Annotated in this window: 39 protein-coding genes; 15 read left to right on the top strand and 24 right to left on the bottom strand. The window is 45.5% G+C overall.

Features of this window, described 5'->3' with window-relative positions; all coding sequences use genetic code 11:
* The first annotated feature begins 562 nt into the window (after positions 1 to 562).
* Positions 563 to 4,084, top strand: a complete 3,522-nt coding sequence (locus QUA71_RS20450) for a response regulator (protein ID WP_190663390.1) — start codon at positions 563 to 565, stop codon at positions 4,082 to 4,084.
* Between the two features lie 580 nt (positions 4,085 to 4,664).
* On the top strand, positions 4,665 to 5,114 hold the full coding sequence (locus QUA71_RS20445; protein WP_333287779.1) for a hypothetical protein: 450 nt from the start codon (positions 4,665 to 4,667) through the stop codon (positions 5,112 to 5,114).
* 219 nt (positions 5,115 to 5,333) lie between these two features.
* Here the strand turns inward: QUA71_RS20445 and pheS are convergent, their stop codons facing one another.
* Positions 5,334 to 6,338, bottom strand: a complete 1,005-nt coding sequence (gene pheS, locus QUA71_RS20440) for a phenylalanine--tRNA ligase subunit alpha (RefSeq protein WP_333287778.1) — start codon at positions 6,336 to 6,338, stop codon at positions 5,334 to 5,336.
* A 222-nt stretch (positions 6,339 to 6,560) separates the two neighbouring features.
* On the opposite strand from pheS, the gene surE reads away from it, so the two are divergent.
* Positions 6,561 to 7,367, top strand: coding sequence for a 5'/3'-nucleotidase SurE (surE, locus tag QUA71_RS20435; protein WP_333287776.1), 807 nt, complete (start codon positions 6,561 to 6,563; stop codon positions 7,365 to 7,367).
* A 125-nt stretch (positions 7,368 to 7,492) separates the two neighbouring features.
* Positions 7,493 to 7,891, top strand: coding sequence for a hypothetical protein (locus QUA71_RS20430; protein WP_190738972.1), 399 nt, complete (start codon positions 7,493 to 7,495; stop codon positions 7,889 to 7,891).
* Between the two features lie 252 nt (positions 7,892 to 8,143).
* Here the strand turns inward: QUA71_RS20430 and QUA71_RS20425 are convergent, their stop codons facing one another.
* Entirely contained in the window at positions 8,144 to 9,361 is a 1,218-nt protein-coding gene (locus tag QUA71_RS20425) for an LL-diaminopimelate aminotransferase (protein ID WP_333287773.1), read from the bottom strand.
* A gap of 234 nt (positions 9,362 to 9,595) precedes the next feature.
* On the bottom strand, positions 9,596 to 9,922 hold the full coding sequence (locus QUA71_RS20420) for a thioredoxin domain-containing protein (RefSeq protein WP_190663385.1): 327 nt from the start codon (positions 9,920 to 9,922) through the stop codon (positions 9,596 to 9,598).
* A gap of 144 nt (positions 9,923 to 10,066) precedes the next feature.
* On the opposite strand from QUA71_RS20420, the gene QUA71_RS20415 reads away from it, so the two are divergent.
* Entirely contained in the window at positions 10,067 to 10,819 is a 753-nt protein-coding gene (locus QUA71_RS20415) for a biotin/lipoate A/B protein ligase family protein (protein WP_333287771.1), read from the top strand.
* Positions 10,820 to 11,099: 280 nt separating this feature from the next.
* Here QUA71_RS20415 and QUA71_RS20410 read toward each other — a convergent pair whose 3' ends face one another.
* The 4 genes from QUA71_RS20410 to psaK all read right to left on the bottom strand — a co-directional run bounded on the left by QUA71_RS20410 (position 11,100) and on the right by psaK (position 15,517).
* A complete protein-coding gene (locus tag QUA71_RS20410) occupies positions 11,100 to 11,897 on the bottom strand; it encodes a DUF928 domain-containing protein (RefSeq protein ID WP_333287769.1) in 798 nt (265 codons plus the stop codon).
* A 27-nt stretch (positions 11,898 to 11,924) separates the two neighbouring features.
* Positions 11,925 to 13,874: an adenylate/guanylate cyclase domain-containing protein gene (locus QUA71_RS20405; RefSeq protein WP_333287767.1), complete on the bottom strand. Its 1,950-nt coding sequence runs from the start codon at positions 13,872 to 13,874 to the stop codon at positions 11,925 to 11,927.
* An 81-nt stretch (positions 13,875 to 13,955) separates the two neighbouring features.
* Entirely contained in the window at positions 13,956 to 15,152 is a 1,197-nt protein-coding gene (locus QUA71_RS20400; RefSeq protein WP_333287765.1) for a site-2 protease family protein, read from the bottom strand.
* Between the two features lie 80 nt (positions 15,153 to 15,232).
* Complete coding sequence (gene psaK / locus QUA71_RS20395; RefSeq protein WP_190738978.1) at positions 15,233 to 15,517, bottom strand: photosystem I reaction center subunit PsaK; 285 nt, start codon at positions 15,515 to 15,517, stop codon at positions 15,233 to 15,235.
* Between the two features lie 133 nt (positions 15,518 to 15,650).
* On the opposite strand from psaK, the gene QUA71_RS20390 reads away from it, so the two are divergent.
* On the top strand, positions 15,651 to 16,298 hold the full coding sequence (locus QUA71_RS20390) for a phosphoribosylanthranilate isomerase (RefSeq protein ID WP_333287763.1): 648 nt from the start codon (positions 15,651 to 15,653) through the stop codon (positions 16,296 to 16,298).
* A 133-nt stretch (positions 16,299 to 16,431) separates the two neighbouring features.
* On the opposite strand, the gene QUA71_RS20385 is transcribed toward QUA71_RS20390, so the two are convergent.
* On the bottom strand, positions 16,432 to 16,767 hold the full coding sequence (locus QUA71_RS20385) for an acylphosphatase (protein ID WP_333287761.1): 336 nt from the start codon (positions 16,765 to 16,767) through the stop codon (positions 16,432 to 16,434).
* 59 nt (positions 16,768 to 16,826) lie between these two features.
* On the opposite strand from QUA71_RS20385, the gene QUA71_RS20380 reads away from it, so the two are divergent.
* The 3 genes from QUA71_RS20380 (at position 16,827) to QUA71_RS20370 (ending at position 19,083) form a co-directional block, all read left to right on the top strand.
* Complete coding sequence (locus QUA71_RS20380; RefSeq protein ID WP_333218263.1) at positions 16,827 to 17,402, top strand: CPBP family glutamic-type intramembrane protease; 576 nt, start codon at positions 16,827 to 16,829, stop codon at positions 17,400 to 17,402.
* 45 nt (positions 17,403 to 17,447) lie between these two features.
* A complete protein-coding gene (locus QUA71_RS20375) occupies positions 17,448 to 18,782 on the top strand; it encodes a HEAT repeat domain-containing protein (protein ID WP_333287759.1) in 1,335 nt (444 codons plus the stop codon).
* 64 nt (positions 18,783 to 18,846) lie between these two features.
* Positions 18,847 to 19,083, top strand: a complete 237-nt coding sequence (locus tag QUA71_RS20370; RefSeq protein ID WP_333287757.1) for a hypothetical protein — start codon at positions 18,847 to 18,849, stop codon at positions 19,081 to 19,083.
* A 15-nt stretch (positions 19,084 to 19,098) separates the two neighbouring features.
* On the opposite strand, the gene QUA71_RS20365 is transcribed toward QUA71_RS20370, so the two are convergent.
* Positions 19,099 to 21,024, bottom strand: a complete 1,926-nt coding sequence (locus tag QUA71_RS20365; protein WP_333287756.1) for a BamA/TamA family outer membrane protein — start codon at positions 21,022 to 21,024, stop codon at positions 19,099 to 19,101.
* Between the two features lie 147 nt (positions 21,025 to 21,171).
* Positions 21,172 to 21,372, bottom strand: a complete 201-nt coding sequence (locus tag QUA71_RS20360) for a hypothetical protein (protein ID WP_006634481.1) — start codon at positions 21,370 to 21,372, stop codon at positions 21,172 to 21,174.
* A 158-nt stretch (positions 21,373 to 21,530) separates the two neighbouring features.
* On the opposite strand from QUA71_RS20360, the gene QUA71_RS20355 reads away from it, so the two are divergent.
* Complete coding sequence (locus QUA71_RS20355) at positions 21,531 to 22,361, top strand: alpha/beta hydrolase (RefSeq protein ID WP_333287754.1); 831 nt, start codon at positions 21,531 to 21,533, stop codon at positions 22,359 to 22,361.
* 130 nt (positions 22,362 to 22,491) lie between these two features.
* Positions 22,492 to 23,973 (top strand): ATP-binding protein, encoded by a 1,482-nt coding sequence (locus tag QUA71_RS20350; RefSeq protein ID WP_333287752.1) that lies wholly within the window; start codon positions 22,492 to 22,494, stop codon positions 23,971 to 23,973.
* Positions 23,974 to 24,094: 121 nt separating this feature from the next.
* Here the strand turns inward: QUA71_RS20350 and QUA71_RS20345 are convergent, their stop codons facing one another.
* From QUA71_RS20345 to QUA71_RS20305, 9 genes are all read right to left on the bottom strand, one after another.
* The gene (locus QUA71_RS20345; protein ID WP_190663374.1) at positions 24,095 to 24,448 is read right to left on the bottom strand and encodes a slr1659 superfamily regulator; all 354 of its coding nucleotides are present in this window, start codon (positions 24,446 to 24,448) and stop codon (positions 24,095 to 24,097) included.
* Positions 24,449 to 24,514: 66 nt separating this feature from the next.
* Positions 24,515 to 25,126 (bottom strand): DUF6272 family protein, encoded by a 612-nt coding sequence (locus QUA71_RS20340; RefSeq protein WP_190663373.1) that lies wholly within the window; start codon positions 25,124 to 25,126, stop codon positions 24,515 to 24,517.
* Between the two features lie 31 nt (positions 25,127 to 25,157).
* A complete protein-coding gene (locus tag QUA71_RS20335) occupies positions 25,158 to 26,393 on the bottom strand; it encodes an adenylate/guanylate cyclase domain-containing protein (RefSeq protein WP_190663372.1) in 1,236 nt (411 codons plus the stop codon).
* A 156-nt stretch (positions 26,394 to 26,549) separates the two neighbouring features.
* Positions 26,550 to 32,000: an AAA family ATPase gene (locus QUA71_RS20330; protein ID WP_333287749.1), complete on the bottom strand. Its 5,451-nt coding sequence runs from the start codon at positions 31,998 to 32,000 to the stop codon at positions 26,550 to 26,552.
* A 457-nt stretch (positions 32,001 to 32,457) separates the two neighbouring features.
* Positions 32,458 to 32,655, bottom strand: coding sequence for a hypothetical protein (locus tag QUA71_RS20325; protein ID WP_333287747.1), 198 nt, complete (start codon positions 32,653 to 32,655; stop codon positions 32,458 to 32,460).
* A gap of 207 nt (positions 32,656 to 32,862) precedes the next feature.
* Entirely contained in the window at positions 32,863 to 33,051 is a 189-nt protein-coding gene (locus tag QUA71_RS20320) for a hypothetical protein (RefSeq protein WP_333287745.1), read from the bottom strand.
* A gap of 75 nt (positions 33,052 to 33,126) precedes the next feature.
* Positions 33,127 to 33,441 (bottom strand): hypothetical protein, encoded by a 315-nt coding sequence (locus QUA71_RS20315; protein ID WP_333287743.1) that lies wholly within the window; start codon positions 33,439 to 33,441, stop codon positions 33,127 to 33,129.
* A gap of 518 nt (positions 33,442 to 33,959) precedes the next feature.
* Positions 33,960 to 36,086: a SpoIIE family protein phosphatase gene (locus tag QUA71_RS20310; RefSeq protein WP_333287741.1), complete on the bottom strand. Its 2,127-nt coding sequence runs from the start codon at positions 36,084 to 36,086 to the stop codon at positions 33,960 to 33,962.
* 150 nt (positions 36,087 to 36,236) lie between these two features.
* A complete protein-coding gene (locus QUA71_RS20305; protein WP_333287740.1) occupies positions 36,237 to 36,437 on the bottom strand; it encodes an SDR family NAD(P)-dependent oxidoreductase in 201 nt (66 codons plus the stop codon).
* Positions 36,438 to 36,750: 313 nt separating this feature from the next.
* Between QUA71_RS20305 and QUA71_RS20300 the strand changes: the two genes are divergently transcribed.
* Together QUA71_RS20300 and QUA71_RS20295 are read left to right on the top strand one after the other, a co-directional pair.
* On the top strand, positions 36,751 to 37,110 hold the full coding sequence (locus QUA71_RS20300; RefSeq protein WP_333287738.1) for a VOC family protein: 360 nt from the start codon (positions 36,751 to 36,753) through the stop codon (positions 37,108 to 37,110).
* A gap of 3 nt (positions 37,111 to 37,113) precedes the next feature.
* Entirely contained in the window at positions 37,114 to 38,394 is a 1,281-nt protein-coding gene (locus QUA71_RS20295; RefSeq protein WP_333287736.1) for a recombinase family protein, read from the top strand.
* A 49-nt stretch (positions 38,395 to 38,443) separates the two neighbouring features.
* Here the strand turns inward: QUA71_RS20295 and QUA71_RS20290 are convergent, their stop codons facing one another.
* From QUA71_RS20290 to QUA71_RS20280, 3 genes are all read right to left on the bottom strand, one after another.
* Positions 38,444 to 39,661: an adenylate/guanylate cyclase domain-containing protein gene (locus QUA71_RS20290; RefSeq protein ID WP_333287783.1), complete on the bottom strand. Its 1,218-nt coding sequence runs from the start codon at positions 39,659 to 39,661 to the stop codon at positions 38,444 to 38,446.
* A 176-nt stretch (positions 39,662 to 39,837) separates the two neighbouring features.
* The gene (locus tag QUA71_RS20285) at positions 39,838 to 43,536 is read right to left on the bottom strand and encodes a GAF domain-containing protein (RefSeq protein WP_333287734.1); all 3,699 of its coding nucleotides are present in this window, start codon (positions 43,534 to 43,536) and stop codon (positions 39,838 to 39,840) included.
* 107 nt (positions 43,537 to 43,643) lie between these two features.
* Positions 43,644 to 45,185: an ATP-binding protein gene (locus tag QUA71_RS20280; RefSeq protein ID WP_333287732.1), complete on the bottom strand. Its 1,542-nt coding sequence runs from the start codon at positions 45,183 to 45,185 to the stop codon at positions 43,644 to 43,646.
* A 592-nt stretch (positions 45,186 to 45,777) separates the two neighbouring features.
* On the opposite strand from QUA71_RS20280, the gene QUA71_RS20275 reads away from it, so the two are divergent.
* Positions 45,778 to 47,100 carry an AAA-like domain-containing protein gene (locus QUA71_RS20275; protein WP_333287730.1) on the top strand — a complete coding sequence of 441 codons (1,323 nt, stop codon included), beginning with the start codon at positions 45,778 to 45,780 and terminating at the stop codon, positions 47,098 to 47,100.
* A 115-nt stretch (positions 47,101 to 47,215) separates the two neighbouring features.
* Entirely contained in the window at positions 47,216 to 50,773 is a 3,558-nt protein-coding gene (locus QUA71_RS20270; RefSeq protein ID WP_333287728.1) for a WD40 domain-containing protein, read from the top strand.
* Positions 50,774 to 51,018: 245 nt separating this feature from the next.
* Here the strand turns inward: QUA71_RS20270 and QUA71_RS20265 are convergent, their stop codons facing one another.
* Complete coding sequence (locus QUA71_RS20265) at positions 51,019 to 54,351, bottom strand: DUF4347 domain-containing protein (protein ID WP_333287726.1); 3,333 nt, start codon at positions 54,349 to 54,351, stop codon at positions 51,019 to 51,021.
* A 776-nt stretch (positions 54,352 to 55,127) separates the two neighbouring features.
* Positions 55,128 to 57,671: calcium-binding protein (locus tag QUA71_RS20260; RefSeq protein ID WP_333287724.1), on the bottom strand; the 2,544-nt coding region annotated here is incomplete at its 5' end.

Below are 57,671 nucleotides of genomic sequence, written 5' to 3'. Positions count from 1 at the left end.
CACAGGCGAAGATGTTGGTTGTCTATTGTATCTTGCTGCGGGCAGCTTTCACATACCAAATAAAACAGTCCCAGGAGCCAGGACCAAACATAAATTTGGCAAGTCACCTCACAATCAGGACGGTTATTCCTATGTATTCTGAGATATGCAGACGGCAGTTAAAATGGCTAGATTAGTGTTTGCTCTCCTGCTGCATAAAGGTAAGGGGTGAAATAAAATTATCGGGAGACGAGTTTATGTGAATATCATTAAATAATAAAATTGGGGTGCACGACAGATAACTGTGGCTCAGAAGAATTCCGCATTGAAAACCCAGACATCAAAAATCAAGGTTGATGCTTGCCTCGCACACTCACAACAACTTCATATCCACGAATTATTGTGATACCATTTTCCCAAAATAATGGCACTATAGGCAAAATCCCAACCCTTATGTCATCAGTCATTCGCAATCGAAAATCCAAAATCGAAAATGGTATGACTTCAGCAATTTAAATCGGCGAATTCTTCCTTTGATCAGACTTGTTAAATCGAACAGCCCCGGGGCACAGGAGAACGGTGCATGAATTCCCAAGAAAATCCTAAACTAAAAATTCTGATCGTCGATGACGAACCGGATAACCTCGACTTGCTTTACCGCACCTTCCATCGAGACTACAAAGTGCTCAGAGCCGAATCTGGCCCCGCTGCTCTCGAAATTTTGGCAAAAGAGGGAGAAGTTGCGGTGATTATCTCGGACCAGCGAATGCCAAAAATGAGCGGTACGGAGTTTCTCAGCCTGACGGCGGCTCAGTACCCCGACGTGATCCGAATTATTTTAACTGGCTATACGGATGTTGAAGATTTAGTTGAAGCTATTAACGCTGGAAAAGTATTCAAATACGTTACCAAGCCTTGGGATGCTCAAGAGCTGATAAATCTTGTCAGTCAAGCTGTTGAGACTCACAATCTTCTGAAAACGCGCACCAATGAACTGCGCCGTGCTTTGAGCCAAGAATCGCTGCTTTATGCCGTTACCAATACTATCCGATCGGCTCTCAATTACCAGCAAATGCTGCAAAGAATTGTGGAAAGTGTCGGGCAGATGTTTGAGGTGAGTTGCTGTCTGCTGCGGCCGTTCCAAGACGGCCGAGTGGCCGATGAGTGGTTCGTTTACCAGAAGGCAGAAACTAAAGAGTTGGGGGGCGATGAGGAAGCGATGCCCGGAGATGCTTCTGCTGCCGAACTCTCCCCAGATTTGCTGCCGGATTTGGTTTGGGAAACTCTGGATGTGGAGGTGATTCAAGATGCCCAAACTGACGATCGAGTTTTAAACTGGGATAATCAGCAACGACAGCAGGCTTACGAAGCTGCGAATATTCGATCGAGCTTGATCGTACCCCTGTTTTACAAAATGGAACTGATGGCAGTCTTGGCGCTGCACCAGTTCGATCGACCGCGCCAGTGGCAAGACCACGAGGTACAGTTGGTAATTACGGTGGCAGACCAAGCGGCTTTGGCGCTTTCTCAAGCCCGGGCTTACGAACAGGTGCGGGCGCTGGCAAAGCGCGAGGCATTAGTCAATACTATTACTACGGCAATTCGATCGAGTCTTGATCCCCAAAATATTTTTGCAGCCATTACTCAACAACTCGGCCAAGCTTTGCAAGTTGACGGCTGCGCCCTATCTCTGTGGACAGAAGATGATGAATACGTCCAATGCGTGGGGCTATACGACACAAATAGAGATACCGTTGCTGTAGAAGAGGGTTTTAACCCTCCAGAGGTAGTTGCGAACCCTCTTGGCCCTGAGACGATTTCTGCCGATGCTGTTGGCAACGCTCCCGCCTGGGTTTTTGCCCATCCTTCCCTGCCACAGTCTTTGGTGCCGATTCGGGGCAATCCGGTGTTGCTGCAAGTTATGGTATCAAAAGAGCCGGTGGCGATCGAAGATCTCGACGAACACCCCGAGTTAAATGTTACAGAACTGCAAGTTCGATCGCCAGCCCGCGCCCTGTTAGTCGTTCCCTTACTCTCAGAAGGCAAAATCATCGGCAGCATTTCCCTGCGCCAAAATCACAGCATCCGCCGCTGGAACATCTCAGACATTGACCTGGCTCAAATAGTCGCAACTCAAGCGGCTCTAGCCGTGCAGCAGTCGCGCCTCTACCAGACTACCAGACAGCAGGCAGAACGGCTTCTGGAAGCCGATCGGCTCAAAACCGAATTTTTCCAAAATATCTCCCACGAGTTCCGCACGCCTCTAACTCTCACAATCGGCCCTCTCGAATCAGCTTGCGGCCGCAAAGAAGACTTGCCCTACGAACAAGCCGTAATCGCTTTGCGTAATTCCCGCCGCCTGCTGCGTTTGGTAAATCAACTGCTGGACTTGCAGCGACTCGATGCCGGACGGATGCAGCCGAGTTTTCGCCCCTGCGATTTAGTCGGTTTCTGTTACTCTACCGCAGAGTCATTCCGGGCCTACTGCGAGAAAAAAGGGCTGCAGTTAATTACCCAACTGCAAGAATGTCCTTTACTTTATTTGGATCTTGAAAGATTTGACAAAGTTATTTACAACCTGCTGTCAAATGCGGTCAAATTCACCCCAGAAGGCGGAACTATCACCCTGAAAGTTGAATCCGCCGGCGCTCACTGCTTGTTGCAAGTAAAAGACACTGGTATCGGCATTCGCACGGAACAAATTCCCTATTTATTCGAGCGGTTTCACCAAGCCGAAGGTTCAGCTAGCCGTTCCTATGAAGGCAGCGGCTTAGGTTTGGCACTTGTCAAAGAATTAGTCGAACTCCACGGGGGTCAAATTTCAGTTGAGTCAGTTTACGGCGAAGGTACTACTTTTACCGTTTGGCTCCACTTCGGTTCGACTCACTTACCCCCGGAACAGGTACTAGAAATACCAGCAGAGTTTCACTCCTCCAAAGCTGCGGTGGAACTGGCAGATGTGGAGGCGGATTTGTCGGAAAATGAGGCAGAAGATCATAACTTTGAGGCGCTCGAACCGGTCAGATCGGAAACGGTAGTGGGAACGGTTTTGGTGGTTGACGACAATCCCGATTTGCGCTTTTATGTGTCGGCAATTCTGCGAGAGTCCGGCTTTGCAGTTTTGCTCGCCCGCAATGGACAAGAAGGATTTGCCGTGGCAAAAAAACGCCGCCCTAATTTAATCGTAACGGATTTGATGATGCCTTTGATCTCGGGTTTGGATTTGATTCGGATGATTCGAGAGGATGAGGAATTGCAGGGAACTCCGGTAATTTTGCTGACTGCTAAAGCCGACGAAGATACTCGAATTGAAGGAGTAGAACGGGGTGCTGATGCTTATTTGTCGAAGCCTTTTAACGATCGAGAATTGTTGGCGGAAGTGCGGAATTTGCTCGCCCTCAAACAAAACGAGCGCCGAGTGCAGGAGTTGAACAGTTATTTAACTGAGTCGGTGCTGCGCCGATTTTTACCGCCGGCGATGGTGAAGGCGGCAGCGGCTGGAGATTTGGCCCTGGATTTGCGCCCGGAACCGCGATTGATTACTATTTTGTTTAGCGATATTGTCGGTTTTACTCAAATGGCAAATACGCTGCGCTCGCGCCGGGTAGCTGAGCTGTTGAATGAATATTTGGCGGCAATGACTAAGGCTATTTTTGACAGTGGCGGTACGGTGGACAAGTTTGTTGGAGATGCGGTAATGGCTTTCTTTGGCGCGCCGGAGGAACTAACGCCTAACGAGCAAGTACGTCGCGCTGTGGCTGCTGCGGGGCAAATGCTGCGAGCTCTCAAGGAGCTTAACAAGGGCTGGTTGGAGCAGGGAATTGTTGGGGAAAATGGCGTGCCTCCGGTGCGGTTTCGCTGCGGAATTCACCAGGGTACTGCGGTGGTGGGGATGTTTGGCGGCCCCGATCGAGCGGATTATACTGCGATCGGGCCGAGCGTGAATATTGCCGCCCGCTTGCAAGAGGTGACGGAACCAAACACGGTGCTAATTTCGGCGGCGGTGGCAGATTATGTTGAGGAAAATCGCATTGTTAAATATAAGCCTTTGAAACTAAAGGGAATTGATGAAACGGTATTGACTTTTTTACTAAATTGTGATTAGTCATTTGAAGTATTATATGTTGATATCCCACGCACAATTTCGGGAACCACCTATTCCTAAATAAGTAGATGAGCGGCAAAATATCTATGTAGTCCAAAGCGATACTCACTCCGTGAAACGCTCTTTAGAAGCGATATTTTATGCAAACAATCGCCCGATTGATGATAGCTTGATAATCGGTGACATACTAAAGTTTATGTGTACCTACTTACTGGCCGTAAACAATGTGTTAAATTTAACTTGAATCACGCTAGTTAATGTTTCTTTACATAAACATAATTTTTTCCGCCTACCTACTTAAGCGCCCGGATCTGCGCTCCGGCTGTGGAGTCAATTGTTTAATCTTTAATCTTTAATCGACTCACCAAAGTTCAACCTTCCAAATGGCGGCTGGGGAGTCAACTCTAAAATCTAAAATCTAAAATCTAAAATCTAAAAGTGACTGACATTCCTTGCTTGAATCTATCAAAAGAGGGAACTTTTTTAACCGCTCGTCGGGGGATAACCTCTATCTAGAGAACGGTTACGCCGATCGCTCCGATCGAGTAAAAATAGAGTGTCATATCTTCTTCTGTATTCTATGAAACTGAATTATTTTACGAAACGGCTTTCGACTTTAGGGCGCTCGATCGCTGCAATTGTGCTTTGCGTCTGTGCGATGGCCTTCGTCTGGTCTGGTGCGTTCTTCTCGAACACCGCAGCAATGGCTTCTCCTGCTGTAAACTCGATGGCAGCAGACCCAGATGCGGGCGATGCGGTTCAAGAAAAAGCCAGCAAAGATGCTGGACGAGCCAAGAACTTCATCCGAGATACAGAAGAGAAGGTTAAGGAAACTGCCAAGACAAATGCTGCTAAAGTCGATCGCTCATCGGAGGATGGTAGTGTAGTAGAGCGCAAAGCTAAGAAAGATGCGGGCACAATTGAGAAAAGAGCATCGGAAGATTCAGCTCGGACTCAGAAAGCAGTAGATAATACCAAGAATGCTGTCGAGAGCGCTGTTGACAGCATCAAGGGTGTTTTTGGCAAGTAGACAATAAATAAGTAGGTAAGCGCAAAAAAACAATAATATCTTGCAGGGGCTTGTAGGGGTGGCTTTAGGGCTTATCTACAGTAAGGGCGAGTCGATCGTTGCAGAACCCGCCCTCTCCCCAAGTAATGTTTATTTGTACTTACTTACTTGAAACTTAAAGATTGATGTACATTGACCAAGACCTCTAGACGGCTGGTGTAAGCGACCCCAAGCCCTTGTTTAAAATTGCCGCAAAAAGCGCAAGTCGCTAGCATAAACCCGGCGAATGTCGTCGATTTCATAAAGTACCATTGCGAACCGCTCGACACCAAAACCGGCCGCAAACCCAGTATATTTTTCTGGATCTAAACCGACTCCTTTAAGAACATTCGGATCGACCGTTCCGCAGCCCAAAACTTCCAGCCATTTGCCGTTCCACTGCAAATCAACTTCGGCAGAAGGTTCCGTAAACGGAAAGTAACTCGTGCGGAAACGAATCGGCAAATCTTGCCCGAACATTTGCCGCAAAAACTCTTTAATTGTGCCTTTCAAGTCAGTAAATGTCAGACCTTCATCAATTGCTAAAAGTTCAATTTGGTGGAAGACTGCTGCGTGAGTAGCATCGACAGTATCGCGGCGGTAAACGCGGCCGGGAGAGACAATCCGAATCGGCGGTTTGTGCTGTTCCATGTAGCGAATTTGCACTGATGATGTCTGAGTCCGCAGCAAGTCGCCGCCTGGTAGGTAAAATGTATCTTGCATATCCCGCGCTGGGTGGTCTGGCGGTGTGTTCAGCGCCTCGAAGTTATAATAATCTGTTTCCATTTCCGGGCCGTTGGCGACAGTGTAGCCGAGGCCGACAAAGATATCGAGAGCGCGGTCTATGACGGCGTTTAAGGGGTGAACGCGACCTTGGGGGCTAAAAATCCCCGGCATGGTAACATCGATGGTTTCTGAGGCGAGTTTGGCTTGGATTTGGGCGGTTTGGAGGGCGGCGCGCTTGTCTTCTAAATCGGCTTGCAGGGCTTCTTTGACTGTATTGGCGATCGCACCTACTTTGGGTCGCTGGTCTGGCGACAGTTTGCCCATCATGCCTAAAATTTGAGATAGTTGGCCTTTTTTGCCGAGGTAGCCGACGCGCAACTGTTCGAGTTGTTCGAGGGTATTGGCAGTGGCGATCGCACTTTTGGACTCTTGACCGAGGGTTTCTAGTTGAGTTTCAATGTCGCTTAGCTGGACAGTCATTTTGATTTTAGATTTTAGATTTTAGATTTTAGATTGATGGCTGTTTTGGGCCAAGTTGAGTTTAGCGCAATTTTGGCTCTTCAGCTTGTTGATTTTAGATTTTAGATTTTAGATTTTAGATTTTCGACAGTTACGGATAATTTGTAATAGGTAATTCGATGTTAGAGCGATCGCCGTAGTTGAATCTAGTTTAGTATTGTTATAAGGCCTATAAAAATTTCAATGAAACTTTTAATTAGCAACGACGACGGCATCTTTGCACAAGGCATCCGCAGCCTCGCCAACGCTCTCGCCGACGCTGGCCACGACGTGAGCGTAGTTTGTCCCGACAGAGAGCGCTCCGCTACCGGCCACGGCCTTACCCTGCACCAACCCATCCGCGCCGAGATTGTCGAATCTATTTTTGATCCTGCAGTCCAAGCTTGGGCCTGTTCGGGCACTCCCGCCGACTGCGTGAAACTTGCTTTGTGGGCTTTACTTGACAAACCGCCGGATTTTGTTCTTTCCGGTATCAACCACGGCCCCAATTTAGGCACGGATATCATCTGTTCGGGTACGGTTTCGGCAGCAATGGAGGGAATTATGGAAGGCATTCCCAGCATTGCTTTTAGCCTCGCCAGCTTTACTTCGCAGGAATTTGGGCCGGCGGTGGATTTCGCTGTCACCTTGCTGGCACAGTTGGAAAAACAGCCAATGGCGAAACCGATGCTGTTGAATGTCAACATACCAGCAGTCCCACAAGCAGAAATTACCGGAGTTGCGATCGCCCGTCAAGGCATTCGCCGCTATTTCGACATATTTCAAAAGCGCACCGATCCGCGCGGCAAAACTTATTATTGGCTGGCTGGCGAATTGTTAGAAGATGTAGAAGAAATCGCCGATTCGGCGGTGCCGCACGATATTCCTACGGACGTACAAGCTATTCGCGACAACAGAATAACCGTAACTCCTTTGCAATATAATCTCACCTGTGCTCCAGACTTGCACTCGTTGCGCGATTGGCAATTTGAAGGTTTTCCCAAGCAGTGAGCTCCGATCGACCCGATCGGAGCGGTAAACTAGGAATTAAGGAAAAGTGCCTCTAAAGGTCTATGCCTTAGGCGTTAACACAGGCTCCCCATTAGTTATTGGTTTTTTACTCAAGAAAAACAGTTATGAACGCTCCCACCTATAACACTCATTCTGTCACTTGCCCGATCTGCAACCGTTCCAGCGTCGTAGGCCCAGTCGGGATGGTCAGTGGACTATTCACTTGTCCCCACTGCCATTCTCATATGGTAATTAGCTGGAGCGGTCATTTTGTGCGCGATCCTTTTAGTCTCAAACAACTGACGGTGGGAAAAATGCTCAGGCGCGAGAGCAGACCGTTAGCTCGCCTTCAGCGGGACTTTGGGCTGGGTAAGCCTTTTCCGCTGATTGCAATTTTGGGCAGTGTGGTGTTTTTCGGGTGTGCGCTAGCCGCTACGGAACAATCGCTACCCCGAGAGAATTCACTTCAAGGACTTTTAGAGTGGGTGAGCGGAACTGGTAATTCCCAAGATGTCTCACGTTAACATTTCTTAAAAGAAATTGTGACAGATACTGCGTGCAAATATCTATTCCTTTAGGTAGAAATCACACTATTTTAGCAATTGCATCCATCTTGAGCTACGGGTAAGCACTTAAACGCCGTGTCCTTCATCCTGTGCCCAAAAACTTCAAAACCCCAGTCCGGCAGGGGTTAAAACCCCTGCCTCAAAGCTCAAGTCTGGTGGGCTTAAGTCTCACGAGGGTGTTTCGAGTTAAGTTGACACATATCACTTTGCTCAATTTAGAAACTCAGCAATTTTTCTAACTGCTGTTTCCAAAATTGCTGGCGACTCGACTAAGGCAAATCGCACGTAGCCCTCTCCTGATTTCCCGAAACCGGCACCGGGGGAAGCCGCGACTCCTGTACTCTGTACTAGCTGAGTGCAAAATTTCACGGAATCTTGGGTCCAAGGTTCCGGCAGTTTCGCCCAGACGTACATGGTGGCGGGGGGTACGGGTACTTGCCAGCCGATGCCCTGCAGCGCGTTTACAAAGGCATCCCGCCGTTTTCTGAAGGTTTCTACGCTGGTTCTGACGGTATCTTGAGGGCCTGTTAATGCTGCGATCGCTCCGTTCAAAATCCCTCGGTATTGGTTGAAGTCCACTGCGGCTTTTACCTGTCGCAGCGCTGCAATTAGTTCGGAATTGCCGATCGCATATCCGACTCGAAAACCTCCCATACTGTAGGATTTGGATAGTGTAAAAAACTCGATCGCCACACTTTTATCTCGATCCGCCTGAAATATTGACGGCGCCATCAATTTTCGATATTCTTCCTCGTTACCAGGCTCTGCCTCTATGAGAGAATTGCGATCGTCAAACACCAAATCCACATAAGGGAAATCGTGAACTAAAACAAGTTGATGTTCCCGACAAAAAGCCACAGCTTTCTCAAAAAAAGCAACCGGGGCGATCGCAGTTGTAGGATTGTGAGGATAGCTCAAAACCATCATCTTCGACTGAGCCAACACTGCTATCGGAATATCTTCAAATATCGGCAAAAACGCATTTTCTGCCAATAGCGGCATCGGATAAATTTGACCGCCGGCTAAATGCACACCGCCTGCGTGGGAAGGATAGCCCGGATCGAGCAACAAAGCAAAATCTCCCGGGTTGAGTACAGCTAAAGGCATATGCGCCGTGCCTTCTTGGGAACCAATTAACGGCAGCACTTCTGTTTCTGGATTGACTGCAATCCCAAATTTTTGCTCGTACCAAATAGCTGCTGCTTCCCGAAAATCTCTTGTGCCGTTAAATAGCAAATAGCCGTGAGTGCTGGTGTCGGACAGAGAATGTGCGATCGCATCTGTAATGTGAGCAGCCGCCGGCAAATCCGAAGAACCCAGAGACAAGTCAATCACATTTTGCCCCGCTGCTCTAGCTTGAGCTTTTGCCCGATCCATATCGGCAAATACATTAAATTGCAGTGGATCTAAACGTTTAGCAAATTGCATATTTTCTGTATTTTTGGGGAATTTTAAGGAATATTTTTATAGTAGCTAAATTATTATTTTTTATATTGCATTTTTCTTGAGTTTGTGAATTATTTTTTTTGACTAACCGCAGAGAGCGCAGAGGGCGTAGAGTCAAAAAGGAAGATCGAGGATAAAAGAGAGATATTAAAAAAATATTGGCGATTGCTATAATTGTAAGTTGGGAGTTGGAAACTCCCGAATCATTTCCAAAGTTTATAAGTGAGCGTCGAGCAAACCGATCAAAGTTTGTTTAGTAATAGCTCCCTCGTGAGAAAGCACTACTTCGGCATTTTTAAAGAGCCTGAGAGCTGGGACTCCTTCTACTTTATACTGCTTGACAGTATTAGGATTGGGGTCAATTTCCATTTTAACCACTTTCAGCCGATCGCTGTAGTTGGCAGCCACCCAGTCTACCGAAGGCGCGATCAGTTTGCAAGGCCCGCACCAAGTAGCCCAAAAATAGGCAAGCACTGGTTGCTCAGCTTTCAGGACTTCTGTTTCAAATTTTTCGTCGTTAATGACAATTACACTGTTGCTCATGGTTCTGCGATTATTTTTTCTATTTATTTCTAAAGCACCGGCGGGCGTGAAACTTGCACCAACTTAGAAGACAGGCCCAAAAAACTGTTACTAATTTTAAAACATTCTGCGAATTATTGAGTAGAAACTCAGGACTCGGGACGGATGGCTAATTCTGTTTGGCGTTTAATTCCACTGCTGTCGGCGTCTGGTAGCGTGCAGATGGCGATCGACCAATGGCTGCTGGAACAGCATCTAGCGGGCAAACATCCGCCAACTCTGCGATTTTACACTTGGCAACCGGCGGCGATTTCCTTGGGCTACCACCAGCGCAGGTGGCCGGAGTTTTGGCAGCATTTGTCTTGGCAGGGAATGCCTGTGGAGTTGGTGAGGAGGCCCAGCGGCGGGCGCGCCGTACTTCACCAAGGGGATTTAACTTATGCAGTTGTGGCGTCGGGATTTGGAAGCAGCCGTATGAAAGCTTATCAGACTATTTGCGAGTTTTTGATTGAGGGTTGGAGGGCGATGGGTTTGGATTTGCAATACGGGGAAGCAGGAAGGGGTTATATTCACAATCCGAATTGTTTTGGTACTGCGACTGGTGCAGATTTAGTTACACTTGATGGCTGCAAGTTAATTGGTAGCGCGCAATTGCGACGGGGTGATGCTATTTTGCAGCACGGTTCCATGCGTTTGCAGCCGGATGTTAGTTTGTTTTCTCAAGTTTTTGGGGAGGAATTAATTCCTGTGCAATTACCTCTATCTGAAGGGGGAGATGATTGGATTGCAACTGTAATTGATGTTTTGAGTGCGGCGGCTTGTCGCTGTTTTGAGATTGATTTGAAAGTGCAGCCACTTTCGGATCGGGAATGGCAGGATATTTTGGAATTAACAAGTAATAAGCTGTTTCACATTTAACCTGCATATTTGGGAGCAGGCTTTCCACGCGCCTTTTGGGAACAGCCAAGATGACCGTTCCACAAGAGATTTCTCGAATAATTATTGTGGGGGATGTCAAAAAGTCGGCTGTCTTTTGGTAACAGCCAAGATGGCCGTTCCACAACAAAAAATTTTTATTGTAGAACAGCCATCTTGGCTGTTACTGATACAAGTTAAAAACTTGTACACTTTTTATTAAAAGTCTTCTGACCCGTTGCTCTAACGCCACTAAAAAAGTTAAATTTATATGCAGTACAGCTTATGGCTGTGGCTTAGTTTGAACGATCGGCTCTTTGGCAATTTTGCCCAATGTCACAGAATCCAGCAAGCTTTCCCAATCAGTCTTGAGCACTGCATCATTAGGCCGATCGCGGCGAGCGGCTGCTAGATTACTGAGGGCATCTAGCCAAATCCCATTTCCAGCATAAATAACGGTTTTCTGGCGCGGATCTGCCTGAGCTAATTGACGGCGGATATCTGCACTGAGTTCAACTCGCCGTACAGTACCGCTTTCGATCTGATCGCTCGATCGGTCTTGAGAGTCGCAAATCACTGTAAAATTCCAAGTGTAACTTTTGCCTACTTCCAAGGGCGGCACATTTTGGTTAGCGGGGATACTAACGCCGATCACCCCTGATACATTGCTAATTGTGAGATCCTGTTTATAAATCTGGTTGCCGCTTTGATCTTTTAAGATAAATTCGGCTGATTCCGCCTCTGTTGGAGGCAAGTAGAAAAAGAACGTTGGATAGTCGAAAACAGTCCGTCCGATCTTATTTGTAGGCACTAAGGCTGTGAGACCTAGCTGACTAATGCTCGCGCAGCCACCGCGCACAGGGCGTCCCGGTTGAGTGGGGGGGCGATCGTCGATATCTTCACGGGGCTGAATGAAGCGCGGCCCTCCCGGTACAGTGCGTTGTGGCCCGCCGTCTATCTCTATATCTAGATCCTGTCCCACAACTGGAAATAGGGAAGCGTTAAGTGTGGCGATCAATACTATTGATCCAACTGATGTCAGACTCAGGATAAACTTAGTAATTTTTTTCATGAGCTTCATGGTTTTTTAGGGAGAGATTGTGTCTTTTTATTTCTGTTTTATTCCCAAAATCCGGTAGACATTAACTTTTTCTTCCCTCCCTTTTAAAGGTAAAGCTCCCCAAGATTCTACCTCAAATTTGTCCGCCAGATGCAGAAAGGTTTCTTCTGCAATCAATATCCGGCAAGTGTCCTCTTGCCGATGCTTTTCGCAGCTTTCCAGGCGAGAGGCAATATTAACGCTATCGCCGATCACTCCATATTCTAAACGGGTTGTGCCTCCCAGACTACCCACCATAACAGGCCCTGTAAAGATGCCTACTCGCATTTTTGCGGACGGCAAACCGCGATCGAGCCAATTTTGATTCATTTGTGGCAAGCGCGAACTTATAGCTAGAGCGCAAGATACGGCGAGGCGAGCATCTTCTGCAATTTCTTCTGGAGTGGTGCGGGGAATGGGTACCCCAAATACTGCCAGCATTCCATCTCCGGTAAATTTATTTATCACGCCTTGATGTGCTTGGACTTCTTGTGCCATTGCTGATAAATACTCATTTAACCAACTCATTACTACTTCTGGTGGTAGTTTTTCGGAGATTGTACTAAAACCCTGCAAGTCTGTGAGGATGATGGTAGCAGTAACTTTTTGCCCAGGTAATAACCCTGATTCGAGCAGATGGACGCGCTCTTTCCACAGGGCATTTGCGATCGCCGGTGAAGTTTGTTGTCCTAATAATTTCATCACAATTCCTTGCTGTTGCCTCGACTGCTCGTACTTATAGGTTACTCCGACTCCTGCGGTGATTAAAAGTCCCAGGGCTGGAGCGATTAGAGGTATCCACCCCTGTTGCATGAAGAGGAAAAAGGTGAATCCGAATAATGAGCTGCAAGCTGCGATCGCGATCGCGATCAAATTCAGCGATTTTTCTAGCCGCCAAGCTAAACAGCCGCCCACTCCACTCCAAACAGCGATCCAGAGGATTTCTTGCCATTCATCCCAATACCAAAATAGCCCTTTGCCATCTAAAGCTGCGCTCAGAATTTGGCTAGTAGCCGTTGCGTGAATTAATACCCCAGGCATCGGCTGGTTTCCGCTTGCAGTAGCGCTGTAAGGAGTAAAAAAGAAATCTTTGACACTTAGGGCTGTAACGCCTACTAGCACTATTTTACCCTTCACCAATTTAGGCTCAACTTTTCCCTCCAAAACTTGAGTTAGTGTCACGGTATTTGCTATATTTTCAGCAGAGCGGTAATTGAGTACGACTTGATAGCCTTCGGCATCTATGTTCTGATAACCTCCTGAGTCATATCTCAACTTTGAAAATACTGTTTTATCTACCTGAACTTCGTTTTTTTCTGTTTTTTGACGAGCTATTTTTTTGCTGTTAAAATAGGCCAAAGCTAGCCGCATCGATAATGAATACACTGTCCGTTTGCCATCGCCCCTTAACATCAAATTTCGACGTATTATACGGTCGGGATCGACTAATAAATCGTTAAATCCTACTCGCTTGTCTGGTATATTGGGAGGTGGTGGCACTCGCTCGGACTCAGAGCTGCCGATGAAGGTAATGGGGATTACTTTGGGGTTTTTCCATTGAGTGACTAATTCTGCATTCCCCGGTTCGTAGGGAGTCCTGCGAATTATATCTATGCCAATAGCTATGGGATCAAGACGCGCTATTTCTGCGATCGCTTTTGCTAAAGTGCGATCGGAAATTGGCCATTTTTCAATAGTATTAATATCGTGTTCGGTGATGGTCACTATCAGCAACCTGGGGTCAGGACCCGCATCTGGTCGCAACTGCACCATGAGGTCGAAAGCATTTAATTCCAGTGGCTGCAACCCGCCTAACTGCCGCACTCCCAATAGAGTTCCCGTCACGAGAATCCAGATAATAGCAAGAGGTTGCAAGTCAGGGAAGGGGAAGAAATGAGTTAAGTTTTTCCAACCTTCTTCCCCCAATTTATGATGAAATTTCTTAAAAAAATTGGGCATAATAATTTTTGTTTGAACCCTCAGTGACAAGCTCTACTACATCTTAACTGATCACTGATGCCCCTTACCTATGCCCCCTTTTTAATTTTCCTGTGCGGTTTTGGCGATCGCACTTAACTGCAATCCCTGCGGATAGCTGTTTTCTTCTTTGCTGCGCTTGATGTCTGCCATTGAAATCTGGGGTTTGAGGTATTTTGCTAAAACTTTAACCACGTCGCCCCGATCGATCGTCCCCGCTACTGAACCAATCGGCGAGAGGACGATGATTCGGGGGAGTTGACGGGCTTCCATGCTGTTAATTACTTCTGCGATGGATGCTTTTTCGGAGACTGTGGGGGTTTTTCCGAGGGGTTTCAAAATGTTGTGCAAAGTCTGAATAGGCCACTGACTGCGTTCTGTGAAGCGGATATCGTCGATCGACACTAAGCCCAAATCCCGGCCGTTGGTCGCAGCAATGTAAAATGGAAACGGATTGACTTCTAACAAATAGCGATCGGCAAATTCTCGCAGAGTCAAATCTGCATCTACAACTCGAAACTCGCGGCTCATCGCATCGCTGGCTTTAATTTTAACCAAGGCTTCTTGCAGTGAAGTCAATCTGCTATAAGCAGTGGCATTGCGAATGCCAAACCAGCCGATCAGCGCAATCCACAAGCCGCCGTAGTCGCGCGCTAAAAAGCAGAAACTCAGACCCAAAGCAACAGCCAGCCAACCTAAAACTTGTCCTGTTTTTGCCGCCCAGCGAACGCCGGTAAATCGAGAGCCGGTGATTTTCCAAACTGCTGCTTTTAAAACTTGTCCTCCATCCAAAGGCAGACCGGGAATTAAGTTAAATAATCCCAAAACGAGGTTGATTAGTGCTACCCTTTCGGTGACAATTGCTAGCAAACTTTTCGGGGGAAGAACTTGAGAACCCAAACCGAGGATTAAAAACAGCGCAAAGCTGACTAGAGGACCGGCAATGGCTACTTGAAAAGCTTGACCCGGAGTTTTTGATTCCGAGTCGATTGATGCCATTCCACCAAATAAAAATAAGGTAATAGAATTAACTTTAATACCTTGCGATATCGCCGCCAAGCTGTGTCCCAGTTCGTGCAAGAGCACGGAAGCAAACAGCAGCAGAGCTATTGCCAATCCTGCACTCCAGGAGAGCGCAGGCCCCCACAGGCGGTAACTGCTGGCGTATTCGCGGGTTGCTAAGGCTAAAATTATAAACCACGAATAATCTATAAGTAGGGGGATGCCAAATAAAGAGCCGATTCGCCAACCTGTCTGCATGAAGTTTCCTGGGAAAGGAGAGCAAGAAAGAGTTTCTATTATATCTTTTCTACCCCTTGCCTTTGCCTTTCCCCTGATTTTTACAGAACTCCGGCGTTACCCAAGCCCAAGATTACTCCGGCTCCGAGCAAGTGGCCGAAGCTGGCTGTTGCCAGCAATTCTGGTACGCCGAAGCCTTTGAACATTCCAGGGAGTGCAACGGGTAAAGCAGGGCCCTTGCCTCGGTTTTGCTTGTTTATCCCGTAGTAGCCGATCGTGATCGCCAGCAAATTACATAAAATCATTGTCAGTCCTACCATTGGCGACCACTCGGGTGTTGAGGGAGCGGTAGATTGTACGGCTAACAGCAAAGATGAGTCGATCACGTTCTTATCTCCTGATTTCACAGATAAATTGATTTCCACGATTATAAAAAGCGGTTTGCATTAAACTAAGATTTGTTTTAATAGTTAACAATTCGTTGATATTTTGATACAACTGCGGAACCGAGGAGGAACAGTGCGGGTTAAAATTTGCGGAATCACTAAATTAGACCAAGGAATTGCGATCGCCCGCTTGGGAGCCCAAGCTTTGGGGTTTATCTGCGTGCCGGCTTCCCCGCGCTATGTCAGCCCAGAAACAATTCGCCTGATTGTCGAGCAGTTGCCGGAAAATGTCGATCGCATCGGCGTTTTTGCCAACACCACAATAGAAAATATCTGTCAAGTAGCGGCAGAGTCAAATTTAAGCGGGGTGCAGTTGCATGGAGATGAAACAGCGGAATATTGCGATCGACTGCGGGAGTTTTTGCCGGGAATTGAAATTATCAAAGCCCTGAGAGTTAGGACTCCTGAAACTTTAGACACCGCTGCTGTTTATGCTGTTCGTGTCGATACTTTACTGCTGGATGCTTACCATCCAGAGCAATTGGGCGGTACGGGAAAAACGATCGACTGGAGGATGTTATCAGAGTTTAGACCGCAGTGTCCTTGGCTGCTGGCGGGCGGTTTAACACCAGATAATATTTTAAATGCAATTGATAGCGCGATCGGCAATAACTTCAACGGTGTTGACCTTTCTAGCGGCGTAGAAATAGCGCCGGGAGATAAAGATTTGACCAAAGTTGCTCAGTTGTTTGCTAATTTAAGTCAACTTGCTCATCATTGATAAATTGGCAATACCAAATTCGCGCTTTTTATGCGATTCATTCTTTAGTCTACCTGAGCGAAGCCTGCCTTATACAAGGCAGACATCGTTTCTACAGTAGCAATTTCAACCGCAGATTATTCCCTTTATTGTTTTATCGGCGGATCTCAAAAGTGCGTGAAGCAGAGCTATCTTCCCGCAGGGGTTCGGTGAAGGGTAGGGACTCGCCCTCCGGGTCTTCGTATTCCAAAACCAACTCACTAACCGTAGCACCGGTGGGGCCGCGGCGGCACCAACTAATCATTTCTTCCACAGCTTTTTGGTCGCCTTCAAAGACAGCCTCGACGCGCCCATCGGGGAGATTTCTTACCCAGCCGCCCAGGCCGAAATACTTTGCTTGATTCCTCGTTGAATATCGGTATCCTACTCCTTGAACTAATCCGGAAACAAAAACGCGGACTCTGACGGGCGGCAATGATTGGTTTTGCATAATAAACGGCTCAACTTACTGCTAACATCTGTTTGAAAATTTTAAGGATCAGTTTGATTATGTTAAATTTTAGTGCGATTCCCTTCGGGATAGCTCCGCTTCACGCATTGCCGGGATTCCTGATACGCCGCGTCACCCAAGCTTTTTCAACTATTCCCGATTTCACGGATTGGCTGGTTGCAGCTATGCTGGCGCTGGTTTACACTTCGATCGCTCTTTCCGTGGGTTTTTGGTCGGGATTTCTAAAAGTAGACGTGCAAACCTCTCGGCGTACAATTGTGGGAGTGCTCATTGGCTGTTTGTTAAGTCCCGGCATCACCGAGGAATTATTGTTCCGGGTGTTAATGCTGCCACATCCGTTCGAGAATGCTTCTGGCTTAATGCTGTGGTTTTGGGGATGCGCGAGTTTGGCGGTTTTTGTAGTTTACCACCCGCTGAACGCGCTGACTTTTTACCCGGTTGGTCGATCGACCTTTATGAATCCAGTGTTTTTGCTACTGGCGGCAATTTTGGGAGTTGCGTGCTCCATCGCATACCTGCAAAGCGGTTCTATCTGGCCTGCGGTGGCGGTTCACTGGCTGGCAGTGACAGGCTGGCTGTTGCTACTGGGCGGTTACAGGAGGCTGTATGGTTAAATGTAAAAAGTCCAGCATCACTATTTTGTCGGGAGGATCTCAGTTGTGGGTATCATAGGAGCGATCGTAGGTTTTTTGGCAGGGGTAGCAGTTGCTTACTGGTTAGTGGAAAAGCGCTTAAACAAGCAAAAACAAGAATACTTGCAGCAAACTAGCAGAATTAGTGAAGAAATAGAATTAGCTCAGATGTCTCGGGTGCGACAAGCTGTCGAATCTCAGCAACAAGAACGCGAAAATCAGCTTAGAAAAGCTACTATCGAACACGAAAATTTACTCAGACAAGTTACTACCCAATACGAAAACCAGCTCAAACAAGTTGCAGCTCAATATGAAAATCAGCTCCAACAAGTTCGGGCAGAACGTGACAGTCAGCTCCAACAAGTTTTGGCCGAACGCGACACTCAGATCCAACCAGTTGCCAGCGTAGAGGAGTACGAGCTGCGGCGACAAATCAGCGAGGAATTAGAAGCCGCTAACAATGCTAGGATGCAGCAAAATATCCAATCTTTGCAAGCAGAACACGAACATCATTTACTCAGAGTTGCTGACGAATTGCATATAAATTATCAAGCTCAGATGGAGCAACATTTGCAAAACCTGCAAGATGAACACGAAATTCGATTGAGGCAAATTGCCGAGGAATATGAGAACCGAGAGGTTGAGATGCAGTTAAATATGGAGGCTTTGCAAGAGCAATACGAGAGTCAGTTGCAAGCGGCTCACGAGCAGTTGAGAGAACACGAAGCTCAGATGCAAGCTACTATCAGGTCTTTGCAAGAGCAGTACGAGAGTAATGTACAACAACAAGAAGTCCCCGAGGAGCAGTTCAGTCAGTTAAATCCCACAGAATTTGGAGAATATTTACCACAAGAAGAAGTTGGGCAGGAACAGTCAAGTGAGTTAAATCAAACAGAAGTTCAAGAAGAGTTAAATTACACAGATTTTTCGGAACCACAACCAATTGATTTACATCAACCAGCAGTCGAACAACAGCTTCCAATTACCAGACAAGCACCAAGCTATTCTCTACCGCAGTTGATGGGATGTGTTCAAAGTCAGGACAAAGAAACCCGCAAGTTTGCAGCGTCTGCTTTAGGTAAAATGGCTGCTGCTAATGCTGTGAGAGCCGAAGGTCAGCGAGCAATAGAAACCTTGGGAAAATTAGCTCAAGATATTCAGCCGGAGGTGCGCCAAGCTGCTGTGGAAGCACTAGCAATGATTAAGTCTGAAAAAGTGATTCCGCTGCTACAAAAAGCTTTGCGAGATATAGATAGCGGTGTGGCTAAATCGGCAAGTGCTGCGCTCAATAAGTTTAAGTTTTATCCGCGCACTCCGGCGGCTAAGCCGAAAACTGTTGATGTAAAGAAACCAAAGCGTTAAGCATTTACGAGCCTAAATAAATATAGCAATTGTCAATTGCCTACAACACAGTAGGGATACAACATTGTTGTGTCCTTACCGAGGTGCTGTATTTCACTCAATTTCGATTACTACCACAAACTTTGGAGGTTGGGTTGAGCAAAGAAATCCAACTCAATTATTCGATCGACAACTAGCCCAATCCTTAGCAGCAATCACCGACACCCCGCCAGCCGAGGCCGATAGGTTTGATGATGCCCTGGTAACGGCTTTGGCGGCAATTGAGTCGCGCAAAATCTGTTTAAGATTGTGGTTTAACTGATCTGTTGCACTATTGTTAAAATCGCTGCTTTGTACCGAGTATAAATTTGAGGTCGCCAGCGTCGCTAACACCCACATCTAAGCGAATTAATCCAAAGCGCGATCGCACCCTCACACCCACCCCAACACCCGCCCCAGTCCCCGGTTTGTCCCTGACTACCGCCGGTTTTCCGAGTACGCTATCTCCTGTGCCCAAATCCGACGCAAAATCAACAAAAATCACGCCGCCGACATCCCTGCCGACCGGAAACCGATATTCGCCGGAAGCTAAAAAATAACTCCGGCCGCTGCCAATATCCCCGCTATCGTAACCCCGCACGGAATTGCGGCCGCCGAGGCGAAAAGCTTCTGTTGGCGGCAAATCTCCGATTACCGTACCCGCTTGCAAGTTAAAAGCCAGCATTTCGGGCAAGGCTTCGGACTCGCTGATGCCCAACAAAGTTAGTGGTACATAATGTATATAATTCGCTAACAGCCTGTTACTCACAATGTTACCTCGCCCCAGAGGTATCGACTGCTCGGTGCTGAGGCTGAGAATCGAGCCTCGGGTTGGGTCGAAGGGATTGTCCCGCCGATCGAGCATCGCACCAAAGGAAACAGTGTATAACTCGTCAACGCCGCTGCCGCTGAATGTGAGAGGATTGCCGAGTTCGTCGCGGCGGGCGATATTTAAGTTGCGATCGCGCGTGCTGATATTTGTATAATTTAATCCCAAAGTCCCTCGCCAATCGCCCAAAGGTCTGGTAAACCTGAGATTTCCCCCCACCCGAATTTCCCGTACCCGGTTCCCGTTGGGCAAATCAATATCTTTGTTGAAAATTTCCGAGATTCTGCGATCGCCAAAAGCTCTCACACTGTATCCCAAACGGTCTTCGGCGGCAACGTAAGGGCTGACAAACTCGACATCGTACTGGATACCTCGGAGGCTGGGTTCAAGTTCCACCGCCAGCCGCTGCGGGTTTCGGCCGAAAGTTCGATCGGTATATGAAAGAGGAACAGCAACGCCAACATCATCACTAAGAGTGGCACTCACGCTAAAAGAGCGAGCCGATCGCTCTTGAACGTTGTAGATTACATTAACATCCGTGCCAACTTCTTCGATCGAAACCGTCACTTTGTCAAACAATCCCAATTGCTGCAACTGCTGCAAATCCGATCGTACAACTTCCCGGCTGTAGTTATCCCCCGCCTTGAGTTTGAGTTCGCCTCGGATAAAATCTTCCGAAATTCTGCCCTCAACCGGATTCCCTTTTTTATCAACAGCTTCGCCTCGGGAATTGACAAAGCGAATTTTCACCTCTGCAACGTAAACGCCTTCAGCATTGCCCGCTTGACTGATTTGTAGATCACCGCCTAGCTGTCGGGCGTTGCTGTTTGCTGCTTCGGGGATTTCGGCTTGTGCCGCGAGCGTCGCCGGAGTTTTTAACAGAGATGTAAAATCTTTATTGTGGCTGGACTTGAGAGAGAGAGATTCCCTAGGGGATAGCTGCGCCGCGCGTAGTTCTCCAGAAGCTGCGAGCTCATCGGATGCGGGCAAATCCTGCACAGTTGGGTTCACCTCATCCGATTGGTGACTATTTAAGACTGGAACCGATAACAAATGTCGCTTGTCATCGAGTCTAGATCCCCCTAAATCCCCCTTAATAAGGGGGACTTTGAGCATATTTCTTGTCCCCCCCTTATTAAGGGGGGTTAGGGGGGATCTAGACTTCGCTACAAACAACAGAGACGGTCGGTTTGACGTTAAGTTGTCACCAATGACCTCATCCTCCTGCCTCTGTGCCCTTGTGGGACAGGCGTCTCGCGTGTCAATTTCTGCGGTTCCCTCTCTAAACTCCGCCTCAGTCGGTGCGGCACTCGGATCGATCGCCCGCGCTGCCAATTCGCCGCCAGCCAGCGCAGCCAAAGTCAAAAATGCAATAATCGGAATTCGCATAGACATTAAATTTAAAGCACACCCAACGCATATTACCCAAAACCGGGCCCCCTGCATAATTAGCCGAAAAGAAACCCGGTATTTTTGAGGCTACCGGGTTTCTGGGATTCTGAAATGTGGGAAAGTTCGATCGCGGGCGATCGTTAAATTTGTTTAAATAGCTTGTCGAGAAACACGTTTCTCAAAATGAGCCTGAGTCTGCTGCAACAGTTGTTCGCGACTATCCTTAGCGGTGGTAATGGTAGGGAGCAAGTTGCGAGCTTGTAACGTCATGTGAAGCTGTAGGTGTGCTACGTACTCACTGACATCTTCCCGAAGAGAGCAAGCCGGGTACTGTTTTAAAGTAGAGTTCAAAGTGTTCTCCTGCTTTGAGTTTGTAGTATTTTCTAATAATCATAGAGAATATCACGGTCTATTTCTAAGTGCGTACTCCGTAATGAAGTTTAACGTTTGGACTGCTTTTTTGTTACAATTCTTTACAAAAATTTCTTACCAATCAGGAGTCGATCCCCATGCAGTCTCAAGCACTTGTAGGACAAATGCACACATTAAGTACATTTGTCAATAGCACTACCCAAACAGCCGCCTACCTGGACATCGGGTGCGGCCGACCCTTATTGATGCTGCATGGTTTTTTCGGAGAAAAGACTTGCTGGCTGCCATTAATTGAGTTATTGCAATCTCAGTTTCGGTGCATCAGTTTAGATATGTTAGGTTTTGGAGAATCCAGCAAACCAGAAATCCGCTATGACGTAGCTGTAGAAGTTGATTTTGTCCGGCAAGTTGTAGAACAACTAAATATTGAACCTTGCTGCATTATCGGACATTCTTTTGGCGGTTGGGTAGCATCTGCATATTCCCTCAAATATCCTAATTCTGTTAGCAGTTTAGTGTTAGCAGCACCGGCGGGTATTCGGGACGACACTTTTTGTGGTCAATATGATGCTTTGCGGCCGCTGTTGTGGGAAACCCCAGCCGTGGATTGGGCCTTGCAGTTGGCAAAACCTTTTGCTAGTTTAGCTGGAAAAAGTGAGAAATTGCAGCAAATTTCCGGGTGGCGCAGGGAGTTAATGTCTCAACCAGTAGCCAGGTCATTTTTAATGAGCCGGATGCGGCCAGAAGACGCAGTTGATACAGTAGAAAAAGAAATTCACCAATTGCAAATTCCTACCTTAGTCATCGCAGCAGATAGTGACGAAACAATTCCTTTATGGCACTGTCAAACCTACGCTAACGAGATACCGGGGGCCGAGTTAGCAATTATTCCCAATGCTGCTCACGGCTTGCCGCAAACTCAAGCTCAACTCATGGCGAAGTTGATTTGTAATTTTTTGAATAATTAAGAAAAACTGTGCAACAAGCCGAATTATAAAAATTGTGATAATCGACTCATACAAAATAATTGTGTTTTAGTATACTACTTTAGTAATAAATACAGAATATATTGCTTAGTGTATTGTACAATTTTTTATTATGGCTCTTAAATCTTGTGTCAGCAGGAGCTACAGACATTTAGTGGAGTCGGGGGTATTACCAATGGCGGCAATGAAGAACTATTTTAATCTGGAAGAAATTACGACAGCCAGAAAAATTAGTGCTGCGGTAATTAATATTAGCGGTCGTCAGCGAATGCTTTCCCAACGAACGGCTTTTTTTTGCATGAGGTTAGTGTGTTCTCAGAATGGGGTAGAAAAAGCCAAATTGCGGGGAAATTTGTTAGAGGCGATCGAGCTTATGGAAAAATCGCACCGCGACTTAATTAATATTGGCAGCAGCATCAACTTAGGCAGTCCCCCTTCAGCCACCCTCAAGGCAATGTATTTTGAGCCGCCGCTGTATTTAGACAAACAAGTGCGCGCATATATCGATCGAATAAAAGCATTGGTGCAAGTTCCTGATGCCGAACTCATGCTGGAAAATCCCCATCTGCTGTACATTATCGAAGCAGCGGGCGGCGACTTGCTAGAAGCTTTCGATGCCGTGGTGAGTCAATACCAGCAAGAAAGCGAAATAGAACAATTTGAAATCGACCTCAAACAGGTTGAACTTTATCAAGAAAGTTGTGCTGCTACCGCGAAAGCAGAAGCTCAAGCTGCCGAGATCGATCGCGCACTTTACGAACTCAAACAAACTCAAGCTCAACTCCTCCACAGCGAAAAAATGTCTTCGCTGGGGGCGCTAATGGCTAGTATAGTCCACGAAATTAATAACCCAGTTAGTTTTATTTACGGCAACTTGAGCCATGCTGCAATTTATACTCAAGATTTGTTGCACCTGCTGTGTCTCTATCAAGAATGCTATCCCAATCCCTGTCCCGAAATCACAGCTAAAATCGAAGAGATAGATCTTGATTTTCTAGTTGAAGACTTGCCTAAAGTTATCTCTTCCATGCAAATGGGTTCCAATCGCATTCGCGAAATTGTCAAATCTATGGGCAACTTTTCGCGAACCGATAACAGTAACATGACCATGTGCGATTTGCACGACAGCATTGACAGCACCGTGTTAATTTTGCGAAACCGTCTCAATTCTCAAATAGACCGTCGCGACATTCAAGTAGTTAAAAATTATGGAAAATTGCCTCCTGTAGAGTGTTATTCGGGACAGCTCAATCAAGTATTTATGAATCTAATTACCAACGCGATCGATGCTTTGGACGAGGCATCACAAAATCAGCCCTATGCTGCGCTAAAAATTTTGATCACCACAGAATTAGCTGGGCCAGATCGCGTGAGAGTGCGGATTGCTGACACGGGAACCGGAATGACACCACAGATAAAAGAGCGAATGTTCGAGCAGTTTTTCACCACCAAGGAAGTTGGTAAAGGTACCGGTTTAGGATTGTCTATTGTCTACAAAATCTTAGTAGAAAATCACCGAGGATCGCTTCGGTGCGAGTCGGAACCTTGCAAGGGAACCGAGTTTATCCTTGAACTGCCGATCCAGCAAACTTAAGCAATTTACTAATCATCCAAATTTATCTATGTTAAGTGTGGCACGGGCGTCCCGCCTGTGTTAACTGTGTGTGGCACGGGCGTCCCGCCTGTGTTAACTGTACTTAAAATTTACACATATCCTAGCCTAGTTCTAGCTTCAAACTTGGCAACAGCTTTTCTAAATTTCTGAGAGATTTCTGTTGCCAAGGAATATCATTTGAACCCAATACCAAAAGTTGAATCGTTTTCTTTTTCCGGACGCTAATGACAAATTTAGACAGCATACTGATACCAGAACTGTTAACAAATTCCAATTGTTTTAGGTTCAAGGTAATAGTAGGAGGTTCGCCCTTGGCGACCTCATCTAACAATTCGGCTATTGGTGCATACTCTGCTGGACCGCTCAGGCTGAGTTCGCCTTGGAAAGTGACTGTGACTGATTCTGCATCGTACTGAATGCTGTAATCTTCACCTTTAATTTCTTGAATGCCCATTGTGATTTTGTGTCCTGACTAAAATATTGCAATCGCACAAGAGAGTAAATATTGAAATGCTAGAAACTAGACCCTAATTTGAACCACAGTCGTAACAATGATGGTATCACTATCTGGTCTGCGATCGAATTTCCAACCTATCTTAGCTGAATAGTCATTAATCATCGTCAGCAATCCCAATCCCGATGTGTCGTCACTTTCCGATTCCGCATTCTTTTCAAGCTGCTGCAAATAAAGTTCATTTGGATCGGAATCCATAATTTCTTGAATAAACTCCTTCAACTTACTTGCCCCTTGTGGATTCACACTATTACTGGCAAAAATTACCGCCGTTACCTCTATTTCACCAATAAAATGTATACCAAATCTGACCTTGTAATTAGCATCATCGTTGTTAAATTTTATCGCATTTTCTAACAGTTCGTTGGCTACGTAGCTCACAGCTCCCTTGCTTTCTTTTATCCGTTTCTCGCTGCTAGCATCCTCCTCATCCACCGGTAGAAAGCTAGACAAATAATCGGCTACAAAATGAGCTGAAAGCCTGTTATTGCGCCAGCGCTGTTTGATGGGGCGAGAACTGGGGGTAAATGTAAGTTCTAGGCAGTCGTGTTCAGGAGGAAATTCTTCAATGAATTCTCCAAATATTTGTGTCATTGTTTTTAAGCTTCCAGATGTCATGATTTCTCTCCCTCCAATAGATGTATTAATGTCACTTCTGGGTGAATTTCCACACGCCATCCCAGTTAGCAGGAATACTATTTTCTAACAGCGATTGGATGCGTTTTAGGTAAAGTTGACTCGGCTTGTCATCTGGATTTAGGGCGACTATTTGTTCAAAACAAACTCTGGCCTTAGCAAAATTTCCCTGACAATATTCTTGGAGTCCCTCCTCAAATATAGGCAAAGTGTGAATTTTGAGCGATCGCACTGGTTCTACTTCAACATCTAACACCTCACAAACTGTAATGGCTTCTTGTCTACCTTTGACAATAGCCCGATCCAAAAAACGGATATGATACTTTTCGGGTTGACTCAAACGTTGTACCACATCTCCAGAAATTAATAAAGATACGCCATAATACTTAGTCAAACCTTCCAGACGAGCAGTGAGATTGACATGATCGGAGAGCGCATCTGCTTGCATCCGATTCGCGTCTCCAATAATCCCAACCATCGTATCACCCACATGGATACCAATGCCAATCTTCAGCGGTATATCCCCATTTATTTTACGGCTGTGATTGTATTTCTGCAACTGCTCCAATTTCACAATTCCTGCCTGAATAGCATCATCCACGCCATCAGGAAAAACTGCCATAACTCCATCTCCAATATACTTGACAATAAAACCGTTGTGCTTACGGATTTCGGGACTAATTTGCTGTAAATAGTTATTGATGAAGTCAAAGTTTTCTTGAGGAGTCATTTGCTCCGCCATCGTGGTGAACGAACGCATATCGGAAAACATAATTGCCATCTCTTTGCTCACGTGATCTCCAAGCTGGAAATCAACCATGCTCTGCTTGCCGAGAAATTGGAGAAATTCATCGGGAACGAAACGTCCGTAAGCCTGCAAAAGTTTCTCTAATTCTTGTTCCCGCGCTTTCACTGTTTGCACCATATGGGAAAATACCTGTGCCAGTTCTCCCAGTGCATCACTGCGCGCTGCCACATCTGACAATATCTGGGGTTGAAAGCTATTGTTTTTGACAGCAATAGCTGCATCTATAACCTTTTTTACCTGCTCGATGTAAGTCTGCATCTCTCGGTTTTTATGACGGATCTGGTTTTCCAGATCGGTGGAGTGTTGTGTAATAATTTCTACTAAGGTTTCATAGCTATTTTTTTCATCCTCGACTTCCTCAAGTTTTTGGCTCAACTCCTGTAGCTGGATATGGAGTTCTTCGGGAGATTTAGATGGTGCTAAATTTATTTGTGGTTTCATAATTTATACTTCCGAATCTGGAAGCGCAAAATTGTTTGACTTCCTCGCTATAAATTATTATAACTTACAGGCGCGGAGCTCGAAATCCTGTTTCTGCTTCGATGCTTGAGCACTAAATCCAAGACCTCTTGTAGACACCGGGTTGACTACCGTCAATCATAAATTATGCACAATATTTCCCTGTTGCTTCAATACTAGCAAAGTAATGTCATCAAAAACCTTTTGTTTTCCAATAAATTTTCGCAAATCATCGATGGTGGCTTCCTTGATTTGTTCTGCGCTCAAATGCCAGTTTTGAGAAACCACTTCACAGAGTCTTTCAATACCGTAGAATTTTTTGTGCATATTCCTAGCTTCGGGGATGCCGTCAGTATAAAGCACCACCCCGTCCCCCGGTTCTAAGTCTACTAAAACATGACTAATCCAACCGGAAATATCCTCATCTAAGCCGATCGGAAATCCCAAATTTATTGTGTCTATCCGCTGGATTTGACCGCCTTTCCTGACCACAAGAGTTTCCTCGTGTTGACCGCTGATACTAATTTTGCTATCGGCGTAGTTGAGCAAAGCTAGGGTCATATTTTTGTCCGAGTTCATCCGCTGGATATTTTTATAAATAGTGCGGTTGAGGGTATCTAAAAAGCGAACGGGCTCTATTTCTTGAACTTCTTTCAAAGCGCGAACAGCAGCTTGAGTCATTACCATCAAAATTCCGCTTTCTAGTCCGTGTCCGGTGACATCACCAATGCAGAGCGTAACCACCCCGTCAGTACAAAGTACGTCGTAGTAATCGCCACCAACTTCATCTGCTGGTTCCATAAAGCCAGCGATATCTAACTCTGCAATTGCAGCTAATTCCGCAGGTTTGGGCAGAATTAACTGCTGCATTTGTTTGAGGATATCGAGTTCGGCACTCATCCGCAGATTTTCGTTTTTGAGGCGTTGGTTGAGGGCAGAAATTGCCTGATTCGCTTGGGCTAGTTGGGCTGTACGTTCTTCAACTTTATCTTCTAGAGTTTGATATAGCAGAGCATTCTCCAGCGAAATTGCTGCTTGGGAAGAGAGAATTTTTAAGACTTCCAACCTGTCAGGAGTAAATGCACCTGGGGCGAGACTATTTTCTAAGTACAAAATGCCGATCGCTTTACCTTGGTTAACTATGGGAGTACACAATACAGATTTAGGTTGGTGCTGAATAATGTAGGGGTCAGCCGCAAAGATATTTTCAGTAGCAATATCATTAATTACCAAGGTTTCTCTGGTACGCCAGACGTAGTTAATGGCAGTGATGGGAAGATTTTGACTTTGAGAAAGGGGAATATTGGGTAAATAGCAGCGCTCGTCTAAGCATTTAGCAACAATCGATAATTGGCTAGCTCTTTCTAAGATGAGAGAGCCTTTTGAGGCTCCCGCATTTTGGGTCAAAATTCCGATCAAAGTTGATAGCAATTCCTCGACGTTTATTTCTCCAGATATGGCTTGAGAAGCTTTAATAACTGTTGCCAAATCCAGCATACTGCCAATATTATTGCCAGTAGAGGTGAGGGGTTCGACTAGAGTTTGATCGATTGTATCTGCCGCATACAAACTTGTTTTCTGTTCGAGAACCTGGTAGAGTAATTGGGGATATTTTTGTTCTAAATCATGAATTTTTGCTGGAGCTCCCCAGCGAGCATAAGCGTAGTAAGCGTCCGTTAGATAGACGCGGGCAATTTTATATTTGCCTAATTCCAGGTAGAATTTAGCTGCCAATTCACCTGCTAGTGCTTCTTCTTGGAGGTATTGGTTTTCTTTTGCCGTAGCAATGGCGCGATCGTACAAATCCATTGCTTCGAGCCTGTGTCCCAATACTCGTGCTATTTCGGCCGCTACTAAGTCATACTTGTGCTGATAATTCATGGGTGCATGGAATGCCCAAGTTTGCATTTTTTCCTGATTGGCTGCAACTTGGTTCAAGTATTGTTCTTGAGCGCTCGAATCAGCATGGGGATACAGTGCCACCAGGGCGAGGGAATGGTAAAAATTGTACTGGGGAACCATCATCAACGAGCCGACACCCGCGACATATTGCTCTGCTAGCTGGGCATTTTCCACAGCCCGATCGCGATTGCCAAACAAATAATTCACAACCAATTTAGCAAAATAAACCCCAAAGAGAGAAGAGACATTATTTGCTGCCAGCAAAACTGGTAACATTTCATCTTCATTAAAACTCTCGCCAACTAACCGACAATTGTCCTCAGCTAATCCTTGTAAGTTTAATGTAAGTTGTCGCCATATTTTAGTATAATAAGTCTGATATTCTTGTTGGTAATTCAGCATTAGCTCGAGATACTGCTCGTATTTTGTATCTACCGCTCTTAAGTTTTCACCGCTAAAAAAGCTGTAGATGCAAAGATACATAGCCGAATAGCAAGCATACTCGATATCGCCAGTTTCTAAACCGCTTTGGACTGCTGATACCAAAGACGCTATGCTCGATCGACTGGGTTCTTTCCAATGTCTCACGCAAGCATTGTACACCATCAGAACTTTCGAGTGAAATTCTTGGGATGGGAATTTATCTAATACCTGCAAAGATAGTTTGCCGTATTGATAGCCTAATTCAATTTCACCGATTACTTCACAGATTAAACTGCAACAAGCATAGGCATAACTAGCCGGTGCAGAGTTCCCATATTTGCTACAAATATGTGCCATTGTAAACACAACGGCTGGGTAAAGTTCTGGACTAGCTAGATAAGCGGCAGAAGCGATCGCACATAAAATCCTCAAAGCAGCAATTTTATAAGGATTATTAATTTGAGGCAAATTAGCTAAGGCAGATATCTCTACTTTAGCGGGAAGTTCTGTTTCCAAAGAAACACCCAGCATTCCCAAAACTTGCAATCCAGTATCTACTGCCGATTTCATCTGATTTTGAGCAATATAAGACTGAATTTGCGCTTCGTAAACTCTGAATTGATCGAGGAGATTGTGCGCTCGACATAGAACTATTTCCGCCAGTTGGTGCGACAAATCGAAATTGGTATTCAAATATTCGGCTTCAACCGCTTCTACATAAAGATCGATCGTCAAGTCGTATAAATTTGTCCAGCTATCATCTGCTAGCAGTTTTCTGCCGATACTTAAATAATCCACAGCAGCAGCATAAGCTGTAGAATTTTTAGCTTTACATCCCGCAATTAAGTTCAAGGAAGCTAGTTGATTTCTTTCGGTGCGATCGACAATTAATTCCACTCCAATATTCAAGTGGTTGACAATATCAAATATCCGCTCTTCTTTTTCATCATCTGGGGTATTACTCAACAACAATCTGCCAATTTTTAGGTGAGTTGACTGTTTTGCCTCATCGGGAATCAAAGAATAAGAAGCTTGTTGAACGCGATCGTGCAAAAATTTGTAACTGGGCAATTGACAATCGGCAACAGCTAATGGTGCACACTCCCCATCACCTGCAAAAAATTTGTAAACTTCACTTTGGGGTAAAATTAGACCTTCTTGCAATGCTTTCCATAAATCAGCCGCAGTGTCTATTTGAGATTTTTCACAAACAACAGCTAAGGTTTCTAAATCAAATTGACTGCCAATACAAGCAGCTATTTTTAAAATGTTTTGAGTATTTATCGGCAATTTTTGCAATTGATTAGCCATAAATTCGACGACATCATCGCTGACTGCCAATTCTCTAATTTTAGTAATATCGCACTGCCAACCCCCCCTTTCTCGCCCATCCAACTGGGTAAAATCGAAATAAATTAACTTATCTTCATGCAGCTTTCTGAGAAATTGATTGCTAAAAAAAGGATTGCCTTTAGTTTTTTGAAAAATTAATTCGGTTAAAGAAATCGAGCGATAGGGCGGACAACTTAAAGCATCAGCAACTAGACGATTTAAGTCAATTTTTGAAAGTGGCGCGAGAGTAATTTGATTAATTATAGGGGCTGGGCGATCGATACTGCGATTTGGTAGATTGCGAATCTCTGATAAAGTCAGCATTAATGGATGAACGCTCGAAACTTCATTATCTCGATAAGCGCCAATTAGCAGCAAATGTTGACCTTCTGATTCGCCGAGCAACAATTGCATTAGTTTCAGAGATGCTGAATCTGCCCATTGCAAATCATCTAAGAAGATGACTAAGGGGTGATTTTTGGTAGCAAAGACACGAATGAACTTTTGAAATAACAGATTGAAACAATTTTGTGCAGGATTGGGTTCTAATTCCTGGACAGCAGGTTGCTTGCCAATCAGCAGTTCTAATTCTGGGATAACATCAATAATTACCTGAGCCTTATCGCCTAAAGCGGACAATATTTGGGCTTGCCACTGCTGAACTTGAGTAACACTTTCTGTCAGTAATTGCTGCAGGAAACTTTGCAAAGCTTGTACCCATGCTGAGAATGGAATATCGCGCCTGAATTGATCGAATTTCCCTTTGATAAAGTAGCCCCGCTGCTGGACGATTGGCTTGTGAACTTCGTTCACCACAGCGGTTTTGCCAATCCCGGAAAAGCCTGCTACCAACATGATTTCGGTAGTAGCTCTAGGGGGGAGTTTCTGAGGCTCTCGGCTGCTACTAGGGGAAACCTCCAAATCGGCGGCTGCGGAATTTTCTTGGGGACAGGCGACGCGGTGGAAGGCTGCTAATAGAGCCAAAACTTCGGTTTCTCTGCCGTAAAGTTTTTCGGGAATGACAAAGCGTTCGGGAATGTCTCTGCTTCCTAGTTCAAACAGTTGAATAGTGCCACAATCTGAGTATTCTTTTAAGCATTTTTCTAAATCGTGTTTGATGCCACCAACTGTTTGATAGCGTGCTTCGGCTGTTTTCGCCATCAGTTTGAGCACTATGTCATTCAATACTTGGGGGATGGCAGGATTGAGGGCGATCGGGTGAATTGGCTGGCGAGCAATGTGAGAGTGAACCAATTCCATCGGCTCGTTAGATTGGAATGGCAATTGTCCTGTCAACAATTCGTAAAAAGTTACTCCAAGCGAGTAAAAATCGGTGCGGTAGTCAATCCCACGATTCATTCTTCCAGTTTGTTCGGGAGACATATAAGCTAATGTCCCTTCTAAGATGTTGGGATTTTTAATTTCTGGATTTTCTCGAGGCAAAAGCGAGGAAATACTAAAGTCTATTATTTTAACTTCTTGAGTAGTAGGGTTAATTATAATGTTCTGGGGTTTGATATCTTTGTGAATAACTTTGTTGTTATATATTGATTCTAAACAAGAGCAAATTTTCAGGGCAATTTCTAAAAAATTTTCTAGGGTATTGGTAATTTTGTCCTTGAGGTTCCAAGTGTCATTGGTGATGTATTCTGCTAGAGAAATTCCGCCAAAATCCTCCATCACTAAGGCAAAACCGTTACGGTATACTTCCAGACTTAAGTGTTTGACAATACCGGAATTTTCAATATTTTTGGCAATGGTGTACTGATTGCGAAACTGCACCAGTTCGCTGAAAGTGGGATAATCTGATTTGAGCAGTTTGATGACGACTGGCTGATTGTCTGATTCAGAAAAACCTCGGTAAACCAAAGTTCTAGAGCCTGAGTAGAGTTGTTCGATCGCCCGGTAGCCCGGAATTGATATCAGGGTCATAGTTACTATAGTAAATCTTAAAGGAAGAATGCAAAAATCGATGGAGCGATGCAATTGGGGGCAATGGTTTCAGCGATTCAGAACGTACTTACCACCGCTCAGGTTGCTAAATCGTAGTAAGCTTTTAGTTTAAGGAATATAAAAAAGTTTGCGGTCCTTAGTGATTAGTTTACTACAGCCGGCAAGGTTTAGGGAAGATTTGACCAAAAAACAATGATCGAGCCCTAACCGATCGCGAATCACATCAATTGTGTTAAAAACCTTTGAAGCGCTTGCTTCGTAAGATCGATCGCCTGGTAAAGTCACATTTGGGATATTCAGGTTCCTGTTGGTTGAATTCCGGACAAATTTCTTGGTACATCGCTATTTTTTTATTGTCTGAAATAGAGTTAGGGAAATTTGCGTTTGGGTTCTGGATTACTGCTGGGAATGGCGGGTATAGTTCGTCTTGCTGGACTCATGGCTGGTCGTAGAAAGCTTTGATGGCTGGTAGCGCTCGCCGGGGTGGCGTACCGCTATCTAAATCTTGGCTAAAAGCAATCCAGAGTTTGGTATCAACGCTGCTCATGTAGTCGATAAACTTGACAGCATTAGCCTGAGAATCTTGATTGTTACATCGAGAAGAATTCCCAGCTAAAGTATCAGCAAAAACCAATGGTTTAAGTTCCTGACCATAGGGAGCTGGTGTTGCAAAAAGAGGTAGCTTTTGGGGAGCGGACAAGCGGATATAAAAAGAATTTTCCGAAAAGCCAATAAAGCTGCTGGCTCCTGCTAAAAAGTCCTGGTATCCCGCGTTGGGATGTTGATTTTAGTAGTTGTTGACACAGCCATTTGTACCATTGACTGCACCTTCGGAAGACATTTATACTAAATTGTTCATTACCTGCGGATCGAGCGATTTTTCCAAAGCTTCTGTCACTTGCTCAAACCCAAACAAGTCTGTATAGCCATCCAAATAAAAGCCGATCGCATTCCAGTCACTGTTAAAATTGGCAATTAATCGCGGTTTGACGGGTGGTTTGTGAGATAAATAATTAATTAATCCCGGCACGGATTTAACTTGCCAAATATCCAGCTCTCGCCCGAATAAAAAATACGAACACAGCCAAGTCGGAAAACCGTAGAGTTAATTTTTGTAAGTTGATGCTTCTAGACCTACTTGCCAAAACTTTGAATTTGATATTGCTGGAGAAGCTGGAAGACTCAAATGATTATCGACTGCATCACCTAACATTAAGGTATCAAGTTCAACTAAATCAAATCCATTTTTACCCAGAAGATTCGGTAAATTGCTGTAGGTATAGGTGTCATATTCTAAATCTTGAGTCATTACTGCATTGAGCCACATCTGGGGATTTTTCTGTTGCAACTCATTAACAATCCGCTGTACCATCGGCTGAAAATTTGCTTCTGGCGTTGTCGGTAAATAGGGGTACAACAATACCGATAAAGTCTGCTGGGCTTGATCGGTGAAAGATAAATAGCGATCGCGACTATTTGCGGTGACGTTCAGATTGTCCGCATTTTATCCCGCACACTCCACGCGATCGATCTTTTGCGTCGAGAAATCCTGTGGGTTGAGTGCAAGAGTTTCGCCTTGTGAGAGGGCGATCGTCTGTGTATTTTGCTTAACCGTGTGGCGAATCTCGCCAGCAGCATAACAGGTAATTGGCTGGTTAGTAGAATTGTGAAGGGAAATCTGACCTGCTGCATTAGCAACTCCGGGAAACAGAGTTATTACTGCGATAGTTAAGAAGATTGACAGTAGTCGAAAGATGCTGTTTCTAATTTATTTATAGAGCAGAATAGAGCTTTAATTACTAAGGCGGTATCTCCAGCCTTTTATTGAATTTTATTCATATATTTTTTGAGAAAAAACACAGCCGTTTATACTGATAAATATCGGTTTTTAGACAAGCATATATCTGTGAATAAAGCAAGAATTCCAACAGACAAAACTTAATCTTTTTTCTTGATAACAAGCAAGGTAATGTCATCAAAAACCTTTTGTTTTCCAATAAATTGTCGCCAATCATCGATGGTGGCTTCCTTAATTTCTTCGGCGCTCAAATGCCAGTTTTGAGAAACTACTTCACAGAGTCTTTCCATACCGTAGAAGTTTTTATGTATGTTTCTAGCTTCGGGGATGCCGTCAGTATAAAGCACCACGCCGTCCCCAGGTTCTAAGTCTACTAAAACATGGCTGATCCAATCGGAAATATCCTCATCTAACCCGAGCGGAAATCCTAAATTTATGGTGTCTATCCGCTGGATTTGACCACCTTTCCTGACCACAATAGTTTCCTCATGTTGACCGCTGATACTAATTGTGCGATCCGCATAGTTGAGCAAAGCTAGTGTCATATTTTTGTCGGAGTTCATGCGCTGGACATTTTTATAAATAGTGCGGTTGAGGGTATCTAAAAAACGCACCGGGTTGGATTCTTGCATTTCCTGAAGAGTGCGGACAGCAGCTTGAGTCATCACCATCAAAATGCCGCTTTCTAATCCGTGTCCGGTGACATCACCAATGCAAATCGTGACAACCCCGTTCGTACAAAGTACGTCGTAGTAATCACCGCCTACTTCCGAGGCTGGCTCCATAAATCCCGCAATATCTAAATCTTCAATGGCTGCAAGTTCAGCAGGTTTTGGCAGAATCAACTGCTGCATTTGTTTGAGCATATCGAGCTCGGAGCTCATGCGGAGGTTTTCCGCTTTCAGGCGCTGGTTGAGAGCAGCAATTTGTTTAGTGGCTGTAGCGAGTTCAGAGGTACGTTCTTTGACTTTATATTCTAGCGTTTCAAAGGATTCTTGCTGTTGTCTCGCCATGCTGTTAAAGGAATTTGTTAAGGTTTCAATTTCCCAAATCCGACTGGAATCAACGTTCTGGTTGAGAGCACCACCTGCTAGATATTGTGAAGCTTGAGCAATTTTATTCAGGGGGCGAGTAATCCAGCTAGCGGTGAAAATACCCACTCCAACAGAGACAACTAGAGCCACAATACACAGCAAAATGGTGTGGCGACTGTTAGCATAAATTTGCGCCATAAAGTCGGCTTCAGGAACTACTACTACAATCAGCCAATTGAGACCGTACTTGTCAGTTAGCGGAGAAACTTGGATGAATTGCCGCTCACCGTTCAGCTTAAAGTCAAGTTGAACAGTTTGATGGATGTCTTCCAAACGCTTGAAGCGATGTAGCAGCTCAAACACACTTTGACGCATCAGCGGGTTGCTGCTTTCCTGTGCTTTGATCCGCTTTGTATCTTTGCCTGTTCCCACCGAAAGAGGCTGTTCTTTAACCGAGGTGGCTATTAATTCACCCTGGGGTTCAATGATAAATACTTGACCGGAATTACCCACCCTTAAGGTTTGCAGGAAGTGGCGAATTTGATCGAGTCCCATCTGGCAAGTCAGCAGGCCAATTAGTTGGCCTTTGGCATCGTAATAGGGTAGACTCGCATTAATTTGCAGCGTACCGTAACCAAAATTAATATAAACTTCACTCCAAGCTGCCTGTTTCTTCTCAACAACAACTCTGTAAAAAGGGCGCGTGCGAACGTCGTAATTGGGCGTGGTTTTGTCAATTTTTGTCGGGTTTCCATCAGCGTCAAGGTTGTAAAATATCAAGTCGCCACTCCCGGGAATTAGTTGCTGGGCAAGCTGAGGTTGTTCAAGTCCAACCAGCCGATTTACCCAACCCACACGCAGGTACTGACCTTTTTCGTTGGCAATTCCCGCGTAACCGATCGAATTAAATTGCAGAACTTGTTTCCAAAAATAGGGTCGAGCTTGCTCTAAATCGTCAAAGTTCAACACCCCCAGACGTAAAGCATCGTAATTGATCTGATTCACGAGTGGCGGATCTTCCAGATAGGTTTGGACACGTTCGTAAACTCTCGCACTCACTTCCTGCCGCAACTGATTAACAATATCGTTGACTATCTGCTCTCCGTTTCTGTAAGAGAGATAGCCAACGCAGCCAACAGCAGCCAAAATTTGGAGTACAAAGGGAACTACCAAGACATTGCGGAGACGGAATTTGCCCGATCTGGAGCCGATCGCACTTTTTTCTGAAACCATTGTTAAAAACACTCCCAGCGGGCAGTTTACAGTAGGTTGATTAAATTTTCAAATGCTGCCCTAAATCGGAATAACGACGCCGCGAACATCTTTGGCAGCTTCCGAACCAAAAAAGTAAATTACTTGAGCTAGAGATTCAGGTTTCACCCATTAGTGAGCCTTTTCCGAACCCATTAACGATGGATTTGTCGGAGTATCAATCACAGGGGGGAGGACAGTATTAGCAGTGATATTAGTACCTTTTGTTTTATCTGCGATCGCCTTTGTGAGCGCCACCATTCCAGCTTTAGCAGCACAGTAAGCCACCCATTGTCCAATCGGCTGTTCGCCCCCACGCGAAGCGACAGTCACAATCCCCCCATTCCGTCAGTCAAAAATACTTGTTTGCTATTCATGATTTATAAGTAAGTAGGTACAAATAAATATAACATGGGGAGACTGCGGCTTTTGCAGTAGTAAACTCGCTGCTGCCATAGATTCTAAGTAAACGCACCCTTACAATTTCCGATTTTCTATTCAGGTTTTTTCCGATGACCTATTTACCTTTTTGGATAGGTTAAGAGCAAGTGACAATGTTATCATATGCAAAACTGAACAAACATCAACCAATCTGCGTTCATCAGCCTGCATCAGCGGTTAAAATAAAAAAAAATACCAAACAAAAATGCAAATTACTCAATCCCTGCACAGCGCCATACTCATCTCCAACCTGGAAAAATCCCAACACTTTTACAGCACCATACTAAGACTGCCAAAAATCGAGCGAGACTTAAAATTTCCCGGAATCTGGTATCAAATCGGCGACTTCCAGCTCCACTTAATTTTAGGTGCAACAATTATCCCAGATGCCGTAGACCATGCCAAATGGGGACGCAACCGACATCTAGCATTTTCTGTTGCTAACTTAGAGGCAGCCAAACAGCAGTTAATCGCTCACAATTGCCCGTTCCAAATGAGCGCGTCAGGTCGATCGGCATTATTTACCCAAGATCCCGACGGCAACATCATCGAACTCAGCGAGTAACAGATGAAAATCATCGCTTATTCTTACACCGAACCGCTACTGGAAGCAGCACCCGCACCGGAAATTTGGGGTCAAGAAGTCGATCGCACCTATCAAGACTTAGGAGGGCGGCAACAACTTCAGCAACTCCTCAAAGACTGCCAAACAGAACCAGTCAAATACTTATTAATTCAGCGCTTTGAAGAACTCGGCGACACCGTACAGCAAGTGTGTTCGCACCTCTGGCAACTCGAAAACCTCGGCGTCGAAATCATCGTACAAGCAGAAACAGAACCGCGAAACCGCAAAAACTTGCTGCAAATACTCGCAGAAATCCAGCGCAGCCAACACAGCCGGAGTATTCGCAAAGGACACGCGCGCAACCGCATCAAATCCCGCATTCCACCGGGTAAGGCTCCCTACGGCTACCGGCGCGGCAAAGATTGTTATACGATCGATAAAACCACCGCCCCCACCGTCAAAGACTTTTTTGAACACTTTTTAATTTACGGTTCCTTGCGAGGTTCCGTGCGGTATTTAGCCAAGAAATACAACAAAAAAATTTCTGTAAGTACCGGCCGCCGCTGGCTGACAAATCCCGCCTACCGAGGTGATTTGGAATATCAAAACGGCCAAGTAATTTCTAACACCCACGTCCCGATTATTTCCAGAGAAGAAGCCGCCCAAATAGACAGGTTACTGCGCCGCAACCGCTGCCTTTCTCCTCGCAGCGCTAGCGCCCCACGTTCCCTCGCAGGTTTAGCAATTTGTGCAGAATGCAAATCGCCCATGACAGTTGCCAAAGTCACCTCCTACCGCAAAGAAAAAGAATACCTTTATTTGCGACCGATTAACTGTCCAAAACAGCCTAAATGTAGCGGCATTTCCTACGATGAAGTATTGCAATTAACCATCGCCGGTATTTGTCGCGATTTACCCCATGCTGTTGCTGGGTTGCAAATGCCGAATATGAATGGAATTAAAGCAGGAATTGTCAGGGCGATCGCATCAAAACAAGAAATCATAGAGCAACTTCCCGCCCTGATTGACAGCGGCATTTTAGACACGGAAACGGCAGAGTTTAGATCCTACAAAATCCGCACCGAAATTGCCGAACTGCAAAGCAAATTAGCGCAACTACCCCCTGTAAATTTGCGAGAAACGGCCCAAACAGTTTCCTTTCCCCAATTTTGGCTCGATTTATCAGAATCAGAACGCAGGTTTTACTTTCGAGAATTTATCGATCGCCTTGAAATCGTCCGGGAAGATACAAATTGGAAACTGCAAATTATTTTCATTTTTTAAGGATTAGCTCGACGTTCATCCGTAGCTCCTAGGTTAGATGCCCGACTTCTTAAAGAAGTGGAATATTTGGGTAATCTATTAGTTCGCTAGGAGTGGAATTCGTTTGACAAACATCGGTTTCTACCGCTGAATTATCTTTTTTACCTGTTAGCCAATAGGCGTTCATTTCTCCTTTTCCTTTAATCGCGATCGCACCTCTTTCCTCAAATAAATACTGCTCTTTTAACAGTTCGTAAATAGCCGTAGTAACTTGAATATATCCCGGTAGTCCTTGACATTCCATCCGAGAAGCAACATTAACAGTATCTCCCCACAAGTCATAGATAAATTTTTTAGTGCCAATTACGCCAGCAACTACGGGCCCTGTATGAATGCCAATCCGAATTTGAAATGGTTCGCCTCTGTCAGTTTGAAAATCAGCGATCGCTTTTTGCATATCCAAAGCCATATTCGCGATCGCTTCTACATGATCTGCCCTCGGCACAGGCAACCCACCCGCTACCATATAAGCATCTCCAATTGTTTTAATTTTTTCCAAACGGTGTTTTTCAGTTAGTTGGTCAAACCTGGAAAAAATCTGGTTCAGTACATTTACCAATTCTAGAGGTAACATTCTAGCAGCAATAGACGTAAAATCGACAATATCGGCAAAAAGCACTGTTGCTGAATCAAACCTCTGGGCAGGAGAACCCTCGCCCTTTTTCAAATTTTCAACAATCGCGGCTGGTAAAATATTCAGCAATAAATGATCGGACTTTGTTTGAGCAAGCCGTAAAGCTACCTCCACCCCCTGCCGATCTTTAATTTCGTTTTGCAAACGTTCGACAAGTTCTTGGTATTGCTTTGTTTGCTCTTGAAGTAACTGTTGTTGATTTTGAATTGTTAACTGATTTGCCACTCGTGCCAATACTTCTTTAGCGTGAAAAGGTTTAGTAATATAGTCAACTCCTCCCACCTCAAAGGCTTTCACCTTATCTAAAACGTCATCTAAGGCGCTTAAGAAAATCACGGGAATAGACCTGGTTTTTGGTGAAGCTTTCAACTTTGCACATACCTCATATCCATTCATGTCTGGCATCATCACGTCCAGCAAAATTAGAGTTGGCGGAAACTCCAGCACTGTAGCGATCGCCCTTTGACCGTTCAGCGCTTTACGAACCTGATACCCTTGTTCGGTCAAGATTGTAGATAAAAGCCGCACGTTATCGGGCTTATCATCAACTACTAAAATGTTGGCTTGAATGGTAGGATATTGATTGCTGTCCATGCGAGGGTTCACGGTTGTTTTTTAAACTCAAAGATATTAACACTTAATAATTCGCTCTCCATCCAAACGAAACAGTATAAATTTTTATTTTTTCTCCTACAAAGAGAGGGCAGGGAGAGGTGGGGCGGGGGTTAAGGTTAAGTCTTTTTTAAATAGGAGATGCTCCTAAGTAGAGATTAGTTGGAAACTGGTACTCTAATCGTCGTAAGTGCTGATTGCGCTAGCTCTATAATATCGTCAAAGAGGAAATCCTCCACTAAAGTAGTTAAAACTTGTGCTGCTACAGCAAATTCTCTAGGCAATTCCTCAATCAACTTGATAATTTTATTGTCGCAACATTCATGAGCAGCCTGAGATATCTTCTCCACCCACTCATGAGGCATTTGACCGAGTTGTGACTCGACAGATTGATTGCTAGTCACTCCGCTAATTTCGCTTTCCTTTTCTAGCGGTGCATCAACAGATTCCTCGTAAATGTAGCGCACTCCTAAAAATTTTTTCATCTTCGCAAATAATATCTTTGCCTCGAAGGGTTTACGCATGAAATCATCGCAGCCTGCTCCTAAAATAGTTTGTCGTTCCTCTTCAAAAGCGCTAGCAGTAAGAGCAACTATTACAGTTTGTTTTCCGAGAGGATGAGCTTTAATTTTTCTGGTGGCTTCATAGCCATCCATGACAGGCATCTGCATATCCATCCAGATCAGGTGCGGTTGCCAATCCTCCCATACCGCAATAGCTTCTTGACCATCTCTAGCTTCTCGCACGAGGATGCCTAGTGGTGACAATAATCTCTCTATGACTAGGCAGTTATCGGCGCGATCGTCAACAACCAAAATCCGGTATTCTGGTTGATTTGGTGCTAAACCCATGACTTTTTTCTGCGGTTTAAGGATGTTAATCTCGCTTGCAGTGGCCAGGTTAATTTGAATATCAAATGCAAACTTACTTCCCAACTCTGGTGTACTGCTGACAGTAATATCTCCTCCCATCATTTGTACAAATTTGCGGCTAATTGGTAAACCTAATCCAGTCCCCTGTTGAGATTTTTGACCTGTTTTTGTTTGCTCAAAAGGCTCAAATAACTTATTCATTTCTTCTGCGGCAATGCCAAGGCCGGTATCTTCAATTTCAAACTGAAGGCGTAATAATTCCGGGTGAAGGTCATGCGCGTCTGCACAATCACAGTCCGCCAAGTTTTCGGAATGATTAAAACCAGTGCACCATCCCGGTTTTCTTTGTATAGCTGCGGTTTCAACCGCTAAGCTTTCGGAATGTTCACCACCCGCGCCGATAAGTTTTGTTTGTGTGTCCGAAAACTCTGCGGTTTCAGCCCCCAAACTTTTTTCTACCTTCTTTTTCACTCGCAAAGTAACGCTACCCATCTCTGTAAACTTGATCGCATTTCCTACAAGATTAATCAAAATTTGGCGCAATTTACCTTCATCTCCACTAACAAAGTCCGGTACACCGTCACCCACTTCAAGATTTAGCTGCAATTTCTTAGATTTAGCTTTTAAGCGAAACATTTCTTCTAAGGTTTTTAGCAAGCGCATTAAATTAAAACTGCTTTCATTAAGCTGACTTCTGCCGGCTTCAATTTTGGACATTTCCAAAATGTCATTAATCAGGGCAAGCAAGTGTTCACCTGCGCGATTAATAATTTCTAGGTGCTGTTGGTGTTGATTGTTGAGAGATGGATCGCGCACCATCACCTGACTAAATCCGAGAATGGCATTCAGGGGAGTCCGCAGTTCGTGGCTCATAGAAGAAAGGAATTCGCTCTTGGCGCGGTTAGCTGTATCAGCAGCTACGACAGCTTTTTGTAATGCTATTTCTGCTAATTTGCGTTCCGCAATTTCTGTTTTGGCTTGTTCAAAAAGGGTGCATTGCTGGATAGCAATTGTTAGCTGCACGGAAATTTGCTTGAGAGATTCTATCTCTGAAGAGTTCCAATGCCTATGACTGCGGCAGTGATGAGCAATGAGTAGCCCCCACAGTTTTTCACCTTGCAAAAGGGGAACCACGAGGTTAGCTTTAATTTCAAACTCGCTCAGTAAATTAACGTGGCACTCTGAAATACCTGCCGTGTAAATATTGTTGATCGCGCGAATGTGTCCCTGCTCGTAAAAAGAGACGTAGCCTTCTCGAAAGCAAGGGTCATTAATGTCAATTCCCAAAATTGGCATCGTACCGACGGCTACCGACTCGACGGCTACCACTCCACTCCAATCTGGATTAAAGCGGTAAATAACTGTTCTATCCGTTGACAAAAACTGGCGGACTTCTTCCACAGCCATTGTCAGCACTTCTTCTAAGTTAAGAGAGGAACGAATTCGCTCTTGAATGGAATTCACGAGCCGCTCCCTTTTTACTTGTTGCTGCAAAGCTGCTTCCGCCTGTTTGCGAGCAGTAATATCTACTCCATAACCAACGCACTCCACAGGTATGCCAGCAGCATTTTTGACTAACTTGATCTCATCGTATATCCAGCGATAACTACCGTCTTTGTGCCGTTCGCGGTATTCGTAAGAAATCGCTTCTTTTTCCAATAGTTGAGCGAATGAAGTAGCAACAATTTCTCTATCTTCTGGGTGAACCAGGCTATGCCAATCAAGGGAACCATCAAGAAATTCTCGCGCTTCGTAACCAATCATTGAAACAATATTATCGCTGACAAATGTTACGTCATAATTTCCCCCTAATTTGCAGCTAAAAATCACCGCCGGAGTGGTCGCCAACAAATATTGCAAGCGTTCGGTGACAGAACGCAAGTTTAACTCAGCTTGCTTGCGATCGCGAGCTTCCATTGCTAAAGCTGCAATCTGTGCCACATAGCTAGCGAAGCTTTGTTCGTCGAGGGTCCAATTCCTCGTCGTTCCCTGATGTTCTAAACAAATTACACCCGCAATTTGTCCTTGATGGGTAATAGGAACATCTAGCATCGACGAGATGTTTAAAGGCATCAAATAAGATTCGCTAAATTCTATGGTGCGCGGATCGGTTTTGGCATCAACCGCTGCGAGTACCTGTTCTGTATTCAAAGCTTGGAAATAGCTAGGATAGTCAGCAACTTTCAGTTCTACACCCTCGCTGTGTTGATTGGCCGTCAGTTCGTAGAGTTCGGCACACCACATTATGGATTTATTTTGCTTATAAAACCAAATACTTCCCCGATCGACATTCAGGGTACGGGTTGCCATTTGTGTAATTTCTCTCAAAGCCTCGCTGATATTTCCCTCGTAGATACTAGAATTTTTGGCTAATTCTAGTAATCCATTTTGTTGTTCTGTTAACCTAGTTTCTCGTTCGCGCAAAGCAGATTCAGCAGCTATTCTTTCTCTAATTTCCGCTTCTAAATAACCGTTGATTTCTCTCAACTCTGCGGTGCGCTCTTGCACTTTCATTTCTAAGTCATCATAAGCACAGCGCAAAGCTAATTCTGCATCTTCACGCACGGCGATTTCACACTGCAACTTGCGATTTATTGCCTCTAATTCTTGTGGGGTTTTTAAAGATAAAAACTGTGGCAATAGTGTTACCATCGAGGCGGCTGTGTAGCAGGAAACCAGTGCAGTAATTCCTTTCTCAATTCCCGACAGCCAATAGGCAGAATGCCACAAGGTCCAAATTTCTAGCAAGTGACCCGTGCCGCAGAGAATGATAAATGCACCGAATAAAGCGAATATTCCTAAAAAAGGAACATCGCGCCGCTTGAAGATAAAATAAATTAGCATCGCCGGAATTGAATAGTAGGCGATCGCGATTAAAAAGTCCCCAGTTACGTGCAGCCACACTAAAGGCGTTTGCCAAAGATAGCAATGGCCGTGAGGCATATACTGAGTTGGGGAAAAGATATTTTTGAGTGCTTCCCACATAATATTTGCTATTTGCAGATAATGTTGATGTGAACGATGAGTAAGCTAGGAAAAAAAGTAAAATAGATTCAAAATTGTAGCGGGATGCGGAATGAGTTATTAACGCCTCAACCCAGCTTGTTCATAACAACTTGCTTGTGAGCCAGGTGGCGATCGCATTGGCCAACTTGCGATCGCAAAGGAATTTCAATGATAAACTCAGTACCTCTCCCAACCTCGGAAGTGCAGCGCAAATAACCTTCATGGGCTTGAATAATCTGATAAGAAATCGCCAAACCCAGCCCGGTACCAGCACCTATAGGTTTCGTCGTATAAAACGGATCGTAAATTTTAGCGATCTCGTCATAGTCTATGCCCGTGCCATTATCAGCAATGCGAATTTGCACCCACTTGCCATCAACTAAAAGCGTGCGGATACGAATTGTTAGCAGGTGGCAATAGGTATATTGGAAGTGTTCATAGAAATTATTTTCCCAATAGCCTTTAGGGTAATCCCCCTGCTGTGCAATCTGTTCTAAAGCATCAATAGCATTAGATAAAATGTTCATAAATACTTGGTTAATCTGTCCAGCATAGCATTCCAATAGTGGCAACTCTCCATACTCTTTAATCACTTGAATCGGCGGACGATTTGTTTGTTCTTTCAAGCGGTGCTGCAAAATCATTAAAGTGCTATCGAGTCCTTCATGAATATTTACCTTTTTCATGTCGGCTTCGTCTAACCGGGAGAAATTGCGTAAAGATTTAACAATGTCCTTAATTCGTTCTGCTCCTATTTTAAGCGAACCAAAAAGTTTTTGCAGGTCTTTTAAAATAAAATCGAGTTCGATAGTGTGAATCTTGTCTGCAATTTCCGGCGCCGGATTGGGGTAATAAACTTGATAAGCCTGAATCAATCCCAAAATATCTTTAATGTATTCCTCAGCCGGAATCAAATTGCCATAAATGAAGTTAACAGGGTTATTGATTTCGTGAGCAACCCCAGCTACCATTTGCCCCAAAGAAGACATTTTTTCAGTTTGCACGAGTTGAGTTTGGGCTTCTTTGAGTTGTTGCAGAGTTTCCTCTAGCTGCTGAGTTCGTTCAAGTAGTTTCGCTTCCGAGTGCCGCAATGAATTTTCAGCCAAAGAGCGATCGCGATTTTCCTGTTGCAAAAGTTCATTGGTTAATTCTAAAGCGATCGTCCTCTCCATCACCCGTTTTTCCAATTCTAGCATTAATTCCGAGAGTGCTTCTTGAGCTTGTTTGCGATCGCCAATCTCATTTTGTAAAGCTAAATTTGCCACCGCTAATTGAGCGGGACTGGGGATAGCCAAAATTTTTGGGATTAGTTCCACCAGCACTGCTGCTGTAGATAGGGAAATCAGCGCTGTAATCCCTTTAAGAAAACCCGAGAACCAATAATTAGGATGCCACAGCGTCCATATTTCCATAATATGGGTAATACCGCAGCAGATAATAAAAGAGCCAAACAGCATGAAAACCCAGTCAAAAGGCACATCTTTTCGCTTTTTGACAATATAAATCAGCGTGATCGGAATCAAAAAATAAGCGACGGCTATCAAACCATCGGACAAAACGTGTAGCCCTACTAATCCAGGTTTCCACAAGTAGCAATGACCGTGAGGAATAAAATAATTTGAAAACATTGTATGAACCATTGGCGGTATCAATCCTCTTATTTTATAAGATGCTTTTGACGGATGACAGTATGGTTAAAAAACCTGCTTCCACAAAAACAAGAATTAGGGTTGTGTGCTTAACACTTGCGATCTGGAGATGCAGATACCTGAAATAGCTTTAATTAAATTAGCATTAATTAACTAAACTTTAGCCATGTCAACGCACTTGTGATGAGGAGATACAGCGACCTGAAAATAGCTTTAATTAAATTAGCATAAATTAACTAAACTTTAGCAATCTCAAGTGTCACATCTTTAAATTGTACTTTCACGACCAAATGTGACACCTGCATGACATTTTGGCAAACGAGCGAGAAAAACTGAACACTGCTACCTGAAAGGGAACCCCGCCAGCAGCTCTTGAAATTGGGTTAGAGCGCTCAGTGACCCATGAATCCTTTATTGATATTGGTGCGTTTCGGTGAGATTTAACAGATTTGACCAGTTAGTCCCTGAGAAATGTCGCGACAGAATCGTGTCGCAATCCAATAGGCGATCGGCTTTACAGTCAATCATAAGTGATAATATCAACGATACACTTAGATGGTAATTGCCGGTTATGACAATAGATGAGGTACTACAGCTAACTCGTGTGCGATCGCAAAAAGATTTATATCCCGTACAAGAAATCATACTCCGCCAAGTTTGGGAAGGAAAGACTTATACAAGCATCGCCTCTACCTCTCATTACGGAGAGCATTACCTGAGAAACATCGCCTCGTCCTTGTGGCAATCTCTCTCTGAAATCTTGCAGACACCTATTAGCAAATCTAATTTTCGCTCCTCAGTAGAATCGCGTTCCCTAACCGCAGACGAACAAGAATTAATTCAAGAATTCACCCGCAGCCAATGCCTAGCAACACCTTTAGAATATCCCGGCTCTCCAGTACCCATCGGTTCCCCATTTTATATCCATCACCCGCTAATAGAAGAACTCGCCTATCGAGAAATTGCCAAACCTGGAAGTGTTCTGCGGATTAAAGCTCCCAGGAAGATGGGAAAAAGTTCTCTCCTGCTACGGATTTTAGATCGCGCTAATTCTCTCGGGTGCCGAACTGTAAGTTTAGATTTTCAGCAAGCCGAGGAAGCTGTTTTAGACAACCTCGATAAATTTTTACGGTGGTTTTGTGCCAACATCAGCCGTCACCTAGGATTGCCACCTCTATTAGAGGATTATTGGGATGAAGACATGGGTAGCAAAGTAAGCTGTGCTATCTATTTACAGCAATATATTTTAGACCAAATAAATAGTCCGCTTGTCTTAGCTTTAAATGAAGTCAATAGGATTTTTGAGTATCCAAAAATTGCCAGAGAATTTTTCCCGCTGCTGCGAAGCTGGCATGAAGAAGCAAAGCGGATTAAAACCCTGGAAAAACTGCGGGTAATCGTTCTTCACTCCACAGAAATTTATATTCCTTTAAAGCTCACTGAATCGCCCTTTAATGTCGGTTTACCGCTGCAATTGCCCTATTTTACAGAAGAGCAGATACTTGCTTTAGCCCAGCGTCACGGACTGGATTGGACAGATAGCCCCGATGCCGATCGACTCATGGCAATGGTGGGGGGACATCCTTATCTGGTTCGGCTAGCTCTTTACCACCTCTGTCAAAACAGTTTAACGCTAGATCGGCTACTACAAGAAGCTCCCACCATAGCCGGAATTTATAAAGATTACTTGCGGAGTTTTTGGGTGACATTCCAAGAGTATCCCGAACTCGCGGTTGCACTTAAACAAGTGGTAAAATCGGAACGCGGAGTGGAATTAGATCCGATAGTAGCTTCTAAGTTAGTTAGTATGGGGCTGATTCATATCGATAATAACCGCTGTACGCTGAGCTGTGAGTTGTATCGCCTATATTTTGCTTCGCACAACTTTATTTAGATCGAGGTTTGAGAGTTTATTTGCCTAAATTATTTTAGAATCAAGCGATCGCATCACATCCTTACCTCTCAATAAACTCACTAAATACTTACATTTAAATTAATCCCTAAACGGCATGACCAAGGTTACATACCAAATTGGTGGCAGTCTGGCCAGTGATGCGCCTACCTATGTCGAACGACAAGCAGATATCGAGCTTTATGAAGCCTTAAAACGAGGCGAGTTTTGCTACGTCCTCAACTCCCGACAAATGGGCAAATCTTCCCTTCTCGTTCGCACCCTGCACCGACTGCAAGCCGAAGGATTTCTCTGCAGCGCGATCGACATGACTCGCATCGGTAGCGAAAACATTACTCCTTTACAGTGGTATAAAGGAATCGTTGGGGATTTGTGGCGCAGTTTCCATCTTGTAGGAAAAGTCAATTTAAAAACCTGGTGGCAAGAACAAGAAGAAGTTTCTCTCCTGCAAAGATTGAGTCAATTTATTGAAGAGATTTTATTAGCCGGATTTCCCGAGAAGCGAATTATTATATTTGTCGATGAGATTGATAGTATTTTAAGCTTAGATTTTCCCGTAGATGACTTTTTCGCCTTGATTCGTTATTGTTACAACCAACGAGCCCTCAATCCCTCATACAATCGGATTACCTTCGCGATTTTCGGAGTAGCTACACCCAGCGATTTAATCGCCGATAAAAATCGGACACCTTTTAATATCGGACAATCAGTAGATTTGCACGGGTTTTCCTGGGAAGAAGCCTCTCCTTTAACTAAAGGGTTAGACAGTGTAGTCAGTAATGCCGAGGCAATTATCAAAGCAATATTAGCTTGGACTTATGGGCAACCATTTCTGAGCCAAAAGCTGTGTCAATTGATAGTTATAGCGGCGCGAGAATCTCACAGTGACGTGCTGACAATTCCACCGGGAACTGAGGTATTTTTTGTGGAATCGCTGGTACGATCGCAGATCGTCCAGAATTGGGAATCTCAAGATGAGCCAGAGCATTTAAAGACGATCCGCGATCGCATCCTGAGAAATGAGCAACGTGCTGGAAGACTCCTGGGAATATATCAAAAAATCTTACAAGGAGTGGCAGTCCCAACCGATGACTCGCGAGAACAGGTAGAACTATTGCTGTCTGGTTTGGTTGTAAAACACCAAGGTTTTTTACAAGTAAGAAACCCCATTTATCAAGAAGTATTTAACCCCGAATGGGTAGAAAAAAATCTCGCTTCCTTGCGTCCCTACTCTCAAGCGTTTGATGCTTGGATAACTTCAAAGCAGACCGATCAATCGCGATTGTTACGCGGACAATCATTAAAAAATGCTCAAGCTTGGGCTCATGGTAAAAGTTTAAGTGACTTGGATTATAAGTTTTTAGCAGCTTCTGAAGAATTAGATCGCACAGAAGTGCAGGTAGCATTGGAAGCAGAACGGACTAAAGAAATTGAAGCCAGACTAACAGAACAACAAAAAAGATTAGCACTTGAGAAAAAAAGTTCTAGGCGGCAAAGATTTTTGCTTTTTGTAGTAAGTATAGCATTAATTATTGCCTGTGCATTGGGGCTAGCGGTGTATTTTCAGTATCGGCAAAGTGCTGTCAGCGAAATCAAGGCGATCGCCAAATCTTCCGAAGCACTATTCGCCTCAAATCAAAAGTTAGATGCACTTGTACAAGCCATCACAGCACAGCGACGATTGCAAAAGTTAGGTGTTGCAGACGCAGATATCCAGCACTCAGTTAAGGAGGCTCTCCATCAGGCTGTTTATGGAGCGGTTGACTATAACCAGTTATCCGGGCATGACAATGTGGTTAATGATGTCATTTTCAGCCCTGATGGCGAACTCATTGCCTCAGCTTCTGCCGACAAAACCATCGAACTTTGGAAAAAAGACGGTACAAAGGTGGGAACGCTTCAAGGACACAACAATACGGTTTGGGCAGTCGTATTTAGCCCCAGAGGGGATCTAATTGCTTCTGGTTCTGGCGATAACACCGTTAAACTTTGGCGCAAAACGAGTACAAAATCACCAAACGGAGAGTCGAGCTATACCTTGTGGCACACCTTAAAAGGACATACCAAAGATGTTGCAGACGTAGCGATCGCTCCTGACGGTCAGACTATTGCTTCCGCTTCTAAAGATAAAACAATTAAACTCTGGAGTACAGACGGCAAACTGCTGAGAACTCTCACCGGACATAAAGATGAAGTTGTCAGCGTTGCCTTTAGCCCTGACAGTCAAACTATTGCATCTGCTTCTAACGATAAAACCATCAAACTCTGGAGTGCAGACGGTCAACTGCTGAGAACCCTCACCGGACATACGGATAGAGTTAGAGACGTTGCCTTTAGCCCTCAAGGAAATCTGATTGCCTCGGCGAGTTGGGATAAAACCGTCAAACTTTGGCACCTTGACGGCACGTTAGTCCAAACTATAACTGAACACAGCGATGGAGTAATCAAAATCGCTTTTAACCCTCAAGGTCGTTTAATTGCCTCGGCAAGTGTTGATAGAACAGTCCAACTTTGCAAGCTTGACGGGACTCTAGTAAAAACCCTACCAGCGGCCAAGGATGTCGTCTCTGGAGTGGCTTGGAGTCCTGACGGGCAACTCCTCGCCTCATCCAGTTGGGATGGCCCGATCGCGCTCTGGAAGCTTGATGACAGTTTGCTCCAGACTCTTAACGGACATCAAGCACCAATTTACACCATAAAATTTAGTCCTGATGGTAAGACAATTGCCACTGCCAGTCGCGATAATACCGTTAAACTTTGGCGGCTTGATGGTAGCTTAATTCGCACTTTCCCTAAACAATCTGATAAAGTTTTCGGAGTAGATTTCAGCCCAAAGGGAGACATCATTGCTACAGGTGGTTATGACAGCACTGTTCGAGTGTGGCAACTAGACGGAACTTTAGTCAAGACTTTTACAGGACATCAAGGTAGAGTCTTCGCTGTTGATTTCCATCCAGATGGACAGTCAATAGCCTCGGTGGGTGAGGACAGAACGGTTAAAGTTTGGAGAATTGATGGTTCTGAATTAGCAACTCTCAAAGGACATACCGATCACATTAACGGAGTTGCCTTTAGTCCCGATGGACAGGTTATTGCCTCAGCTAGCGTGGATGGCACTGTTAAACTTTGGCAGTGGGATAATGCGATCGCCTCTGGAAAGCCCAGCTACAGGCTTCTACACACGTTAACGAGCCATCGCCGTCAGGTAGCTGGAGTGGCATTTAGCCCTGATGGCAAGACGATCGCTTCAGCAGGTATGGATAGCATGGTGAGACTTTGGCGGCGCGACGGTACGGAAATCAGAGCCTTAAAGGGACACAAAAATGGGGTGTTCGGAGTGGCATTTAGCCCTGATGGCAAGACGATCGCCTCAGCAAGTTTCGACGGCACAGTCAAACTTTGGAGGTACGACGGTAAAGAACTCGAAACCTTAAAAGGACATAGCGATGGGGTGTTCGGAGTGACATTTAGCCCTGATGGGAAGTTCATCGCCTCAGCAAGTCAGGATAGAACCGCTATTGTGTGGAATTTAGAGCGAATTTTCCAGCTCGATTTCCTCCAGTATGGATGCGATTGGGTCGGAAATTATTTGCGAACCAATGCTGATGTGAAGGAGGAGGACAGACATTTGTGCGATCGTATTAAAACGGAATAATATCCAGTCCGCTTTATTAGGAACAATAGATTAATATGTGTGGGCTAGAGCATCAGACGATTAGAGGATATTTATCATGCTTGGCTAATTTTTATTGGAAGATGCTACAACACTATATCAGATTTAACTACTCCCTTTATCTCTCAGTCGGCGGAGGCGGACTTCGTTTATTTAGTAGCGGTTTCAACCACCGAATGATACGCAGAATGATAAAGGGAGTAGCCAACCCGGATTTGGTATAATAACTACAGAGTAATGAAATCGCTAGCGGTAAGAATACCGGGGGTAATACCGTTAAGCTTCGCCAACAATTGATTGGTGTCCGTCACAGTAATCAAAGTCTGATTGTTGCTGGAAGTAATACTGAGTTGATTGAAACTCAAACCAGGATTCAACCCAAATAAATCCTCTCCCCTGCGGAAATCATTAATGATGTCGCTACCCAAACTTTGATTGAGGACAAACACATCATTTCCCGAACCTCCCGTCAATGTATCGTCCCCAACATCCCCGGAAAGGAAATCGGAACCGCTGCCACCGCTGAGAATATCATTACCTTTGCCGCCGTACAGGGTGTCGTTACCGATGTCGCCGCAAAGCACATCGTTGTCATTGCCGCCGAACAGTAAGTCGTTGCCCTCACCCGCATCGAGACTGTCGTTTTCTTTGCCGCCGTACAGGGTGTCATTTCCCTCCTCGCCAAAAATCAGGTCTGCACCTTCATTGCCAAAGGCAATATCGTTGCCGTTTCCGGCATTAATTGTGTCATTTCCTAAGTTGCCTAAAATGTAGTCATCGCCATCTTCACCCAGCAAGATATCGTCATCTTTACCGCCAAAAATGCTGTCGTTGCCCAGCCCGCCGGCAACTGTATCATTGCCGAGATCTCCCCTCAACAAGTCGTCGCCATCGGCGCCGACAACAGTGTCAGGATCTTTACCAGCGTAGATGGTATCGTTGCCAGCGCCGCCAGAGATGTAATCGGTGCCTTCATTGCCAAAGATTGAATCGTTATCTGCGCCGCCGTCAATGTTGTCATTGCCGCCCATACCGTAGAGAGTATCGTTGCCGGCAAGTCCATTAATCGAGTCGTTGATGCCGCCACCCATGATGAAATCGGTACTGTCGCCGCCGTTAATAGTTTGTTGGACGGGGTTGGGTGTGATAGTGGCAGGGTCGAGTTGGGGGGCGTTGAGGCTATCGAGTAGGCAATCATCTGCGACCGGAGTTGGTGTGGGCGCGGGAGTTGGTGTTGGCGGCGGCGCAGGTGTGGGCGTCGGCGTTGGTGTGGGAGTCGGTGTGGGAGTCGGTGTGGGAGTCGGTGTTGGTGTGGGAGTCTCAGTTGGGGTGGGAGTCGGCGCCGGCGTCGGAGTTGGAGTCGGTATTGGTGTGGGAGTCGGAGTCGGCGTGGGAGTCGGCGTGGGAGTCGGAGTTGGGGTCGGAGTCTCAGTTGGAGTTGGAGTGGGAGTCGGAGTTGGCGTGACTGTAGCGTTAAATTCGTAAGCACCAATATCCACGATCGCACTTCCGTTATTATCACCATCTTGAGGGCGACTCACACCGCGCTGATCCGCAGCCGGCGCGCCCGCACCAGTACCGGTATCAATTGCCGGACTTCCTGTTAGCAGCGGCAGCACAAAAGCGCCGTTAATATTTTCCAAAGGCCCGAGTTTCGGGTCTGCGATCGTAATACTTGCCGTAACATTACTATCATTAGGATCTCCCACGGTCAGTTTAGCGGGAAATTGAAGATTGTTTCCCCCATCGATGAGCTCCCGTCCAGTGTGCTGCCTATTTTTAAAAGGATTACTTGCCGTATTCCTATCAAAAATCGAATTTTTGACAGTAATTGGCGATTTGACACGATCGTTAAAAGTAGCAATACCTCCCGAATATTCCCCAGCGGTATTTTTAGCAAAAGTCGAATTGACGATATTAGTCGAAAAAGAATCTCTGTTGCCAACAACCATTGCTCCGCCCTGCTTAGCAGCACTGTTGCCGGAAAAGGTACTGTTGACAATGCTGACATTTCCATTTTCTCCGAACCACAAACCGCCGCCGTTGTCTTCAGCTTTATTGTTAGCGAATGTGCAGTTTGTCACTGTCAAGTCAGCATTACCGTGACGAACCCCGCCTCCAGAACCTCCAGTACCTGATAAATTCTTTACGGCTTGGTTATTAATAAAGGTGCTATTTTCCAAAACCACTTTATCTTGGAGATAACCAAACAAAAAGGCTGCGCCTCCTTCTCCCGAGCCGATATTGCCGTCAAAAATGCTGTTGCGGATAGCAATATTCCCGGCAACAGGGCCGGGGGTTGCATTGGGGCCCGAAGCATTAGCGCCATCGACGTAAACTGCCCCGCCAACGCCTTTATCTGTGCGGTTGCCTGTGAATTTAGAGTTTTCGATCGTCATGCTGCCCAGCAGGTTATTAACAGCCCCGCCGTAGCTGCCTTTGTTGTTGGTAAATTCGCTATCTTGGATAGTCAGAACACCGCCGCTTTTAGTGGCTATCGCGCCGCCCCCCCGTTCGGTATTGTTAGCTAAAGAACCATCATTGCCGCTAAACTTGCTGTTAATTACATTTGTCGTGCTGCGAAAACCCGTGTAAATGCCACCACCCAAACCGGCAACATTATTATTGACTTGGCAATTTTCTAAAGTTAAAGTGCTGTTACCTCCCGTTTGAATGCCACCACCGGCGCTAGTTGCCTCATTATTCGGCTCGGTTCCAGAAACTTTGCCGTTGGCAACAATCAGGTTTTTTAGAGTAACATTTGTTGAACCTTCGGTTAGGATAACCCGCGAAGCATTATTGCCACTGATGGTTAAATTGGCTGCACCAACTGCATCAATTGTCAAGTTTTTGTTGATGACAATTTGACCGGAAGTGAGAGTAATTGTTTGGCTGGCAAGAGTGGAGGCAAATTGAATGGTATCGCCGGTAACAGCCGTGGCGATCGCATCTCTCAAGGAACCGGGCCCGCTATCGTTATTGTTGGTAACCGTAATAGTCGCTAAAGTCCCTCGGTAATCCGCCATTGCTTCTGGAGTCAAGGCTAGCGGTGCTTCAATATCACCCTTGGTCAACTCCAAATTCCAGTTACCACCGCCGCCAGTGCGATCGCTAGATGCCGCAATATCAGCCCCGGTTAACTCGCCCAGCCGATCGACAAAATTGCTTCCCGAACCCGCAGCAACATCGCAACCGTAAAGCACAATATCTGCTTTGTCGCTTAGCGCATTTCGCCACTCTTGCAACTGGCTTCCATATTGTGACAAATTATCCGAATTCAGCGTCCTAGAACCTAGCTGCAAGCTGCCAGAATTGCCGTGCGAAAAAATATGAAGTTGGTCTACAGTTTCCCCCGCAGCAGAAATTGTTTGCAGTTTCGCAGTAATTTGCTCGACTCCGTTACCATTTTTATCTAAAATGATGATCTCTGTACCGGGAAGCACGCCACCCGCAAGAGTTTGATAGTCATCTAGGCCCGAATCAATGAAGACAATAGATTTAGAACCAGCATTGCGGAGAACAGATTGTGAATCCCTGTTGGTGGCAAAAGTTGAACTCATTTGGCATACCCATGAGAATGTTTACTATTTGCTAGTAGATTCACCTTGAAAGCAGAAGGCTAAAGATGCAGAAGGCAGTAGGCAGAATTAAAAACTCAGTGATCCATCGGAAAGATTAAAATTTAGGGAAAAACTTTAATTCTATCCCTAAGTGAAATCCGACACTTGTCTCCCTAATCAGCTTAAGCTGTATGAAAATTGCGATTTTCTGAGCAATTAACTGCAGAGGATGTAATGTAAATAGTCCGGCACCTGGAACCTCTCTATGTAGATTGGCAAGGCGCACCATTAGCGAGATAAATAGTGCATCAAACCATTTGGTAGCCTTGGTCAGGTAAAATTCCAAAAAGATTTTCTGGAGTTCCCAATTTCTGACAATTGCTCTGCTAGTACCTGATACATTCACATTAGAGAAAACCAGGAAAATTGCCTAAAAAATTGATTAATTTAATTTTTTTTATAACTGGCAAAAAGTTCCTAAAAATCTGAAATTTAGTGGTTGAGAAAGCTTGCTTTATTCGGCCGCTGTTTATGGCTAGCCAGCTCAGGAGTGCAATAGACGGAGTTGCCTCATTTTAGGTGTGGGCGATCGGCAATAAACAAGATTTATTACCGATCGCGGTTGAAAACAATCAGATCGAGCGATCCTCTTCGTTAGCGTAGCCCCCGTAGGGGAGGGCTGCGCTAACGTCATCCACCAAATTTCAGGAGTTTGAGAGCTTTCTTCACCACTCCTGAGGGGTCGGGCTGCTTATGGCGCACCCTACCCGAGGTAGTTAGATTGTTACCTGAGTGAAATCGCTAGCGGTGAGAATACCGGGGGTAATACCGTTAAGCTTCGCCAACAATTGATTGGTGTCCGTCACAGTAATCAAAGTCTGATTGTTGCTGGAAGTAATACTGAGTTGATTGAAACTCAAACCAGAATTCAACCCAATTAAATCCTCTCCCTTGCGGAAATCATTAATGATGTCGCTACCCAAACTTTGACTTAGGAAAAACACATCATTTCCCGAACCACCAGTCAAAGTATCGTCGCCAACATCTCCGGAAAGGAAATCGTCCCCAGCACCGCCGCTGAGAATATCATTACCTTTGCCGCCGTACAGGGTATCGTTACCGATGTCGCCACAGAGCACATCGTTTTCATTGCCACCGAAGAGCAAGTCGTTGCCCTCACCGCCATCGAGACTGTCGTTGTCTTTGCCGCCGTACAGGCTGTCATTTCCCAAGTCTCCAAAAATCAGGTCTGCACCTTCATTGGCAAAGGCAATATCGTTGCCGTTTCCGCCATTAATTGTGTCATTTCCTAAGTTGCCTAAAATGTAGTCGTCCCCATCTTCACCCAGCAAGATATCGTCATCTTTACCGCCGAAAATGCTGTCGTTACCAACGCCGCCAGCAACTGTATCATTGCCGACATCTCCCCTCAACAAGTCGTCGCCCTCGGCATCGACCACAGTGTCAGGATCTTTGCCAGCGTAGATGGTATCGTTGCCAGCACCGCCAGAGATGAAATCGCTGCCTCCATTGCCGAAGATTGAGTCGTTATCTGCACCGCCTTGGATGTTGTCATTCTCGCCCATGCCGTAGAGAGTATCGTTGCCGGCTTGTCCGTTAATTGACTCGTTGATGCCACCGCCGATGATGAAATCGTTACCTTCGCCGCCGTTGACAGTTTGTTGGACGGGGTTGGGGGTGATGGTGGCAGGATCTAGTTGCGGGGCGTTGAGGCTATCGAGTAGGCAATCATCTACGGCCGGAGTTGGTGTGGGTGCGGGAGTTGGTGTTGGCGGCGGAGTCGGCGCAGGTGTAGGAGTTGGAGTGGGTTCGGGTGTGGGTGTCGGAGTGGGTTCGGGTGTGGGAGTTGGAGTCGGCGCGGGCGTCGGAGTTGGCTCCGGAGTCGGTGTGGGAGTTGGAGTCGGCGTCGGCGGAGTTGGTGTGGGAGTCTCAGTTGGAATTGGCGCCGGAGTCGGTGTCGGAGTTGGAGTCGGCGTCGGCGGAGTTGGGGTGGGAGTCTCAGTTGGAGTTGGCGCCGGAGTCGGTGTGGGAGTTGGAGTGGGTTCGGGCGTCGGAGTTGGCGCCGGCGTCGGTGTGGGAGTTGGAGTGGGTTCGGGCGTCGGAGTTGGCGCCGGAGTCGGTGTGGGAGTTGGAGTGGGTTCGGGCGTCGGAGTTGGCGCCGGAGTCGGTGTGGGAGTTGGAGTCGGCGCCGGAGTAGGAGTTGGCGCGGGCGTCGGAGTTGGCACCGGGATGACACTACCTCCCAATTCAAAAGAGCCGCTGTCCACGATCGCGCCTGGAATGGTGTCCCCATCTTGAGGGCGAGTCACGCCGCGCTGATCCGTAGCGGGTGCGCCGGTGGCAATCCCTTTATCAATTGCCGGACTTCCTATCAGCAGCGGCCTGACTAAAGCTCCGTTGAGGTTTTGCAAAGGGCCAAGTAAGGGGTCTGCGATCGTCACACTTGTCGTCACCTTGGTATCGGTGTCAATCACCGGCCACTGAAAATTCCCTCCTTGATCGCTATATTGGGCGGTGACGTGTTGCTGAATGCCCCAAGGGTTTCCTCCGTTAGCCGCTGTATTGTTGGAAAGAATCGTGTTTTTGAGGGTGACATTATTGGCATCGGCGAAGATACCTCCACCAACCCAGCCTGCTGAATTATCGGCGATCGTCGTATTGAGAATGGTTGTGGGTGCACCAAGAGTCATTGCACCGCCGAGTTTGTTGAAATCACCAGCAGCAAACGCCGTGGAGTTGCCAGAAAACGTACTGTTAGTAATCGTAGTAGGGGCATTTCGCATCCACAGCCCGCCACCTTGATTATTGGCTTTGTTGCCAGCAAAGGTGGTGTTGGCAATGGTCAATCCCTTGTTGGTGCTGTCGCTCAAAATCGTTACCGCACCACCATTTCCAGGATTTCCACCATTGGGGCTGCCTGTGAGCGCCATAACTTCGTTATTTTGGAAGGTGGTGTTTTCCAAAATTACATTGTCCTGGCTACCGGTGAACAGATAAGCTGCTCCGCCTTCGCCTCGCCCTTTGTTGTCTTGAAATACACTTTTGGTGATCTTGATTGTGCCGGAAGCTTCGCTCGGATTGCTGGCTCTGTCTGTGTAAATAGCGCCACCGTTACCCCTTAAACCAGGATTCTCTTGGCCTGTGGCGTAAGAGGCTGCGGTGGTGTCGTTGCCGATGAATCGCGAGTTGTCAATGGTTAACTTGCCCTGAAGGCTGTTAATCGCCCCGCCGTTAATTCCTTTGTTGTTGGTGAAGTCGCTGTTGGTGACTGTAAAAGTTTTGGAACTCAAAAAGCCGAT

It is taken from the genome of Microcoleus sp. MON1_C5 (assembly GCF_036701875.1).
GTDB lineage: Bacteria > Cyanobacteriota > Cyanobacteriia > Cyanobacteriales > Microcoleaceae > Microcoleus.
The sequence above is the reverse complement of the archived record's forward strand: the minus strand, read 5'-3'. Positions and strand labels throughout refer to the sequence as shown.

Excerpts from the sequence above, each read along its gene's own strand:
- surE (WP_333287776.1), top strand. The coding sequence starts at position 6,561 with ATGAAACTTTTAATTAGCAACGACGACGGCATCTTTGCACAAGGCATC.
- QUA71_RS20265 (WP_333287726.1), bottom strand. The coding sequence starts at position 54,351 with ATGAGTTCAACTTTTGCCACCAACAGGGATTCACAATCTGTTCTCCGC.
- QUA71_RS20275 (WP_333287730.1), top strand. The coding sequence starts at position 45,778 with ATGACAATAGATGAGGTACTACAGCTAACTCGTGTGCGATCGCAAAAA.
- QUA71_RS20345 (WP_190663374.1), bottom strand. The coding sequence starts at position 24,448 with ATGGGCATTCAAGAAATTAAAGGTGAAGATTACAGCATTCAGTACGAT.
- QUA71_RS20400 (WP_333287765.1), bottom strand. The coding sequence starts at position 15,152 with ATGCAGACAGGTTGGCGAATCGGCTCTTTATTTGGCATCCCCCTACTT.
- QUA71_RS20425 (WP_333287773.1), bottom strand. The coding sequence starts at position 9,361 with ATGCAATTTGCTAAACGTTTAGATCCACTGCAATTTAATGTATTTGCC.
- QUA71_RS20300 (WP_333287738.1), top strand. The coding sequence starts at position 36,751 with ATGCAAATTACTCAATCCCTGCACAGCGCCATACTCATCTCCAACCTG.
- QUA71_RS20405 (WP_333287767.1), bottom strand. The coding sequence starts at position 13,874 with ATGCCCAATTTTTTTAAGAAATTTCATCATAAATTGGGGGAAGAAGGT.
- QUA71_RS20450 (WP_190663390.1), top strand. The coding sequence starts at position 563 with ATGAATTCCCAAGAAAATCCTAAACTAAAAATTCTGATCGTCGATGAC.
- QUA71_RS20420 (WP_190663385.1), bottom strand. The coding sequence starts at position 9,922 with ATGAGCAACAGTGTAATTGTCATTAACGACGAAAAATTTGAAACAGAA.
- QUA71_RS20355 (WP_333287754.1), top strand. The coding sequence starts at position 21,531 with ATGCAGTCTCAAGCACTTGTAGGACAAATGCACACATTAAGTACATTT.
- QUA71_RS20290 (WP_333287783.1), bottom strand. The coding sequence starts at position 39,661 with ATGGACAGCAATCAATATCCTACCATTCAAGCCAACATTTTAGTAGTT.
- QUA71_RS20380 (WP_333218263.1), top strand. The coding sequence starts at position 16,827 with ATGTTAAATTTTAGTGCGATTCCCTTCGGGATAGCTCCGCTTCACGCA.
- QUA71_RS20430 (WP_190738972.1), top strand. The coding sequence starts at position 7,493 with ATGAACGCTCCCACCTATAACACTCATTCTGTCACTTGCCCGATCTGC.
- QUA71_RS20415 (WP_333287771.1), top strand. The coding sequence starts at position 10,067 with ATGGCTAATTCTGTTTGGCGTTTAATTCCACTGCTGTCGGCGTCTGGT.
- QUA71_RS20445 (WP_333287779.1), top strand. The coding sequence starts at position 4,665 with ATGAAACTGAATTATTTTACGAAACGGCTTTCGACTTTAGGGCGCTCG.
- QUA71_RS20365 (WP_333287756.1), bottom strand. The coding sequence starts at position 21,024 with ATGTCTATGCGAATTCCGATTATTGCATTTTTGACTTTGGCTGCGCTG.
- QUA71_RS20295 (WP_333287736.1), top strand. The coding sequence starts at position 37,114 with ATGAAAATCATCGCTTATTCTTACACCGAACCGCTACTGGAAGCAGCA.
- pheS (WP_333287778.1), bottom strand. The coding sequence starts at position 6,338 with ATGACTGTCCAGCTAAGCGACATTGAAACTCAACTAGAAACCCTCGGT.
- QUA71_RS20330 (WP_333287749.1), bottom strand. The coding sequence starts at position 32,000 with ATGACCCTGATATCAATTCCGGGCTACCGGGCGATCGAACAACTCTAC.
- QUA71_RS20350 (WP_333287752.1), top strand. The coding sequence starts at position 22,492 with ATGGCTCTTAAATCTTGTGTCAGCAGGAGCTACAGACATTTAGTGGAG.
- QUA71_RS20310 (WP_333287741.1), bottom strand. The coding sequence starts at position 36,086 with ATGGTTTCAGAAAAAAGTGCGATCGGCTCCAGATCGGGCAAATTCCGT.
- QUA71_RS20285 (WP_333287734.1), bottom strand. The coding sequence starts at position 43,536 with ATGTGGGAAGCACTCAAAAATATCTTTTCCCCAACTCAGTATATGCCT.
- QUA71_RS20340 (WP_190663373.1), bottom strand. The coding sequence starts at position 25,126 with ATGACATCTGGAAGCTTAAAAACAATGACACAAATATTTGGAGAATTC.
- QUA71_RS20410 (WP_333287769.1), bottom strand. The coding sequence starts at position 11,897 with ATGAAGCTCATGAAAAAAATTACTAAGTTTATCCTGAGTCTGACATCA.
- QUA71_RS20335 (WP_190663372.1), bottom strand. The coding sequence starts at position 26,393 with ATGAAACCACAAATAAATTTAGCACCATCTAAATCTCCCGAAGAACTC.
- QUA71_RS20385 (WP_333287761.1), bottom strand. The coding sequence starts at position 16,767 with ATGCAAAACCAATCATTGCCGCCCGTCAGAGTCCGCGTTTTTGTTTCC.
- QUA71_RS20270 (WP_333287728.1), top strand. The coding sequence starts at position 47,216 with ATGACCAAGGTTACATACCAAATTGGTGGCAGTCTGGCCAGTGATGCG.
- QUA71_RS20280 (WP_333287732.1), bottom strand. The coding sequence starts at position 45,185 with ATGTTTTCAAATTATTTTATTCCTCACGGTCATTGCTACTTGTGGAAA.